The sequence below is a fragment of the Streptomyces sp. NPDC052023 genome, from assembly GCF_044548465.1.
Lineage (GTDB): Bacteria > Actinomycetota > Actinomycetes > Streptomycetales > Streptomycetaceae > Streptomyces.
The window spans coordinates 55,156-111,413 of sequence record NZ_JBIUBW010000020.1; the positions used below are offsets into that span (position 1 = coordinate 55,156).

Below are 56,258 nucleotides of genomic sequence, written 5' to 3' on the forward strand. Positions count from 1 at the left end.
GCCGGGCGGGCTACGCCGCACAGGGCCTCGACCCGGTTCGGCTGGCCGACGCCGTACGGGCCGCGCTGGAGCCGGTGTGGCGGGGCGCGCCCTGCGACGGAGGCTGGGCGGGCGTCGAGAAGCTGCTCGGTGAGAGCCTGGCCGCCGCCACGCGCGCGTGGCGCGACGACACGGCACGCAGCCTCCAGGAGACGGTGGTCGCGGCGGTCCGCGCCGCCGCGCCCGACGGCTTCCAGATCCTGCTGCACGCGGACCCCGTGTCGTACCACTGCGGTGCCAACGCGGGCGTGGACCCGGGCCACATCCTGTCCGTCGCGGACGGCGTGGTCGTGCCGTGCACGGGAGGGGCGGGCCTGCTGACGCCGTTCGCCGAGCGGGCCCCCGAGGGTGCCGTGCTCGCCGCCAACTTCACCGTGGTCTCCGGCATGGGCGGGCGCCCCGGCACCCTGGCCGAGGACGCCGCACGCGCGCGTACGCTCGGGGCCACGGAACTGCGTCTCTATCACGCCGGGTTGGCGTCCGACGGCGACCTGGCGGCAGTACGGGAGGCGCTCGACGACAGCTGAAGCGGAGTCAGGAGCAGCGCCAGCCCGAGCAGGACCAGCAGCGGCCGGTGGGGGAGCAGCTCCACCAGGACCGCCCCCGCCGCGAGCCCCAGCACGTTGGGGGCGAACAGCAGGGTGCTCGCCGAGGCCGCCGTACGGCCCAGCAACGCGTCCGGGGTCCGGTGCTGCACGGCGGTCAGAGCGGCGACCAGCACACAGGGCAGCCCGGCGCCGATCGCCACGCTGCCCGCCCAGGCCGCCGGCTCGTGCGGCACCGCCCGCAGCGCGACCGCGACGCCGGTGAGCGCGATCCCGGCCGCCGCGAACCGGTGCTCACCGATGCGGCGCAGGGCGGGGCCGTACGCAAGGCCGGTCGCGACCGACCCGAGCCCCTGGAGGGCGGCGAGGACACCGGCATACGCCGGGGGGCGCCCGAGCCGTTCCACGACGGCGTACAGCAGGGCGCCGTTGAGGCCGGCGAGGAGCATGGCCGTGCCGCCGGCGAGGACGAGCGGCCGCAGGCGCGGGTGCGCCCACAGCTGCCGGACACCCTCGGACATGGGCGCGCGCCGGCCCTTGGCGGGCTGGCTCTCCCGGACCCGCAGGGCCGCGTACAGGACCGTCGCCAGCGCGAACGTGGCGGCGTCCAGCAGAGCCACGGCCGCCCCGCCGTACGCGGCGTAGACGCCGGCCCCGGCCAGCGGGGCGATCAGCTTCATGCCCTCGTTGAGGGTCATCCGCAGGCCGTTGAAGCCGCCGAGCCGGGCCGGGTCGAGCGCGGACGCCACGAGTGCCGACTCGGCGGCGTCCTGCACCACGCCTGCCGCGCCGTGGACGAACAGGACCGCGAACAGCAGCCACACGTCGGCCGCGGAGTCCACCGCGAGCAGCGTGGGCAGGATCGCCGCCATCAGCAGGTTCGTGGCGATCAGCAGGGGCTTGCGGCGGACGCGGTCGGCCAGGGTCCCCAGGACGGGGCCGGCGAGGACGGGCGCCCACAGGGCGAGCAGGCTCAGCGCGGCGAGGCCGTCCGAGCCGGTGAGCTCCTTCACCCAGACACCGGAGGCCAGCCACAGGGCTGAGGTGCCCAGGCCGGAGACCACCACGCCGCCCAGACAGAGGGCGGCGTCGCGGTCGGCCGTCGGACGCCGGGTCACGCCGCCGGCGTCGTCGTTGTTGTCATACGTACCGGTCATGCCTGGTCATCGTGGGCCCAAGGACCGGCGGAGCGGATCGGGCAGATGCCGTAGAAATCCGGCCCGCGACCGATGACTTCCGGCGCCGCCCTCCGTCTACCTCCCAGGACACCATCTCCGAGGAGCACCGATGACCGACCTGACCACGCTCGACCTCGGCCCGCAGACCCGGATCGTCGCGCACCTCGCGGCCGGCGTCGCCGACGAGCAGCTCGCGGACCCGACGCCGTGCCCGAAGATGGCGGTGCGCAACCTCCTGGGGCATCTGCTGGGGCTCTCCGTCGCCTTCCGGGACGCCGGCCGCAAGGCTCTCGGCCCGACGACCGACACCAGCCCGGACACGACCGTGCCGGACATCGGCCCGGGCTGGCGTGCGGAGTTGCCCAAGGCCCTCGACGAACTCGCCGACGCCTGGCGCGACCCGGCCGCCTGGACCGGCATGACCCGCGCGGGCGGCGTGGACCTGCCCGGCGATCTCGCGGGTGTGATCGCGGCCGACGAGCTGCTGATCCACGCCTGGGACCTGGCCCGTGCCACCGGCCAGCCCTACGAACCCGACCCGGCGGCGCTGCGCGCGTCGTACGGCTTCCTGCTCGCGGCGGCGGAGGAAACGGTCCGCGACGGCAGCCTCTTCGGCCCCGTCGTCACCGTCCCGCAGGACGCGCCACTGCTGGACCGGGCGGTCGGCCTGAGCGGCCGGGACCCGGGGTGGCACCGGGGCGGGTGAGACCGGGCGCCACGACGCGGCAGGTTCGCGGGGTCGTCTTCGGACGACTCCCGGACTCGCCGCGGACCGATTGACGGCCTCTCCCTGAATGCGTCCGCTGCATCCACTACATGGTGCGAATCTCCGACACCCGGATGAGCGGCACCAGTTGCGCACCTGCGCGGCCACGGCGTCCTCTGCGGCGAACAGAGTCACCGAGGCGGGCACCGGCTGCGACTTCTCATTCCTCGCCCGGTCAGGCGAGGAGCGCGGGATTCGTACCCCGGCTGAACTGCCCCCGGAGCGCGGCGCCGTGCGGCATGGCCACCCCGATTCCGTAACACGGGGAAAACCTGAATCCGGTCGAACGCGGGAACAATCCAGCCAGCATTCGCACACGGATCGTTCAGGTAGCAGGGAGTCCAGCCATGTCCGAACTGAAGAAGCCGGCTGACCGGTCACGTCCTCCGTCGCCGGAGGTGAACGGCGTCGATCGGTTTTTCAGGGTCTCCGAGCGGGGCTCCAGCTTCGGACGGGAGATACGCGGCGGGTTCGCCACGTTCTTCACGATGGCCTACATCCTGGTGCTCAACCCCCTCATCCTGGGCAGTGCCGAGGACAAGTACGGCCGGCAGCTCGACCCCGTCCAACTCACCACCGCCACCGCCCTGGTCGCCGCGGTCATGACGGTCGTCATGGGCGTCGGCGGCAATCTGCCGCTCGCCCTCGCCGCGGGGCTCGGCCTCAACGCCGTCGTCGCCTTCCAGATCGCCCCGCTGATGAGCTGGGGCGACGCGATGGGCCTCATCGTCATCGAGGGCCTGCTGATCTGTGCCCTGGTGGTGACCGGCCTGCGCGAGGCCGTCATGCACGCCATCCCGCAGCCCCTGAAGCAGGCGATCAGCGTGGGCATCGGTCTGTTCATCGCGTTCATCGGCTTCGTCGACGCCGGATTCGTGACCCGGATCCCGGACGCCGCGAACACCACCGTGCCCGTTCAGCTGGGCGGCTCCGGCACGCTCACGGGCTGGCCCGTGCTCGTCTTCTGCCTCGGGGTGCTGCTGACCGTCGGGCTGCTCGCCCGCCGGGTCAAGGGCGCCATCCTGGTCAGCATCGTGACCATGACGGTCGTCGCAATGCTCGTCGACTCCCTCGCGGACGTGAGGACTTGGGGTCTGACGACACCTGCCTGGCCCGGCCAGGTGGTCGCCAGCCCCGACTTCGGCCTGATCGGGGAGTTCGACCTGTTCGGCGCGTTCGGCGAACCCGGCGTCGGCGTCGTCACCGTCGTGCTGCTGATCTTCACGCTGATCCTGTCCGACTTCTTCGACACCATGGGCACGGTCGTCGGCATCAGCACCGAGGCCGGGCTGCTCGACGAGGACGGCAAGGTCCCGAACCTCGGCCGCGTCCTGCTCATCGACGGCGCGGCGGCCGTCGCGGGCGGCGCCTCGTCCGCGTCGTCCGCCACGTCCTACATCGAGTCGGCGGCCGGCGTCGGCGAGGGCGCCCGCACCGGCTTCTCCAACCTCGTCACCGGTGGCCTGTTCGCCCTCGCCCTCTTCCTCACCCCGCTGCTCACCGTCGTCCCGCTCCAGGCGGCCGCCCCGGCGCTGGTCGCCGTCGGGTTCCTGATGATGACCCAGGTCAAGCAGATCGACTGGGACCGCTACGAGATCGCGGTCCCGGCGTTCCTCACCATCGCCGTGATGCCCTTCACGTACTCCATCACCAACGGCATCGGCGCGGGCTTCCTCGCCTACGTCGTCATCAAGACGGTGCTCGGCAAGGCCAAGGAGGTCCACTGGCTGCTGTGGGGGACCTCGGCGCTGTTCCTGGTGTACTTCGCGATCGACCCGATCGAGCAGGTCCTCGGCGTCAGGTGAGGTGTGGGGGCGACCCCGGTGGCCGCCCCCACCCCTACCGCAGCGCCGCCTCCATGACGGCCTTGGCCACCGGCGCCGCCAGCCCGTTGCCGCTGACCTCCGAGCGCGCCGCGTCGGACTGCTCGACCACCACCGCCACCGCGACCTCCTTGTCCGAGGAGTCGGACTTGGCGTACGAGGTGAACCAGGCGTACGGCGTCTTGCTGTTGTTCTCGCCGTGCTGGGCCGTGCCCGTCTTGCCGCCCACGGTGGCGCCGGAGATCTGCGCGTTCGACCCCGTGCCCTCCGCGACGACCGTCTGCATCGCCGACTGCAACTGCTCGGCGGTGCCGGAGCTCACGATCTCCTTGCTGGAGGCGTTGTCGTCGTAGTCCTCCAGCACATCGCCGCTGTGGTCGGTGATCTTCGAGACCATGTGCGGCTCCACCAGCTCCCCGCCGTTGGCGATGGCCGCGGACACCATCGCGATCTGGAGCGGCGTCGCGGTCACGTCGAACTGGCCGATGCCGGAGAGGGCGGTCTGCGCCTTGTCCATCTCCTTCGGGTACACACTCTCGTACGCGCGCACCGGAACGTCCTGCTCGCCGTCGTTGAACCCGAACCTCTCCGCCATCTCGCGGACCTTGTCCTGGCCCAGGTCGACGGCCATCTTGCCGAAGACGTTGTTGCAGGAGTACTGGAGCGCCACCCGGATCGAGGCGTTCTCGCAGGGCGCGTCCGGGTTCTCGTTGGTGAGGTTGCTGGAGGACTGCGGCAGCGGGTACGGGTCGGGGCTGTCCGTCCTGTCGTCCACCGACGCGTACAGCCCGTCCTCCAGCGCGGCCGCCGCGACGACCAGCTTGAAGGTGGAGCCGGGCGGCAGCGGCTGGCGCAGCGCCCGGTTGGTCATCGGCTTGTCCTCGTCGTCCTTGGTGAGCTGTGTCCAGACCTCCGGGTTGCCCGCGGTGATCTCCGAGGGGTCGTACGACGGGGTCGAGACGACGGCCAGGATCTTCCCGGTCTTCGGGTCGATCGCGACGGCGGCGCCCTTCTTGTCGCCCAGCGCCTCGTAGGCCGCCCGCTGGGCGGCCGGATCGATCGTCGTGATCACGTCACCCGGGTCGGCACGCTTGTCGGTGACCGTGTCCATCACGGTCTTCAGCCGGGTGTCGGTGCCGTCCAGCAGGTCCTGGTAGATCCCCTCCAGCTGGGTGGCGCCGTACACCTGCGAGCTGTAGCCCGTCACCGCCGCGTACAGCGCGCCGTCCTTGTACGTCCGCTTGTATCTGAGGTCGCCGCTCGTCGTCCGGGCCGAGCCGGTCACCGAGTCGCCGGCCACGACGATGTTGCCGAGCGGCGCGCTGTACAGCTCGATCGCGTTCCGCCGGTTGTCCTTGTCGTCCGCGAGCGCCTGGCCCTTGTAGAACTGCACCCAGGTGGCCCTGACCAGCAGGACCAGCACCAGGAGCAGCGCGAAGACCGACGCGCGCCTGATCGTCTTGTTCATCCCGCATGACAGACGAGCGGCACCGGCCGGAACGTTCCCTTCCGTCCCGTTTTCTCATCGGTTCCTCAGAAACCCGGCCTCGTACGCCGCGATCACCGCCTGGGAACGGTCCCGGGTGCCGGACCGGCGCGCAGCGCGTCGTAGACGCAGGAGCCGTTCTCGGCTCCCGCGCGCGGGAGAGCGGGCCGCCTCCCACGGTCCACGGCTACAGCCTCCGTGTGGCGAGCGTCAGCCGGTCGCGGGCGTCGAACAGGGCGTCCTTGACCATCTGTTCGTGCGCGGGGGTGAGCCGGGCCACCGGGATCGAGCAGCTGATGGCGTCGCGGGCGGGGGTGCGGTACGGGATCGCCACGCCGAAGCAGCGCAGGCCGAGGGTGTTCTCCTCGCGGTCGACGGCGTACCCCTGCTCCCGAACCAGGTGCAGCTCCTCGATGAGCTTCTCCCGGTCGGTGATGGTGTTCTCGGTCAGCGCCGGGAGGGTCTCGGGCAGCATCTTGCGCACCTGCTCGTCGGAGAAGGTGCTGAGCAGCGCCTTGCCCAGCGAGGTGGAGTGCGCCGGCAGCCGGCGGCCGACGCGGGTGAACGGGCGCAGGTAGTGCTGCGACTGGCGGGTGGCGAGATAGACGACGTTGGTGCCGTCCAGGCGGGCCAGGTGGATGGTCTCCGTGGTGTCGTCCGAGAGCCGGTCCAGCGTCGGCCGGGCCACCGCGACCACCTCGTCGCCGTCGATGTACGACGTGCCGACGAGCAGCGCCCGCACGCCGATGCCGTACCGCGTGCCGGTCGCGTCCGTCTCCACCCAGCCGAGTTCGACGAGCGTGCGCAGCAGCATGTAGAGGCTCGACTTGGGATAGCCCACCGCCTCCTGCACGGCGGCCAGCGAGTGCATGCCGGGACTTCCCGCGAAGTACTCGAGCAGTTCCACGGTCCGCACCGCGGACTTGACCTGTGCCCCGCCGCCTGTCTCGGCTGCCGACATCGCCCTTGACCCCTTCGTTCGACGGGAAACCAGAGATATAGTCTCCATCATATTCACGAACAGAGACGGCGTTCAGTATATCGAACAACGCTGGTCGGTGACGTCGTGAGTGACGCACGTACTGCGGCAAGACATCTGGAGGGACCCGCGGTGGCAGCAGCACCAGTCTGGAGTGTCGACCCCCGTACCGGGAAGCAGCGTGAACAGGTTGCGGTGGAGGCCACAGCCCAGGAGGTGGACACCACCGTCCGTGCCGCGCACGACGCCCGGGGTGCCCTCGCCGACCGCACCGTCCGCGCCGCTTTCCTCCGCTCCGCCGCCGATCAACTGGAAGCGGCCCGGGACGGCCTCGTGGAGACCGCCGACGCCGAGACCGCGCTCGGCCCCGTCCGGCTGACCGGCGAACTCGCGCGTACCTGTTACCAGTTGCGGGCCTTCGCCGGGATCGTCGAGGAGGGCGCCTTCCTCGACGTCGTCGTCGACCACCCCGACGACACCGCCACCCCGCCCATTCCTGACCTGCGCCGCTACAAGATCCCGCTGGGCGTCGTCGCCGTCTACTCCGCCTCCAACTTCCCCTTCGCCTTCTCCGTCGCCGGCGGCGACACCGCCAGCGCCCTGGCCGCCGGGTGCCCCGTCGTCGTCAAGGCCCACCCCGACCACCCGGCCCTGTCCGAGCTGGTCGCCAAGGTGCTGCGCCGGGCCGCCCGGGAACACGGGGTCCCCGACGGGGTGGTGGGCCTCGTCCACGGCTTCGAGGCGGGAGTGGAGCTGATCGGGCACCCACTGGTCGCGGCGGCCGGATTCACCGGCTCGGTGCGCGGCGGGCGTGCCCTCTTCGACGCGGCGGCCGCGCGTCCCGTCCCGATCCCCTTCCACGGCGAGCTGGGCTCCCTGAACCCGGTGCTGGTCACCGAGGCGGCGGCCGCGGAACGCGCCGAGCAGATCGGCGCCGGGCTGGCGGGCTCGATGACGCTGGGCGTCGGGCAGTTCTGCGTGAAGCCCGGGCTGGTGCTGGCGCCGTCCGGCGCGGCGGGCGACCAGCTGGTGAAGTCGCTGACGGACGCGGTCAGCAACACCGAGGCGGGCGTGCTGCTGGACCACCGGATGCGGGACAACTTCGTCGCCGGGGTCGCCGAGCGGGCCGCGCTCGACGGCGTCGAGTCGCCCGTGACACCCGGCGCGGGCGGTGAGCACACGGTCGGCGCGGGCTTCCTGACGGTGCCGGCGCAGAAGCTGGCGCACGAGGGCGCGCACGACCTGCTGCTGGAGGAGTGCTTCGGACCGGTCACGGTCGTGGTCCGCTACGAGGACGAGGACGAGGCGACGGCCGTGCTCTCCCGGCTGCCGGGGAACCTGACGGCGACGGTGCACCTGTCGGCGGAGGAGGCCGCGGGGGAGGGGCGCGGGCGTCAGCTGCTGGCGCAGCTGACGCCGCTCGCGGGGCGCGTGCTGGTGAACGGGTGGCCGACCGGGGTAGCCGTGGCGCCGGCCCAGCACCACGGCGGCCCCTACCCGGCCACGACCTCGACGTCCACCTCCGTGGGCGGAACGGCGATCGAGCGGTGGCTGCGCCCGGTGGTGTACCAGGGGGCGCCCCAGGCCCTGTTGCCGCCGGAGCTCCGGGACGACAATCCGCTGGGGCTGCCCCGGCGGTTCAACGGGCGTCTGGAGCGGTGAAGCCGTAGCGGGCGCGGTCGTCCGCGGGCGGCGGGCCGTGGGTGGCCTGCCGCCCCACGTCGACGGCGCCGCGCCTGCCTGCAGTCCCGCGCCCCCGAGTCGCGTCCCCCGAGCCTGGAATGATGGGGCGATGGACATCGAGCTTCCCGAACTGCCCTTCCCCCTCCGCAGCTATGGGCCCGAAGGCAGCTGGTCCTACGAGGACGGGGTGCTCACCGGATGGGCCGGGGCGCGGCAGGACCGGTTCGTGCCACCCACCGGGGAGGCGCTGGAGCCCGCATCCGACGCGCCCCGGCTGCTGGGGGCGCCCGAGGGGGACTTCCAGCTGATCGCCCGGGTGACGGTCGGCTTCGCCGCGGCCTTCGACGCCGGGGTGCTCTACGTCCATGTGGGCGAGCGGGCCTGGGCCAAGCTGTGCCTGGAGTACTCCCCGGACGTGCCGACCGTCTGCACAGTGGTCACCCGGGGGCACTCCGACGACGCCAACTCCTTCACCGTCGACGGGAGTTCAGTGTGGCTGCGGGTCAGCCGCACCGGCCGCGCCTTCGCCTTCCACGCCTCCCGGGACGGCGAGCGGTGGACCTTCGTCCGGCTGTTCACGCTGGCCGGGGAGAAGGAGACGGGCGCGGCGCTGGCCGGCTTCATGACGCAGTCGCCGATGGGGGCGGGGTGCGTGGTGACGTACGACCACATCGAGTTCCGGCCCAGCTGGCCGCAGGACCTGCGCGACGGAAGCTGAGGGCTCAGTCGCCGGCCAGATGGTGGCGGTAGGCGTACCCCACGGCCTGTGCGCGGTCGCCGGCGCCGATCTTCGCGAAGATGCGGGCCCTCGCTGCGGCGCCGGCCATCAGGGGCGGGAGCGCGTTGCGCCGACGTGGGAATCAACGCCACCCCTTGAACGTTCACACATCTCGCGGGGGGACACCTCCGTGCCCCTACGAGCCGGAGAGAGCCGAGACATATGCGCGTCGAGATCTGGAGCGACATCGCCTGCCCCTGGTGCTACGTGGGCAAGGCCCGCTTCGAGAAGGCGCTCGCGGCCTTCCCGCACCGCGACGAGGTCGAGGTGGTGCACCGCTCCTTCGAACTGGACCCCGGCCGGGCCAAGGACGACGTGCAGCCCGTGCTGACGATGCTCGCGAAGAAGTACGGCATGAGCGAGGCGCAGGCGCGGGCCGGCGAGGACAACCTGGCCGCGCAGGCCGCCGCCGAGGGGCTGGAGTACCGGACGCGCGACCGTGACCACGGCAACACCTTCGACATGCACCGGCTGCTCCACCTCGCCAGGGAGCAGGGCCGCCAGGACGAGCTGATCCAGCGGCTGTACCGGGCGAACTTCGCCGAGGAGCAGTCCGTCTTCAACGACGACGAGCGGCTGGTGGGGATCGCCGTCGGCGCCGGGCTCGACGAGGCCGAGGTGCGCAAGGTGCTCGCCGACCCGGGGGCCTACGCCGACGAGGTGCGCGCCGACGAGCGGGAGGCCGCACAGCTCGGCGCCAACGGGGTGCCGTTCTTCGTGCTCGACCGGAAGTACGGGGTCTCCGGCGCCCAGCCCGCCGAGGTGTTCGAGCGGGCGCTGACCCAGGCCTGGGGCGAGCGCTCGCCGCTGACGCTGATCGAGGACGGCGGGGCGGACGCGTGCGGCCCTGACGGGTGCGCGGTGCCGCCCCGCGGATGAAGGCGCAGGTCAGGACGGGTCCATAAGAGACCCTTAGGGAATCCACGTAGAAATACGCGATGGACGGGGAGATCCTCGGGCCGCACAGTGGATCCATGGAGACCTTCGAGAGCCTGGTCCGTTCCGAGTTCGCCCCGCAGAACACCTATCTGAACACCGCGAGCAACGGGCTGCTGCCGGCCCGCACCGTGACCGCTCTGCACGAGGCCGCGCGGCTGCGGGTCGAGGGCCGGTCCCTGGACCCGCTGTTCGACGACGTGGAGGCCGCTCGCGCCGCCTTCGCCCGGCTGGCCGGAGTCCCGGCAGGCCGGGTGGCGGCGGGTGCCTCGGTCGCCGCGCACACCGGCGTGATCGCCGCCTCGCTCCCCGCGGGCGCCGAAGTCCTCACCGCCGAGGACGACTTCACCTCCGTCCTCAACCCGTTCCATGTGCGCGGCGACCTCAAGGTGCGGGCCGTGCCGCTGGAGCGGATCGCCGAGTCCGTCCGCCCGGGCACCGCGCTGGTCGCGGTCAGCGCCGCGCAGTCGGCCGACGGGCGCGTCGCCGACCTGCCCGCGCTGCGCGAGGCGGCCCGCGAGCACGGCGCCCGGACGTACATCGACTTCTCCCAGGCCGCCGGCTGGCTGCCCATGGACGCGAGTGCCTACGACTTCACCGCCGTGACCTGCTACAAGTGGCTGCTCGGCCCGCACGGGGCGGCCTTCCTCGTCGTCCCGGAGGACTTCGCCGGGCTGACGCCGGTGCTGGCCGGGTGGGTCGCCGGAGAGGTCCCCATGGACAGCTGCTACGGCCCGGTCACCGAACTCGCCCACTCCGCACGGCGCTTCGACCTCACCCCGGCACTGTTCACGTACGCCGGGCTGCGCCGCTCCCTCGAACTGATCGAGGAACTCGGCGTGGACGCCGTGCACGCCCATGACGTCGCCCTGGCCGACCGCTTCCGCACGGGACTGGGAGCCCTCGGCCACGAGGCCGTCCCCGCTCCCGGCTCCGCGATCGTCTCCGTGCCGGGGCTCGCGCACCGCGCGGAGGAACTGGCGCGCGCGGATGTCCAGGTCTCCGGCCGGGCGGGCAATCTGCGGGCCTCGTTCCACCTGTACAACACGGCCGCCGACGTGGACCGGATCCTTGACGTGCTGTCCGGCTGACCCGCCGTACGACCGGAGCCCGGACCCCCTCGTGACGGGGGTCCGGGCTCCGGTCGTACGGCTCAGGCGTGGTGGGTCACTTCACCGGGGTGAAGTCCGTCGCCCCGATGAACGACGGGCGGCGCACCGGCGCGGCGAACGGCTCCACGGCCGTGTTCTCCACGCTGTTGAACACGATGAACACGTTGCTGCGCGGGAACGGCGTGATGTTGTCACCCGACCCGTGCATGCAGTTGCAGTCGAACCAGGTCGCCGAACCGGCCTTGCCGGTGAACAGCTTGATGCCGTACTCCGAGGCCATCGAGGTCAGCGCCTCGTCCGAGGGCGTGCCCGCGTCCTGCATCTGCAGCGACTTCTTGTAGTTGTCCTTCGGCGTGGCCCCCGCGCACCCGAGGAACGTCTTGTGCGACCCCGGCATGATCATGAGCCCGCCGTTGGTGTCGTAGTTCTCGGTCAGCGCGATCGAGACCGACACCGTGCGCATGTTCGGCAGGCCGTCCTCGGCGTGCCAGGTCTCGAAGTCCGAGTGCCAGTAGAAGCCGCTCGCCCCGAAACCGGGCTTGACGTTGATCCGCGACTGGTGGACGTACACGTCCGAGCCGAGGATCTGCCGGGCCCGCCCGACGACCCGCTCGTCGCGGACCAGGGAGGCGAACACCTCGCTGATCCGGTGCACTTCGAAGACCGAGCGGATCTCCTTGGACTGCGGCTCGACGATCGAGCGCTCGTCGGCGCGGATCGCCGGGTCGTTCACCAGGCGGTCGAGTTCCTGCCGGTAGACGGCGACCTCGTCGTCGGTGATGAGCTGCTCGACGGCGAGGAAGCCGTCACGCTCGTACGCCTGGAGATCGGCGGCGTCGATCGGGCCCGGCGTGCCGGGCGCGCCCCAGACGACGGGGTCCTTGCGGGGCGTGGACACCTCGGTGATGCCGCGGCTGGGGTACAGATCGGTGACGGTGGTGGTCGTCATCTCGGTCACACCTCCTCGGGTTCGGTGAGCAGCGGGTAGACGCCGTTCTCGTCGTGGTCCTCCCGCCCGGTCACGGGCGGGTTGAACACGCAGATGCAGCGGAAGTCCTCTTTGACGCGCAGCGTGTGCCGCTCGTGGCCGTCGAGGAGGTACATGGTCCCGGGCGTGATGGTGTACGTCCGGGAGGTCTCGTGGTCGGTCAGCTCGGCCTCGCCCGCGACGCACACCACGGCCTCGACGTGGTTGGCGTACCACATCGACGTCTCGGTGCCGGCGTACAGGACCGTCTCGTGCAGGGAGAAGCCGACCTTCTCCTTGGCGAGGACGATGCGCTTGCTCTCCCAGGTGCCGGACGCCGATTTCACGTGCCGGTCGGTGCCTTCGAGTTCCTTGAACGAACGGACGATCACGGTGGTGCGATGCCTCCTAGATAACGGCGGGTGGTGCTTCAGGCGGTGACGACCGGGGAGGTCTCCCGGACCGCGCGGGCGAGGACACGCAGGCCCTCGTCGAGCTCCTCGGGCGTGATGGTCAGCGCGGGCAGCAGCTTGACGACCTCGCTCTCGGGGCCGGACGTCTCGATGAGCAGCCCCAGTTCGAAGGCGCGCTTGGCGATCCGCCCGGCGCGCTCCTTGTCGTGGAACTCCATGCCCCAGACCAGGCCGCGGCCCCGGTACTCCTTGACGTCGGCGAGGTTCTCCTCGGTGATGGCGATCATGGCCTGCTCGACCTGCTCGCCCCGCGCACGGGTCTGCTTCTCCATCGCCGAGCCGTCGGTCCAGTACGTCTCCAGCGCGGCGGTCGCGGTGACGAACGCCGGGTTGTTGCCGCGGAAGGTGCCGTTGTGCTCGCCCGGCTCCCAGACGTCCAGCTCGGGCTTGAACAGGCACAGCGACATGGGGAGCCCGTACCCGCTGATGGACTTCGAAACCGTCACGATGTCGGGGACGACCCCGGCCTCCTCGAAGGAGAAGAAGGCGCCGGTACGGCCGCAGCCCATCTGGATGTCGTCGACGATGAGCAGCATGTCCTGGCGTTCGCACAGGTCGGCGAGGGCGCGCAGCCACTCCGGGCGGGCCACGTTGATGCCGCCCTCGCCCTGCACGGTCTCGACGATCACGGCGGCGGGCTTGTTGAGGCCGGAGCCCTGGTCCTCCAGGAGGCGCTCGAACCACAGGAAGTCCGGGACCTGGCCGTCGAAGTAGTTGTCGAACGGCATCGGCGTGCCGTGCACCAGCGGGATGCCGGCACCGGCCCGCTTGAAGGCGTTGCCGGTCACGGCGAGGGAGCCGAGGGACATGCCGTGGAAGGCGTTGGTGAACGACACGATCGCCTCGCGTCCCTTCACCTTCCGCGCGAGCTTCAGCGCGGACTCCACGGCGTTGGTGCCCGTCGGGCCCGGGAACATGACCTTGTAGGGCAGGTCACGCGGGCGCAGCACCAGGTCCTGGAAGGTCTGCAGGAAGGCGCGCTTGGCGGTGGTCGACATGTCGAGACCGTGGGTGACGCCGTCCCGCTCCAGGTAGTCGAGCAGGGCCCGTTTCAGCACGGGGTTGTTGTGCCCGTAGTTGAGCGAGCCGGCGCCGGCGAAGAAGTCGAGGTACTCGTGGCCGTCCTCGTCGTACATCCGGCTGCCGCGCGCACGGTCGAAGACGGTGGGCCAGCCGCGGCAGTAGCTGCGCACCTCGGACTCCAGGGTTTCGAAGACGCTGAGGTCGGGCTGGGTGATGGTCACGGTAATTCGCTCCTCTGTGCGACAGGTCAGTGGGGGTCGTGGCGAGAGCAAGGTGGGGGGCATGGGGGGCGCCCACGGGTCCATCGAGGCTCGTGTGTGCCGTGCGTGCCTTGCGTGACTGCGTGCGCGCGTCAGTCCGACGTGCGCGGCAGGTGGGTCAGCGGGCCGATGCGGTACAGGACCTCGGGGTCGTGCGGGCCGTCCGGGAACTGGTCAGTACCGAAGAGCACCTCGCGCTCGACGCCCGCGTCGTGGCGCGCGGCGTACGAGGTGAACAGTCGCTCGGAGGCGGTGTTGCCCGGCGTGATCGTGGTCTCGACGGAGGTCAGCCCGTGCTCGGCGGCGACCCGGGCGGTCAGGGCGTCGAGCATGCGTGCGGCGAGCCCCCGGCCGCGCTGGGCGGGGTCGACGGCCACCTGCCAGACGAGCAGGGTCCCCGGGCTGTCCGGCCGCAGGAAGCCGGTGACGAACCCGACGGCCTCGCCGTCGGCCGTCCGCGCCACGGCCGAGGTGCCGGCGAAGTCGCGGCACCACAGCAGGTAGCTGTACGCGGAGTTCAGGTCAAGCGTTCCGGATTCCTTGGCGAGCCGCCAGAAAGCGGCGCCGTCGGCCACCGCCGGGCGGTCTATGTGCAGGTCTGCTTGTGCGGCAGTCATGCAAATTCAATTTACCCATCGCGAATTGAAAATGCATGGCCGGATGGGGTTACGTAAGCCCGCGTCCTGTGTTATCGCGCGGGCGCGGACGGTTGGTGCAAGGGGGGCAATATGTCCGTGTTTGCCCATGTCATACGGTACAAAACGGGCGTGATGTGTAACGCGTCACAGCCGTGTAACCCTCACGGGATCTCCCCGGACCAGACCGCTCGACGTTCGCCAAATCTTTGCGTTTAAGGTCGGAAGGAGCGGGCAGAAGGATACGGGAAGCTGCGCCGGATTAAAATGCGGAATGATGGCCGGAGAATGCTCGCTAATTGCCGTGAATTCAGGTTCCGGTCACACCGTCGATACGCTCGCGGAGGATGTCGGCGTGACCGTTGTGCCGGGCGTACTCCTCGATCAGATGGATGAGCACCCAGCGCAGGGACACGTCCATGCCGGCCACCGGGCCGTCCACGAGCCGCCCGGTGTCGTCCAGCGGTCGGCCGGCGGAGATCTCCCGGCCGCGCGCGACCTCGCGGTGCCAGATGGTGAGCGTCTCGTCGAGGCCGCGCTCCGGGTGCAGGGCGTACCCCGTCTCCTCCTCGTACACAGGCGGTACGTCGAGACCGGCGAGCACCCGCTGGAACCAGTTCCGCTCGACCTCCGCGAGGTGCTGCACGAGCCCGAGCAGCGTGAGCGACGAGGGCGGGGCCGAGGCGAGCCGCAACTGGGCGTCGTCCAGCCCACGGCACTTCAGCTCCAGAGTGGTCCGGTGGAAGTCGAGCCAGCCCTCCAGCATGGCCCGCTCGTCACCGGTCATGCTCGGCACCGGCCGGCCGTCGGGGAGGGTCAGGGGGGTGGTGGGGGTGTCAGACGTCATGCGCCGAGCATGCCAGCAACCTCCGGCACCGGCCCGGCCCACGCAAACCCCCGGCCACCGCCTCCCCGCACCGGCCGCCCGGACTGCCCGCCGACCGGTTCCCGCGGCTCCGTGCCGGCCGGGCCCGCGCGCAGTTCCGGGCGGCGAGCGGTACGTCCGCACACCACGCGCCCGGTGGCGGCCCACCCGCACACCCCCACCCCGCGGCAACGCACCCACACACCCACGCCCGGCGTTCCCGCCCCCGCGCACCGTGTGCCTTGCGCCTCCGCCTCCGCGCGCCGCCTGCCTGGCGTCCCCGGCGCACCCTCCCCTGCCCACAGCGTGCCCGGCGCCCCCGCGTACCGCCTGTCTGGCACCCCCGCCCCCGCGCGCCGCGTGCCCGGCATCCCCGTGCGCCGCGTGCCCGGCACCTCCGCCTCAGCGCACGGCCTGCCCGGCGCCCCCGCCCCCACGCCCCGCGTGCCCGGCATCCCCGCGCCCCGCGTGCCCGGCGCCCCCGCCCCCGCGCCCCGCGTCCCCGCGCCCCGCGTGCCCGGCGCCCCGCTGCCCGCGCCCCCGGCTCCTACCCCCAGGCGTCCTCCGTCGCTCGGCGGCATGCTTCCGGGTTTGTGGGGTGGCCCTGGGTCGTGAGGGCTGCTCCCAGGGCTGCCAGGGTTGCCTGGACCGTGTGGGGGGTGGCGTCCGGGCCGTAGTGGTTGACGCGGATCATCTCCTTGGCCAGGGCGCCCCCGCCCGCCGCCAGCGGGAGGGCCGGGTCCGAGGCGAGGGCGCGCGCGACCAGCTCCGAGGCCACGACGCCCGGCGCAGTGCGCAGGGTCGTCGCCACCGGGGCCGCCTCCGAGGCCTTGTGGACGTACGGCTCCAGGCCGCCGCCCAGGGCCGAGGCCCCCGCCCGCGTCGCCGCCGCGGCGGAGGCGTGGCGGGCCATCACGGTCTCCAGGCCCTCCGTCTCGATGCGTTCGACGCACGCCTCCAGCGCCAGCATCTCCAGCTGGGCCGGCGCGTGCAGCAGGACCTTGCGGCCGGCGTCGACCCAGCGCTCCTTCCAGTCCAGCAGCGACAGGTAGGAGCGGCGCGGGGCCCGCGGGTTCGCCGCCATCCGGGCCCAGGCCCGCTCGCTCACCGACACCGCCGACACCCCGGCGGGCCCGCCCATCGCCTTCTGCGCGCCGATCACGCACAGGTCCACACCCCAGGCGTCCGGCAGCACGGGCTCGGCGCCCACGGAGGCCACGGCGTCGAGGTAGAACAGGGCGCCCTGCTCACGTACCACCGCACCGATCTCCGCCACCGGGTTGGTGTTCCCGGTCGCCGCCTCCGCGTGCACCAGCGACACGAAGTCGATCTCCGGGTGCTCCGCGAAGGCCTCCCGGATCCGCTCCGCGGTGACCGCCGTGTGGAAGGGCACCGCCAGGTCGTGGACGGTCGCCCCGCAGTCCCGCAGCCAGTCGCCGAACGTCTGCCCGTAAGGACCGGTGATCACGTTCAGTGCGACCGTCCCCGGCCCGGCGGTCGCCCGGATCGCGCCCTCCAGCGGCAGCAGTGCCTCGCCCTGCATGATCACGACGTCCTGCCGGGTGCCCAGCAGCCGGGCCACCCGGTCCTCGATGGAGGCGAAGTGCGCGGCGCTCAGCGGGGCGAGGTCGAGGAGGGGATGGGTCACGGCGGTGCTCTCTTCGGTCATGGGATCGACGCCGTCGAGCGTAACCGCCCGGCCCTCGCCATCCCGGTCACCGGTGGTTTCGCAGGTCCCCCCGTCCCGGAGCCATCGGTTTGTTTTGGGCATCCCAAAGCTCTCCTTATAATCGGAACATTCAGTTCCCTCACAGGAGGTACCCCGTGAACACGGTCCTCGGGCGCCGCGCCCGCATGCTGGCCGCCATCACCGCGACGGCCGGGCTGGCGCTGGTCGCAGGCTGCTCGTCGGACGGCGACGGCGGCAGCGGTACGAAGACCGCCGCCGGCGGGGTGGAGGTCGTCAAGGCCGGCCAGCTCACCACCTGCACCCACCTGCCGTACCCGCCCTTCCAGTCGGAGATCGACGGCAAGGTGCAGGGCTTCGACGTCTCCCTCGTCGACCTGGTCGCCAAGGACCTCGGCGTGCAGCAGCAGATCGTCGACCAGCCCTTCGAGAACTTCAAGACCGGTGGGTCCCTCAACGCCGGCCAGTGCGACCTGGCCGCCGCCGGCATGACCATCACCGAGGAGCGCAAGAAGAACGTCGACTTCTCCGACCCGTACTTCGAGGCCACCCAGGCCGTGCTGGTCGACAAGAAGAGCGGCATCAAGTCCTTCGCCGAGCTCAAGGGCAAGAAGGTCGGCGCGCAGGCGCAGACCACCGGCGAGGACTACGCCAAGAGCCAGGGCCTCGACCCGGTCTCCTTCGAGTCCTCCGACGCCGTCCTCAACGGCCTGCGCACCGGCCAGGTCGAGGCCGTCGTCATCGACTACCCGGTCGTCCAGGGCTGGCTCAAGGACAAGGCCAACGCGGCCGCCTTCCAGGTCGCCGAGCAGGTCAACACCGGTGAGCAGTACGGCTTCACGGTGAAGAAGGGCAACACCGAGCTGCTCGCCGCCATCAACAAGGCGCTCGCCGACGCCAAGGCCGACGGCACGTACAAGAAGCTGTACGAGCAGTGGATCGGCCCCTACGAGGAGTCCGCCGCCTCCCCCTCGCCCGCCGCCTCATGACCGACGCCACCAAGGCCGAGGTGCAGCCGGCCCGGAAGGGGCTGACGCGGCGACAGAAGCGCAGTCTGTCCCGGGGCGCGCAGTACGTCGTGTTCGTCGGCGCCCTGACCGCCCTCGCGGTCGGCGCCGACTGGGGCCGGCTGGCCAACCAGTTCGCCCAGGGTGACATCGCCCGGCAGATGTTCCCGGACGTCATCACCCTGGCGCTGAAGAACACCGTGCTCTACACCGTCTCCGGCTTCGCCGTCGGCCTGGTGCTGGGCATGGTGCTGGCGCTGATGCGGCTGTCGTCCGTCGGCCCCTACCGCTGGGTCGCCGGCGTCTACATCGAGATCTTCCGCGGCCTGCCCGCCCTGCTGATCTTCATCTTCATCGGTGTGGCCGTCCCGCTCGCCTTCCCCGGCACCGAGATCCCCGGCGGCACCTACGGCAAGGTCGCCCTCGCACTCGGCCTGGTGGCGGCGGCGTACATGGCGGAGACCTTCCGCGCGGGCATCCAGGCGGTGCCCAAGGGGCAGATGGAAGCGGCCCGTTCGCTGGGCTTCTCCCCGGCCCGCGCGATGGTCTCGATCATCCTCCCGCAGGCCTTCCGGATCATCCTGCCGCCGCTCACCAACGAACTCGTGCTCCTCTTCAAGGACTCCTCGCTGGTGCTGTTCCTCGGGGTCACGCTGGAGGAACGGGAGCTGTCCAAGTTCGGCCGTGACCTGGCCAGCCAGACCGCCAACTCCACGCCGATCCTGGTCGCCGGCCTGTGCTACCTGCTGGTCACCATCCCGCTCGGCTTCGTCGTACGCCGCATGGAGGCGAAGGCCCAGGAGGCCGTGAAATGAGCCGACCCGAGATCGAGATCCGCGAGCTGCACAAGTCCTTCGGCGACAACCACGTCCTGCGCGGCATCGACCTGGAGATCGGCCGGGGTGAGGTCGTGTGCGTCATCGGCCCCTCCGGCTCCGGCAAGTCGACGCTGCTGCGCTGCGTGAACCTGCTGGAGGAGCCGACCAAGGGCCAGGTCCTCGTCGGGGGCACCGAGCTCACCGACCCGGACGTCGACATCGACGCCGTACGCCGCCGGATCGGCATGGTCTTCCAGCAGTTCAACCTCTTCCCGCACCTCACGGTGACCGAGAACCTCACCCTGCCGCAGCGCCGGGTGCTGCGCCGGGACAAGGCCGCGGCCGCGAAGGTGGCCGCCGAGAACCTGGAGCGGGTGGGCCTCGCCGAGAAGGCGAACGCCTACCCGTCCTCCCTCTCCGGCGGCCAGCAGCAGCGCGTGGCCATCGCCCGTGCCCTGGCGATGGGCCCGCAGGTCATGCTCTTCGACGAGCCGACGTCGGCCCTCGACCCGGAGCTGGTCGGTGACGTGCTCGCCGTCATGCGCATGCTCGCCCAGGACGGCATGACGATGATGGTCGTCACCCACGAGATGACCTTCGCCCGTGAGGTGGCGGACCGGGTGGTCTTCATGGACGGCGGGGTGATCGTCGAGGACGGCAGCCCCGAGCAGGTCATCGCCCGCCCCCAGCACGAGCGCACCCGTCACTTCCTGTCCAGGCTCCTCGACCCCGCCATGGCAGACGTGGAGGAGGACAACGCCAGGTGAGGGGCGCGGGGACTGCGCGACCAGCCCCCACGACCCGCACCCGAGAACCGGCCGAACAGCGGAGCGTTAGGGTGCGGTACATGAGCGAAGTGCTGCACGTGAGGGGCCGCGTCCTCGTAGGTCCCGACGACGTCCGCGACGAGCTGTGGGTGATCGGCGGACGGATCTCCTACGACCGCCCCACCGGCGTCCGTGACGTGCACACGGTGCAGGGCTGGGCCCTCCCCGGCCTGGTCGACGCCCACTGCCACGTCGGCCTCGACCAGCACGGCGCGGTGCCCCAGGACGTCGCCGAGAAGCAGGCGCTCACCGACCGCGACGCCGGCACCCTTCTGATCCGCGACGCGGGCTCGCCCTCGGACACCCGCTGGATCGACGACCGCGAAGACCTGCCGAAGATCATCCGTGCCGGCCGCCACATCGCCCGCACCCGCCGCTACATCCGTGACTACGCCCATGAGATCGAGCCGGAGGACCTTGTCGCCTACGTCGCCCAGGAGGCCCGCCGCGGCGACGGCTGGGTGAAGCTCGTCGGTGACTGGATCGACCGCGACCTCGGCGATCTGTCGGCCTGCTGGCCGAGGGACGCGACCGAGGCCGCCATCGCCGAGGCCCACCGGCTGGGCGCGCGCGTGACCGCCCACTGCTTCGCCGAGGACTCCCTGCGGGACCTGGTCGAGGCGGGCATCGACTGCATCGAGCACGCCACCGGCCTCACCGACGACCTGATCCCGCTCTTCGCCGAGCGCGGTGTCGCGATCGTCCCGACCCTCGTCAACATCGCCACCTTCCCCACGCTGGCCGACGCCGGCGACTCCCGGTTCCCCGTCTGGGCGGCCCATATGCGCAGGCTCCACGAACGCCGCTACGACACCGTCCGCAACGCCTACGACGCCGGCATCCCGGTCTACGTCGGCACCGACGCGGGCGGCTCGCTGGCGCACGGCCTGGCGGCCGCCGAGGTGGAGGAGCTGGTCACCGCCGGGATCCCGCCGCTCCAGGCCCTGTCGGCGACGACCTGGTCGGCCCGGCGGTGGCTCGGCCGCCCCGGCCTCGACGAGGGGGCGCCGGCCGACCTGGTGGTGTACGGGACGGACCCCCGTGCGGACGTACGGGCGCTGGCGGCCCCGCGGAGGGTGGTGCTCGACGGCCGGATCGTCGGCTAGCCGGCTGGACCGGCCCGGCACCCGGAGCCGCGGTCGCGCGCCCGGCGGATTCAGCGGCCCGTCGGCTGGGCGGGCAGGTTGAAGACGTGCTGGGGGCTGACGATCTTCGTGATGGCGTCGCCGAAGAGCGTGCTGGGCTCCGTGCCGCCCTCGCCGATGTCCGTGTTCAGCACCACGACGAGGGTGGCCTCGGCCTGCGGCAGGTAGATGGTCAGCGACTCGTAGCCCGGCAGCGAGCCGTTGTGCCCGATCCATCCCTGGACGTCGAAGATGCCGAGCCCGTAGCCGGCGCCCGGGATGCCGGTGGGCGGTGTTTCGAGCCGCTGCTTCTGGGTGGCGGGGCTGACCAGGGTGCGGCCGTCGGGCAGGACACCGGTGGCGACGGTGGGCGCCCACACGCGCAGATCCTCCAACGTGGAGATCATCGCGCCGGCCGCCCAGCCCCAGGAGGGGTTCCAGTCGGTGCTGTCGGCGACCTTCCCGTCCGCGGTCTGGTTCGTGTACCCCTGGGCGTGCGGCTCCGGGAAGGCGGCGTTCGTCGCCAGCAGCGTGCGGTCCATGCCGGCGGGCCCCGTGACGCTCTCCCGGATGTAGTCCTGGAGCGGCAGGCCGCTGATCTTCTCGACGACCAGCCCGAGCAGGATCAGATTCGTGTTGCTGTAGAAGAACTTCTCGCCCGGCTGGAACAGCACCGGGTGCCGGAAGGAGTAGTCGAGCAGTTCCTGCGGGGTGAAGGGCCGCTGAGGATCGGACGTCAGCGCCTTGAAGAAGTCCTGGTCCTCGGAGTAGTTGTAGAGGCCGCTGCGCATCCCGGCCAGCTGGCGCAGGGTGATGCGGTCCCCGTTGGGCACGCCCTCGACGTACTGGCCGATGACGTCGTCGAGGCCGATCCTGCCCTCGTCGACCAGCCGCAGCAGCGCCGTCACCGTGAAGGTCTTGGTCTCGCTGCCGATCCGCGTGTACAGATCCGGCGTCATCCGCCGGCCGGTCTCCTTGTCGGCGACGCCGAACGAGCGCACATGACTGCCCTTGCCGGGCGTCCACAGGCCCACGGTCACACCAGGCACGCCCGCGTCCCGCATGACTTTCTCGACGGCCGCGTCGACCTGCTGTTTCACCTCGGGCGTGAGGGTGCGGAAACCGTCCGAGGGCGACGGGGAAGGTGAGGGCTGCCCGGCTGCGGCCGTGGCGGACCCGGGTGCTCCCAGGGCGGTCTGGCCCGTGGCCGGGGCCAGGAGCGCCCCCACAGCCGCCGCGATCACCGCCCCCCTGCGCCATCTTCGACAGGAACGCGTCATGGGCTGTCTCCCCGCCGTACGAGCAGAGGCCCGCGACCTCACGCCGCAAGGCTCTTTGCCTCAGCATAGGAGCGCTCCCCCCGCGCCGCCTGTCGGAGTGCCTGGCGTGCGCACAGGCGTACCGGGAAATCGAACTCGTTCGCAGAAACCCCACGATGGAGTGAAGTGACGCAGGATTGCCGCCCGTTCACTCTCGGTGCGTAATTCTTGCGGAGTCCCACGCATCACTCTTCTGGGGGGTCCTACCACCTTGAACAGCAACAACTTCCGTATGCCCGCCCGCCGTCCGGTCGCGCTCGCGGCCGCCGCCGTCCTCGCCGCCGGTCCCGCGGTGCTGGCCGGCGCGGGTCCCGCGCACGCGACAGGGGACCAGGGCCGCGCGAGCGCGCTGGTCCTGCGCACCGGACTGGACGTCTCCCTGCTCAACAAGACCGTCAACGTCCCGCTCGCGGTCACCCTGAACGAGGTGCAGGCCCCGCAGAGCGCCGAGAAGACCGCCCTCACCGCCCAGTTGGACGGCGTCGACGGCGGAAAGCCGTTCAGTGTGCTGCGCGCGGACGTGGCGCAGGCCAAGGCCACCGTGGCCGACGGGAAGGCGGAGGGCAGCACCCGGCTGGCCAACGCCCGGCTGAACGTGCCCGGTCTGCCGCTGCTGTCGGTCATCGAGGTCGAGACCGTCACGTCGACCGCGACCTGCGCCGCGGGGGAGGCGCCGGTCGCCGAGTCCGACGTCGCCGGTGTCACCGTGCTGGGCAAGAAGGTGACGCTCACCGCCGGAGGGACGACGAACGTGTCGGTACCGCACGTGGGCGAGGTGCGTCTGGACCTGTCCCGGCGCGAGACGACCTCCCGTACGGCGGCTGCCACGGCTCTCGAACTGAACGTGTCCGTCAACCCGCTGAAGCTCAACGTGGCCGATGTGCAGGGCACCGTGACCCTGGCCAAGGCGACCTGCGAGACGCCTCCCGCGCCCGACGAGCCGGAGGAGGAGGCCCCCGCGCCGAGCGCCGGGACGGGCACCGACCCGGTCACCGAGATCGAGCCCCAGGGCGGCGCCGCGGAGGCAGGCCTCGCGGAGACCGGCGGCAACTCGATGACCCCGTACATCGCGGGCGGCGCCCTCGCCCTGCTCATGGCGGGCGGCGGAGCGGTCGCCCTGGCCCGCCGCAACCGGGGCTGATACCTGGTCGCCACGGGCGACCGCACGCTGCCCTACGCCGCCGCACCTCAGCGGTGCCGGGTCCGCTTCCCGCAGGCACCGCCATGGCCTGGGATCAGCGGCCCTCCGCCGTCAACGCCCGCTCCAGCGCCCGCAGGAACGAGCCGGCCGTCGCCCGGTCCCGTACCGCCAGCCGCAGCCAGTCCTCGTCCAGCCCCGGGAAGGTGTCCCCGCGCCGGACCGCGAAGCCCAGGTCGCGCAGCCGCCGGCGTACGGCGGCGGCCCGGGGCAGCCGGACGAGGAGGAAGGGGCCCTCGGCCGGTGTCACGATCCGGAGCCCGGGGATCCGCGACAGCCCCGCCACCAGGTGGGCCCGGTCGGTGGCGACGCGGTGGGCGGCATGGCCCGCCTCCGCCAGGGCCCGTGGCGCCACGCACGCCTCGGCGGCGGCCAGCGCCGGTGTCGAGACGGGCCACAGCGGCTGGGCGCGTTCGAGGTCCGCGACGGTCTCCGAGGAGGCGAGGACGTACCCGACGCGCAGCCCGGCCAGGCCCCACGTCTTCGTCAGGCTGCGCAGCACGACCAGCCCGGGGACGTCCGTCCGCCCGGCCAGCGTCTCCCGCTCGCCGGGCACGGCGTCCATGAACGCCTCGTCCACGACCAGCGTCCGCCCGGGACGTGCCAGCCGGGCCACGGCGGACGCCGGGTGCAGCACCGACGTCGGGTTGGTGGGGTTGCCGATCACCACCAGGTCGGCGTCCTCCGGTACCGCCGCGGGGTCCAGGCGGAAGCCGTCCGTCTCGCGCAGCAGCACCCGGCCGACGGTGTGCCCGGCGTCCCGCAGCGCGGCCTCCGGCTCGGTGAACTGGGGGTGCACGACGACCGGGTGCCGTACTTTCAGCGCTCGCGCCAGCAGCACGAAGGCCTCGGCGGCGCCCGCCGTCAGCAGCACCCGCTCCACGCCGACCCCGTGCCGCGCCGCCACCGCGGCCCGCGCGCGGCGCCCGTCCGGATAGGCGGCCAGCCCGGCCAGCGAGCCGGCGATCACCTCCCGCAGCCAGGCCGGGGGTGTTTCCGCGCGGACGTTGACGGCGAGGTCGACGAGCGCCGCGCCGTCGTCGCGGACCTCGGCGTCGCCGTGATGGCGCAGATCGTGCCCGTCAGTGGGCATGGGAGTGCGCGCCGTGAGGATGCCCGTGCCCATGGCCGTGCCCGTGGTGGCCGTCGTCGTCGGGGTGGAAGTGCGGCTGCTGCGGCAGGCCCACCTTGTCCTCGAAGCCGGGCAGCGCTATGCGGTAGACGCAGCTGTCGCAGTTCATCCGCAGATCGCCCCGCACGGCCTCCTCGTACCGCTCCATCACCAGGTCGAGCAGTTCCGGCTCCGGGCCGATCACGTCCGCCGAGCGCACCTCGACCTCGGGGTGCGCGGCCGCCCAGCCCTCCGTCTGCGCTCGCACCCGTTCGGGGAGGATGCCGGTGAACAGGAAGTAGGGCAGCACGACGATCCGCCGCGCCCCCAGCCGCACGCACCGGTCCAGCCCGCTCGGCACGTCCGGCGCCGCCAGTGACACGAACGCCGTCTCCACCCCGGCGTACCCGCGCCCCTCCCACAGCAGCCGGGCCGCCTTGTGCACCTCGGCGTTGGCGTCCGGGTCGGTGGACCCGCGCCCCACGAGCAGCACCGTGACGTCGGCACGGTCCCCGGGCGTACGCCCCCCGGTCCCCAGCGCCTCGTCGAGCCGCCGCTCCAGCACCGACAGCAGCCCCGGATGCGGGCCCAGCGGGCGCCCGTAGGTGTAGGAGATCCCGGGGTGCCGCTCCTTCTCGCGGGCCAGCGCGGCGGGGATGTCGCCCTTGGCGTGCCCGGCGGACACCAGCATCAGCGGCACGGCGGCGAAGCGGCGCACGCCCCGCTCCACCAGCTCGGTGACGGCCTCGCCCAGCGGCGGCGGTGACAGCTCGATGAACCCGCCCGCGACGGGCAGTTCCGGGTTACGGCGCCCCAGCTCCCGGACGAAGTCGCGGAACGCCTCGGCTCCGGCTTCGTCCCGGGTGCCGTGGCCGGCGATGAGCAGGGCGGGCGGCGGGGTGGTCACGGTTTCTCCTCGTGCGAAGTGGGGTGGTACAGCAGGGCGTTGAGCGCGGCCGCGGCGACCGCCGAACCGCCCTTCTCGGACACGTTGCTCACGGCGGGCAGTCCGCTCTCCCGCAGCGCCGCCTTGGACTCGGCGGCGCCGACGAAACCGACGGGCAGCCCGATCACCAGCGCGGGCCGCGCCTCCAGCGTCAGCAGCTCCTCCAGCGCGGTCGGGGCGCAGCCGACCACCCAGATGGCGCCGGGCCCGACGTCGTCGTACGCCAGCCGCACGGCGTGCGCCGAACGCGTCAGCCCCGGCCCGGACCGGGCGTCCCTGAGCCGGCAGACGGTGTCGCGCCGGGTGATACCGGCGGCGACCATCTCGACGTCCACGACGACGGGGGCGCCGGAGTGCAGCGCCGCGTGGGCGGACACCAGATCCCCCTCGTCCATGACGAGGTCGTCCGCGTAGTCGAGGTCGGCGGCGGAGTGGATCACCCGCTCCACCACCGTCCGCGTGAGCGGCGGGAAGTGGGAGGTGTCCAGCCGGGCGCGCAGCCGCCGGAACGACTCCTGCTCGATGGGGTGGACCACACGGTTCACCGGGCCTCCTCCTGCTGCCAGCGGTAGCCGCGCGGCGTCACCATGCGCCCCGCGATCTCCCGGGTGGCCGTGTTGCCCACGGTCACGACCGTCATCATGTCGACCTTCGCCGGATCGAGTGCGGCGAGGGTGGTCAGCCGGCTGGACTCGTCCGGCCGGGAGGCGTTGCGTACGACACCGACGGGCGTCGTGGGCGCGCGGTGCTCCGCGAGGATCGCCAGCGCCTTGGGCAACTGCCAGTCGCGGCCCCGGCTGCGCGGGTTGTAGAACGTCACGACGATGTCCGCCTCGGCGGCCGCCCGGACCCGCCGCTCGATGACCTCCCACGGCGTGTGCAGGTCGGACAGGCTGATCGACACGTGGTCGTGCCCGAGCGGGGCCCCGAGGATCGCGCCGGCGGCGAGCGCGGCGGTCACTCCGGGGACGCCGACCACGTCGATGTCGTCGGAGGCCTCGGCCAGCGCCGGCGACGCCATCGCGTAGACGCCCGCGTCCCCGCTGCCGATCAGCGCGACCGCGTGCCCCTTGCGTGCCTCCTCGACCGCCGTGCGCGCACGTTCCTCCTCGGCGCCCAGCCCGGACTCCAGGATCCGGGTGCCGGGGCGCAGCAGATCGCGGATCTGGCCGACGTACTGGTCGAGCCCGACGAGGACGGAGGCGCGGCGCAACTCCGCCTCGGCACGCGGGGTGAGCAGGTCGCGGGCCCCGGGCCCGAGCCCGACCACCGCGAGCCTGCCGCGGGCGGGCCGCCGTACGACCGCGCACGTCGCCATCGCCGACTTCCGCTTGGGGACGAGGAGTTCGCCGCCGCCGAGGAGCGCCGCGGCCTCCGCGACGGACGGGGTGCCGACGGCGGCGAGGGGGGCGGCGGAGGGGTTGGGGACCTCGACGGCCGCCAGCCGCTCGGCGGAGTACGTCACCAGGGGCACGCCCAGCCGCTCGGCGGCGGCGACGATGCCGGCCTCCTCGGCCTTGGCGTCGACGGTGGCGAGTCCGGCGACACTGCGAGGGGACAGACCGGCCTCCCGCAGGGCGCCCTCCACCAGCGTGAGCACCTCGTCGACGGGGGCTCCCTTCGAGGCGCCGACACCGACGACAAGGGACGGCGGGCGCAGGACGACCTCGCCCTCCACCGGTTCCACGGCACGGTCGCTGACCCGGATGACGTAGGCGCCCTCCGCGGCGACCGGCAGCGCGGGCAGCGGCCACGCCGACTCGGCGCGCAGGGCGACCGGTTCGCCGTCGAGCAGCGCCCGGGACACGGCGGCCACATCACCCTCCACGGGCAGGCCCAGCGTGTCCAGACCGGCCAGCCCGACGGAGTCGGTCGCCGTGGTGACGACCGGCTCCGCGCCCAGCAACGCCCCCACCTCACGGGCGAGTTCGTTGGCGCCGCCGCCGTGCCCGCCCACCAGGGAGACCGCGAACCGGCCGGCCTCGTCGACGCACACCACCCCGGCGTCGGACGCCTTGTCGCCCAGCAGCGGGGCGACCAGCCGTACCACGGCGCCCGTGGCCAGGAAGCACACCAGCTGCTCGCACTCCACGAAGGCGGCCCGCACGGCGTCCCCCACGGGACCCTCGTACACGCGCGTCCGGTCGGGCCAGGCCGCGGCCAGCCGGTCCCGCGCCGCCGCTCCCGCCGCCGTGGCGCAGATGAGGCCGATCACTGAGGAACTCCTTCGGTACACGCCGGGGGCCGGACGCCCCACAGCAGGAAGACGGGGTTGGCGGCCGCGAGCCGGCTCACCTCACCCGGCAGCGGCGCGAGCCGCGACGACTGCAACAGCACCCCGTCACAGGTGAATCCGGCCCCGGTGAGCGCCTCGCGCACCCCCGGCACCCGGTCCAGCGCGGCCAGGGCGACGACGACCGTCCGCCGCGCCCGCCGCGCGCACTGCGCGACGAGGGCGGGCAGTTCACGCCCCCCGCCCCCGACGAACACCGCGTCGGGGGCGTCGAGTCCGGTCAGCGCCCCGGGCGCCTGCCCGTGCACCACCCGGACGTCGACGCCGTGCGCCGCCGCGTTGGCCCGGATCCGCTCCACACCGTCCGCCGCCTTCTCCACGGCGACGACCGCGGCTCCGAGCCGCGCGCACTCGACGGCCACCGATCCGGACCCCGCCCCGACGTCCCAGACCAGATCACCGAGGCGCGGCCCGAGCCGGGCCAGGGCCAGTGCCCGCACCTCGAACTTGGTGATCATCGAGTCCCGGTGCGTGAACTCGCCCTCGTCCAGAGCCCATCCGGCGGGTCCCCCGGCAGGGCCCGCGACGGTACGCACCGCGCCGAGCGTCCGACGCTCGTCCAGGCACAGCACGACGCTCACCGCCGCACCCCAGTCGCGGGCCGCGGCCCCGGCGGGCGTCACCCGCTCCACCCGTTCCCGCGCGGGGTCACCCAGCGAGGAGGCGACGACGAGCACACGGTCGGCGTCCCGCAACGCCGCGCCCAGCTCGGCCGGACCGGAGCCCGGCCCGGTCAGCACGGCCACCTTCGGCCGTGCCCGGCACACGTTCACCGCCGTCCGCAGCTCCCGCCCGTGCGCGGAGACGACCACCGCGTCGTCCCAGGGCAGCCCGGCCCGCGCGAACGCGGTGGCCACGGACGAGACACCCGCCCGGACCTCGAGCCGCTCCGTCCCGAACCGTTCGGCGAGCGCCCGTACGATCCCGAAGAACCCCGGGTCCCCCGACGCCAGCACCACGACCTGCCGGTCCTTCGCCACGTACTCCTCGATGGCGTCGAGGGCGGGCGCCAGCGGGCCGAGCACGATGCGCTCGGCCGCCTCGGGCAGGCGCACGGCCTGAAGATGGCGCCGCGCGCCGACGACCAGTCCGGCGCCGTCGGCCACGTCGTCCGGCAGCGATGTGCCGGTGCCCGTCCCGACCACCCTGATCACGTGCTCGCCCCCCGTTCGCGCAGGGCCCTGCGAGCCTCCGGGTCGGCCTTGCGGAAGCCGTGGAAGTGGCCCGGGTGGTAGAGGTGCGAGCGGGTGCCGTGCGCGTCGAGGGCCGGGCCCACCAGGAAGAGGGTGTGCTTCCAGAGCTTGTGCTCCTTCACCGTCTCCTCCAGCGTCCCGACCGTGCACCTGACGACCAGTTCCTCGGGCCAGGTCGCCTGGTACGCGACGACGACCGGGGTGGTCGTCGGGTACCCGCCCTCCAGCAGCTCCCGGACCAACTGCCCGCTGCGGGCGGCGGACAGGAAGACCGCCATGGTGGTGCCGTGCCGGGCGAATTCCCGCACCTCCTCACCGGGCGGCATCGGCGTCTTGCCGCCGCCGAGCCGGGTGAGCACCACGGACTGCGCCACCTCCGGGATCGTCAGCTCCCGCCCGGCGATCGCGGCGACGGCGGAGAAGGAGGAGACGCCCGGCACGATCTCGGTCGCGATGCCCAGCGCGGCACACCGGTCGGCCTGCTCCTGCGTACCGCCCCACAGGGCCGGGTCGCCGGAGTGGATGCGGGCCACCTTCAGCCCCTCGGCGCGCGCCCGCTCGTACACGGCCACGACGTCCTCCAGCGACATCGTCGCCGAGTCGAGGATCTCGGCGCCCGCACGGGCGTGTTCGAGTACCTCCGCCTGGACCAGGCTCGCGGCCCAGATCACGACGTCGGCCTCGGCGATGGCCCGCGCGGCACGGAACGTCAGCAGATCGGCGGCGCCGGGGCCGGCACCGACGAAGGTCACCTTGCCGGTGGGGGCTTCGGCCATGGGTTCGAGTCCTCTCGTACGGAAGTCAACGCGCGTGCGGCCGGATGTGCGCGACCGCGGGCTGATCGGATAGCAAGGGCACATGGCGGTCTTCGTCGCGCTGGGCGCGTTCCTGATGACGCTGGCGGGTGGCTGGACGGCGCAGCGCGTGACGGACCGCCGTCACCTCGTGCTGGGCCTGGCCGGCGGCCTGATGCTGGGCGTCGTCGGCATGGACCTGCTGCCGGAGGCACTCGCGGCGGCCGGCACCGAGGTGCACGGCGTGCCCGCCGCCCTGCTCCTGTTCGTGGCCGGCTTCCTGCTGGCCCACGGCGTGGAACGCCTGCTGGCGGCCCGTCGCGCGGCGCACGGCGCCGACGAGCACGAGCGCACGCCCGAGGTGGGCCTGACGGCAGCCGCCGCGATGGTCGCGCACAGCGCCATGGACGGCGTGGCGATCGGCGCCGCCTTCCAGATCGGGGAGGGCATGGGCGTGGCGGTCGCGCTCGCGGTGATCGCCCACGACTTCGCTGACGGCTTCAACACCTTCACCCTCACGACCGTGTACGGCAACGCCCGCCGCCGGGCGCTCGCGATGCTGTTCGCGGACGCCGCGGCCCCCGTGGTGGGCGCGGCGAGCACTCTCCTGGTGACCATCCCGCAGCCCGTACTGGGCGGCTACCTCGGTCTGTTCGGCGGGGCGCTGCTCTATCTGGCCGCCGCCGAGATCCTCCCCGAGGCCCACCACAAGCACACCGCCGGGCCGACCCTGCTGTGCACGATCGGGGGAGCGGCGTTCATCTGGCTGGTGGTGGGCATCGCCGAATGACCGGGAGAGCGTCACAGCTTGCCGCCCCGCCCACCCTCGCGCCGCGCGGGCGCGATGAGCGTGGAGAGATACGGCAGGGGCGCCCCGTCGAGCTCGGCGGCGGGCCGGACGGACTCCTCCGGCAGCCCCAGCGCGGACCCCCACACGGCACCTTCCAGCCGGCCGCTCTCGCGGAGTGCCTCGGCGACCTCGGCCGCCTGCCGCCCGAACTTGTAGGCGACGACCGTCCCGGGCCCGTTCAGCGCCTCCTTCAGCACCCCGGCACCGGCGGTCACCGGCACCAGCGTGAGCGGCTCGGTCCCCTCCGTCAGCACCGCACCCGACCGCGCGGCGAGGTCCTGCATGGCGGTGATGCCGGGGACGGTCTCGATGACGGTGCCCGGCACCGCCTCGGCGACGGTCTGCGCGAGATAGGTGAACGTGGAGTACACGTTCGGGTCGCCGATGGTGGCGAACGCGACGTGGGCGTGCAGCCGCAGCAGCCCGGCGACCCGCTCACCGGCCGCGTCCCACGCCGCCTCTCGCCGGGCCCGGTCGGTCCGCTCGTTCAGCGCGAACACGACCCGGACGACCTTCTCCTCGGGCACGTAGTGCAGCACGGTCGCCTCGGCCCGCCCCCGCTCCCCGGTGTCCATCACGGGGACGACGACGACCTCGGCGGCCCGCAGGGCGCCCACGCCCTTCACGGTCACCAGCTCCGGGTCGCCCGGCCCGACCCCCACTCCCACCAGCCTGCTGCTCATGACGTCCGGCACCTCTCGACGAACCGACGGGCGACACCGGGCGCGGACGCCCAGTGCGTGTGCAGATAGCTCGCGTGCACACCGCGCTCCACAAAACCCTCCACGCGCGGCCGGGGGGCACGCACCCCCCAGGCGGGCGCCGGCCCGGCCGCCGGTTCGACGACCGTGCGATGAAACTCGTGGCCCCGCATCCGCGTTCCCGCCGCCGCGAGCACACTGTCGCTCACGGCGACGGCGTCGCGGTACCCGAGGGTCAGCCGCTGCGACATCCGGGCGTCCACGCCCAGCACCCCGCACATCGGCTGCCCGTCCAGCTCGCGGCACAGGTACAGCAGCCCGGCACACTCGGCGGCGACGGGCGCGCCCCGCTCCGCGAGCGCGGCGACGGCCCCGCGCAGCGGCCCGTTGGCCGACAGCTCGGCGGCGTACATCTCGGGGAACCCGCCCCCGACGACCAGACCGCGCGTGCCGTCGGGCAACCGCTCGTCGCGCAACGGATCGAACACGACGACCTCGGCCCCGGCAGCGGTGAGCAACTCGGCGTGCTCCGCGTAGGAGAAGGTGAACGCAGCTCCGCCGGCGACGGCGACCCGTACCGGTGGGCCGGGGCTGTCGACAGGTGCACGGGGGTGCTCCGGGGCCGCAGCCCCCAGGGCCTCGGCCGGATCCCACGCCGCCCCCGGCAACGCGCCCGCACTCCGCGCGAGCCCCAGCAACGCATCCAGGTCGCACCCGGCCTCCACCTGCGCGGCCATGGCGGCCACCGCCTCGACCGCCGAGGCCCGCCGCTCGGCGACCGGCACCAGCCCCAGATGCCTGGAGGGGGTGTCCACCCGTGCCGCCCGCCGCAGCACCCCGAGCACCGGCACGCCCGCCGAATCCAGTGCCTCCCGCAGCAACTCCTCGTGCCGGTCCGACGCGACCTTGTTCAGGATCACGCCCCCGACCCGTACGTGCGGATCCCACGACGCGAACCCGTGCACCAGCGCCGCCACCGACCGCGACTGCGACGACGCGTCGACCACGAGCACGACCGGCGCCCGCAGCAGCTTGGCGACATGGGCGGTGGACGCCAGTTCACCCTCCCCGGCGGCACCGTCGTACAGCCCCATCACCCCCTCGACCACGGCGATGCCGCAGCCGCGCGCCCCGTGCAGGAACAGCGGGGCCACCAGCTCCGCCCCGCACAGATACGCGTCGAGGTTGCGCCCCACGCGCCCGGTCGCGAGCGCGTGGTAGCCGGGGTCGATGTAGTCCGGCCCGACCTTGTGCGGGGACACGGCGAGCCCCCGCGCGGCGAACGCGGCCATCAACCCCGTGGCGACGGTGGTCTTGCCGCTCCCCGAGGAGGGCGCGGCGACGACCAGCCGGGGCACGGACGTCACCACTCGATGCCTCTCTGCCCCTTCTGCCCGGCGTCCATCGGGTGCTTCACCTTGGACATGTCGGTGACGAGATCGGCGAAGTCGACGAGCGCCTCCGGCGCGTTCCGCCCGGTGATCACCACATGCTGGGTCCCCGGCCGGTCCCGCAGCACGGACACGACTTCCGCGACGTCCACCCACCCCCAGTGCATCGGATAGGCGAACTCGTCCAGCACGTACAGCTTGTACGTCTCGGCGGCGAGGTCGCGCTTGACCTGCTCCCAGCCTTCGCGGGCCTTCTCCTCGTTGGTCGAGTTGTCCCCCTGGATGTCCCGCTGGACCCAGGACCACCCCTCGCCCATCTTGTGCCAGTCGACGGTGCCGCCCTCACCGCTGGCGCCCAGCACCCGCAGCGCGTTCTCCTCGCCGACCTTCCACTTCGCCGACTTGACGAACTGGAACACCCCGATCGGCCACCCCTGGTTCCAGGCCCGCAGCGCCAGCCCGAAGGCGGCGGTGGACTTGCCCTTGCCCACGCCGGTGTGCACGACGACCAGTGGCCGGTTGCGGCGCTGACGCGTGGTCAGCCCGTCGTCCGGTACGACACTCGGCTGTCCCTGCGGCATTACGCGGCCCTCCTGCGCACGTCCTTCACCAGCCCGGCGATCGCGTCGGCCCGCAACTCGTCCAGCGTCACCGCCGTACCGCCCAGCTCGGCCGCGAGCTGCCCCGCGAGCCCCAGCCGCACCGGCCCCGACTCGCAGTCCACGACCACCGAGGCGACCCCGTCGGCGCCGAACAGCCGGGCCGCCCGCCCCGCGTTCGCCACGGGCTCCGGCCCACCGGTGGCCCGCCCGTCGGTCACCACCAGGAGCAGCGGCCGCCGCCCCGGATCCCGCAACCGCTCCACGCGCAGCACGTCGTGCGCCTTGAGCAGACCGGCCGCGAGCGGCGTACGCCCGCCGGTCGGCAGCGACTCCAGCCGCACCGCAGCCGCGTCCACGGACGAGGTGGGCGGCAGCGCGACGTCGGCTCCGGCACCCCGGAAGGTCACCAGCCCCACCTTGTCCCGCCGCTGATACGCGTCCAGCAGCAGCGACAGCACGGCCCCCTTCACGGCACCCATCCGCTGCCGGGCCGCCATGGACCCGGAGGCGTCGACCACGAACAGCACGAGATTGCCCTCGCGCCCCTCCCGCGTCGCCTGCCGCAGATCGTCCCTGCGCACGACCAGACCCCGCCCGGACCGTCCTCGCGCCCGCTGATGCGGCGCCGCCGCCCGCACGGTCGCCGCCAGATGCAGCTTGGTGAGCGCCCCCTGGGGCCGCCGCGCCCCGGTGGTCCGCCCGTGCTCCGTGCGCGCCCGCGAACGCCGCCCGGCTGCCCCCTCGCCGATCCCCGGAACGCTCAGCGCCTTCGTACGGAACGGCTCGCCGGCCCGTACGGCCGACTGCTCGCCGGGCCCGGCAGGCGCGGGCTCACCCTCACCCGGCTCCTCGGGCCGCGCGCGCTCGCCACCCTGCGGCCCCGCCTCGGGCTGCCCGCCGCCCCCGCCGGGACCGCCGCCGGGCCCGTCCGGGTCGGGATCGTCGTCCTCGTCGCTCCCGGGCGGATCCGCGAACTCCTGCAACGTATCGTCCAGTTTGTCCTCGTCCAGGCCCGGCGCGTCGAACGGGTTGCGCCGGCGCCGGTGCGGCAGGGCGAGCAGGGCGGCCTGCCGCACGTCCTCCGCCAGCACCTCCGTACGCCCCGCCCAGGCGGCCAGCGCGGTGGCGGTGCGCGCCATCACGATGTCGGCCCGCATGCCGTCCACCTCGAAGGCGGCACAGGTCGCCGCGATCTGCCGCAGCGCCCCGTCGCCCAGCAGCACGGACGGCAGCAGCTCCCGCGCCGCCGCGATCCGGGCCCGTACGGCGCTCTCCTCGGCCGCCCACCGGCCCGCGAAGGCAGCGGGATCGGCGTCGTGGGCGAGGCGCCGCTTGACGACCTCCACGCGCAGGTCGGGCTCGCGCGAGGCGGCGACCTCGACGGTCAGCCCGAACCGGTCGAGCAGCTGCGGCCGCAGCTCGCCCTCCTCCGGGTTCATGGTGCCGACGAGCAGGAAGCGCGCGGCATGCCGTACGGAGACACCCTCGCGCTCGACGTACGAGGCGCCCATCGCGGCGGCGTCCAGCAGCAGGTCGACCAGGTGGTCGTGGAGGAGGTTGACCTCGTCGACGTAGAGGATCCCGCGGTGCGCGTCGGCGAGCAGTCCGGGCTCGAAGGCCTTCACGCCCTCGGCGAGCGCCCGCTCGATGTCGAGCGCCCCGACCAGCCGGTCCTCGGAGGCCCCGACCGGCAGCTCGACCATGCGGGCCGGCCGGTGGATGCCCGCGCCGGGCTCGTGCGGTCCGTCCGGGCAGGCCGGGTCCGGTGCGGCGGGATCGCAGGAGAAGCGGCAGCCGGGCACCACGGCGACCTCCGGAAGCAGCGCCGAAAGCGCCCGTACGGCGGTCGACTTGGCCGTGCCCTTCTCACCACGGACAAGCACGCCGCCGACCGCCGGCGACACGGCGTTCAGCAGCAGCGCGAGACGCAGGTCGTCCTGGCCGACCACGGCTGTGAACGGAAAGGGGGTGCTCACTGGTCGTCGCCCTCCAGGTCGCCTTCGAGTTCGAGGTAGGTGGCGCGCAGCCGTTCCAGTGTCTGCGCGTCCGGCTCCGCCCACAGCCCCCGGTCGGCGGCCTCGAGCAGCCGCTCGGTGATGCCGCGCAGCGCCCACGGGTTGGACTGCTTCATGAAGTCCCGGTTCTCCGGGTCGAAGACGTACTCCGCGCTGAGTTTCTCGTACATCCAGTCGTCGACGACCCCGGCGGTGGCGTCGTAGCCGAAGAGGTAGTCGACGGTCGCCGCCATCTCGAAGGCTCCCTTGTAGCCGTGCCGGCGCATCGCCGCCATCCAGCGCGGGTTGACCACGCGGGCCCGGAAGACGCGGTGCGTCTCCTCGCCCAGGGTGCGGGTCTTCACCTGGTCGGGGGTGGCCGAGTCACCGACGTACGCCTCGGGGGAGGTGCCCGTGAGGTGCCGGACCATGGCGACCATGCCGCCGTGGTACTGGAAGTAGTCGTCGGCGTCGACCAGGTCGTGCTCGCGGGTGTCGACGTTCTTCGCGGCGACCGCGATCCGCCGGAACGCCGTCTCCATGTCCCCGCGCGCCGCCCGTCCGTCGAGCCCGCGCCCGTAGGCGTAGCCGCCCCACACGGCGTACACCTCGGCGAGGTCGGCGTCGGAGCGCCAGTTCCGGGCGTCGATCAGCGGCAGCAGCCCGGCACCGTAGGCTCCCGGCTTCGACCCGAAGATGCGGGCCGTCGCCCGCCGCCGGTCACCGTGCCCGGCGGTGTCCTGCTCGACGTGCGCCCGCACGTAGTTGGACTCGCCCGGCTCGTCCAGCTCGGCCACCGTCCGCACCGCGTCGTCGATCAGCCCGACGACGTGCGGGAACGCGTCCCGGAAGAAGCCCGAGATGCGCACGGTGACGTCGATGCGCGGCCGGCCCAGTTCGGCCGGCGGGATCACCTCGAAGCCGTTCACGCGGCGCGAGGCGTCGTCCCACACCGGCCGGCAGCCCAGCAGCGCGAGGATCTCGGCGATGTCGTCGCCCTGGGTGCGCATGGCCGACGTGCCCCAGACCGTCAGGCCCACCGACTTCGGGTACTCGCCGTTGTCGGCGAGGTAGCGCTGCACCAGCGAGTCCGCCAGCGACTGCCCCACCTCCCAACTGAGCCTCGACGGGATGGCCTTGGGGTCGACGGAGTAGAAGTTCCGGCCGGTCGGCAGGACGTTGACCAGGCCCCGGGTCGGCGAGCCCGACGGGCCCGCCGGGACGTAACCGCCGTCCAGGGCCCGGAGGATGTGACCGATCTCGTCGGTGGTGCGGGCGAGGCGCGGCACCACCTCGGTGCAGGCGAAGGTGAGCACGGCGACCGCGTCGGGCAGCTCGGTGCCGAGCACCTCCCGCACGAGAGCGGTGCTCTCGGACGCCGTCCAGCCGCGCGACTCCATGCCCTCGGCGATCCGCCGGCACAGCTGCTCCAGCAGGTCGATCGCGTCGGCGGCCGTACGGGACGGGCCCGTCACGAGGTCCGTCAGTTCCACCGGCACCTTCACCGGCGCCCCCGGCTCCGCCAGCAGCTCCTTCTCGACCAGCCCGAAGTGCTCGGCCAGGCAGGCCCGCAGCCCCGGCAGCGCGTTCGCCTGCCCGCCCCACACCTGCGAGGCCCGCAGCACGGCGAGGACGAGGTTCACCCGCGGCTCATCCTCCGGGCCGCCACCCAGGATGTGCAGACCGTCCCGGATCTGCACGTCCTTGATCTCGCACAGATAGCCGTCGATGTGCATCACGAACTCGTCGAACGAGTCGTCGTCCGGCTGCTCGTCGACATGCAGGTCGTGGTGCAGCTCGGCCGCCTTCACCAGCGTCCAGATCTGCGCGCGCACCGCCGGCGCCTTGGCCGGGTCCAGGTCGGAGACGAGCGCGTACTCGTCGAGCAGCTGCTCCAGCTTGGCCAGGTCGCCGTAGGTGTCCGCGCGCGCCATCGGCGGCACGAGGTGGTCGACGACGGTGGCGTGCCCGCGCCGCTTGGCCTGGGTGCCCTCGCCGGGGTCGTTGACGATGAACGGGTAGATCAGGGGCAGGTCGCCGAGGACCGCGTCGGGCGCACAGCCCCCGCTGAGCCCCAGTCCCTTGCCCGGCAGCCACTCCATCGTGCCGTGCTTGCCCATGTGCACGATCGCGTCGGCGCCGAAGCTGTTCTCCAGCCAGCGGTAGGCCGCCATGTAGTGGTGCGACGGGGGCATGTCCGGGTCGTGGTAGATCGCGATCGGGTTCTCGCCGAAGCCACGCGGCGGCTGGATCATCACGACGACGTTCCCGAACCGGAGGGAGGCCAGCACGATGTCGTCCCCGTCGACGTACAGCGAACCCGGCGGCTCGCCCCACGCCTCGACCATGGCGTCCCTCAGCTCGGGATCGAGCCCCCCGAACCACGCCCGGTAGTCGTTGAGCGGCACGCGCGCGGGCGCGGCGGCCAACTGCTCCTCCGTGAGCCATTCGACGTCGTGCCCACCCGCCTCGATGAGCCGGTGGATCAGCTCGTCGCCGCCGGAGGGGTACTCGGTGAGGCCGTACCCGGCCTCCCTGAGCGCGTCCAGCACCCGCACCGCCGAGGCGGGCGTGTCCAGTCCCACCGCGTTGCCGACGCGCGAGTGCTTGGTCGGGTACGCCGTGAAGACCAGCGCGATCCGCTTGTCCTCGTTCGGCTTGTGCCGCAGCCGCGCGTGCCGCACGGCGATCCCGGCCACCCGCGCCGCCCGTCCGGGGTCGGCGACGTACACCGGGACGTCGTCCGGCCCCTGCTCCTTGAAGGAGAACGGCACGGTGATCAGCCGCCCGTCGAACTCCGGGATCGCCACCTGCATCGCCGCGTCCATGGGGGTCAGGGCGGCGTCCGACCCGTCCCAGGCGCTCTTCGACGACGTCAGGCACAGCCCCTGCAGCACGGGGATGTTCAGCTCGGCGAGCGCCCCGATGTCCCAGGCCTCGTCGTCGCCGCCCGCCGAGGCCTGCGAGGCGTGGGTGCCGCCGGCGGCCAGGACGGTGGCGACGAGCGCGTCGGCCCGCCCGAGGATCTCGTACAGCCCGGCGTCGGCGCCGCGCAGCGAACCGCAGTACACCGGAAGGGCGTTGGCGCCCCGCGCCTCGATCGCCTCGCACAGGGTGTCGACGAAGGCGGTGTTGCCGCTGAGCTCGTGGGCCCGGTAGAAGAGCACCCCGACGGTGGGACGGCCCTCCTCGAACGCACGGGCGCCGCGGACGCCGTACTGGGGCATCTTCTGCGGCTCGTCGAAGCCCTCACCCGTCAGCAGGACGGTGTCCGACAGGAACCGCGCCAGCTCGGTGAGGTTGGCGGGCCCGCCCTCGACGAGATAGCGCAGCGCCTCCGCCACGACACCGGCGGGCACGGACGACTCGGCCATCAGCTCGGCGTCCGGCACGGCCTCCCCGCCGAGCAGCACGGTCGGAATCCCCGACGCCCTGAGCGCGGCCAGCCCGTCCTCCCAGGCCCGCTTGCCGCCCAGCAGCCGTACGACGGCGATGTCGGCGCCCTCGATCAGCGCGGGCAGCTCGCCGGCGGCGTCGACGCGGGTCGGGTTGCCGATCCGGTAGGAGGCGCCGGAGGCACGGGCCGCCAGCAGATCGGTGTCGGCGGTGGACAACAACAACACAGTGCTCATGCGGGCGCTCCCGGTGGAATGAAAGGCAGTCCTTGCGGCGCGCCCGACTCGATGAGCCGCCACAGCGCGTCCGTGTCCGCGTGCTGTTCGATCAGGTCGCCGAGCCGGTCGAGTTGCTCCTCGCGCAGCGCGGCGAAGGAGGTGCCGGGCGCCGGCACGAACCGGCGGCCCGCGGCGGCGGCCACCTCCCGCAGGAACGCCCGCCGGAAACCGTCCGACTCCAGCGAGCCGTGCCAGTGAGTACCCCAGGTCTGCCCGGCCCGGCACCCGTCCAGGAAGGGATCGCCGCCGGTGACCTCGGCGACGCCGTGATGGATCTCGTACCCCTCGACGGGCTCGCCGAGAGCCTCGCCGGCCGGCCGGGCGAGGGTCTTCTCCCGGGCGAACCGCACCCGCAGGGGCAGGATGCCCAGCCCGTCGACCCGGCCGCGGCGGCTTTCCACGTCGTCCTCGATGTGCTCGCCGAGGATCTGGAAGCCACCGCAGATGCCCAGAACGGGCCGCTGCTCGGCGGCCCTTCGGGCGAGGGCAGCCGCCAGCCCCCGCTCCCGCAGCCACTCCAGCGCCCGTACGGTCCCGCGGGTCCCGGGTATCACCACGAGGTCCGCGTCCGCGAGTTCCTCCGGCCGGTCCACGAACCGCACCACGACGCCGGGTTCGGCGGCGAGGGCGTCCACGTCCGTGAAGTTGGACATCAGCGGCAGGGCGCACACGGCGACGCGCAGCACGTCCTCGCCGACGGGCGGCGCGACGACGGACTCGCGTACCGTCCCTCGCATCGAGACCCGCAGCCCGTCCTCCTCGTCGATGCCGAGCCCGTGCCGGTAGGGCAGCACGCCGTACGTCCGCCGCCCGGTGAGCGACCTGAGCATGTCCAGCCCCGGCTCCAGCAGCGAGACGTCGCCGCGGAACTTGTTGACGAGGAACCCGGCGACGCACCTCTGGTCCTCGGGTGACAACAGGGCCACGGTCCCGAAGAACGAGGCGAAGACACCGCCGCGGTCGATGTCGCCGACCACGAGCACGGGAAGCCGGGCGTTGCGGGCGATCCCCATGTTCACGATGTCGGTCCGCCGCAGATTGATCTCGGCCGGGCTCCCGGCCCCCTCACAGATCACCGCGTCATACGTGCCCCGCAACTCGGCGAGACAGTCGAGCACGGTGCCCAGCAACGCCTGCTGCCGCCCGCCGTGGTAGCCCCGCGCGCTCATCTCCCCGACCGGCCTGCCCAGCAGCACCACCTGGCTGCTGCGCTCCCCGCCCGGCTTGAGCAGCACGGGATTCATCAGCGCGGTCGGCTCCACCCGGCACGCCTGCGCCTGCATGGCCTGCGCCCGCCCGATCTCGGCGCCCTCGCGGGTGACGAACGAATTCAGCGACATGTTCTGCGCCTTGAAGGGCGCGACCTTGACGCCCTGCCGCACCAGCCAGCGGCAGATCCCGGCGGTGACGACGCTCTTGCCGGCGTCGGAGGTGGTCCCGGCGACCAGCAGCCCGCGGCCGGTCATACGCCCCTCCCCGGCAGCCGCCCCCGCAGCCACGCGCCGGCAGCGCCGGCTCCCAGCGCCAGCCAGCTCACCCGCCGGGACAACCGGACGGCCCGCTCGATGTCGCCCACTTCCACCCCACGCCCCCCACCGTTCAGCACCGGCCGGTGCTCGACCCGTCCCGCATACGACGACGTCCCCCCGAGCCGCACCCCCAACGCCCCCGCGAACGACGCCTCCGCGGGCCCGGCATTGGGGCTCGGGTGCTTCGCGGCGTCAGCCCGCCAGGCCCGCACGGCCCCGCGCGGATCGCCGCCCGCCAGCACGGCGAGCGAGGCGGTCAGCCGCGCACCCGGCCACCCCGCGAGATCGTCGAGCCGGGCGGAAGCCCACCCGTACCTGCGGTAGCGCGGCGACTTGTGCCCCACCATCGCGTCCAGCGTGTTCACCGCCCGGAACCCGAGCAGCCCCGGCACCCCGCCGACGGCGCCCCACACCAGCGCCCCGACCACGGCATCGGACGTGTTCTCCGCGACGGACTCCACCACCGCCCGCGCGATCTCCTGCGCGTCGAGGCTCTGCGGGTCCCGGCCGCACAGATGCGGCAGCCGCGCCCGCGCCGCCTCGACGTCCCCCGCCTGAAGGGCCCGCCCGACGGCGCGGGCCTCCCGCCCGAGCGAGGTCCCGCCGACGACGGCCCAGGTGGCGACGCCGGTCAGCGCGACGGAAGCGGCGGGGGAGGACCGTACGGCCCGGCGGGCGGCGGCGCCCAGCGCCACGGCGCCACCGGCACACACGGCGGCGTGCAGCGCGCCCCACCCGCGGTGGTCGCGCCACAGCAGCCGTTCCACGGCCCCGGCGGCCCGGCCGAACGCGGCGACCGGATGCCCCCGGCGGGGGTCGCCGAGGAGAAGGTCGCCGAGGAGTCCGGCGGCGGCGCCGTACGCGTACACGCGATCGGCACGCACGGGGGGCTCAGCCGGCTGCGTCGAAGGGCACAGATCCGGTACGGGACTTCAGTGCACTGCCTGGCATCGCGATATGTCCTCACTCAGGGTGTCCACGCCCTGGTTCGACGAGACCGGAGGCGAGAGTTCCTGGCTCCCGGGGAGGTACCTCCCCGGTCACAGTGGCGGGACCGCGCCGGATTCGCACCGGACTTCCTCTTCTGCCGCCGTACATGGCCCCGGAAGTCCACCACGGGGCGAGAACAGCCGTCAACTTGCCGTTGACCTGCGGCGGGACGATTGTGCTGCGGCCCACACGGCACGGGCGACACCGGTCTCACCCACGCCGCGCCCGCCCTCGCCGCACACGGCGAAGCGCCCCGCCCGGGGCCCTCGTGGAGGGCGCCGCGCGGGGCGCGAGAACGTGGCCGGACGAGTGCGCAGCGCCGTCAGGCGACGATCAGATAGATCCCGTAGCCCACGGCCACCGCGCACGCGGCGAACGCGGCGTACGCGCCGGTGACCGCGAGCGCCGCCGACTCCCCCTGCTCCGCCGCCCGTTCGCGTCGCGACAGACCGGCCACGCCGAGGGTGAACAGGCCCACCAAGGCCACGGTGACCACGAGGCTGACGCCGAAGACGGAGCCGAGAGCCGCCCAGTCGATCTTCATGTTGCTGCTGCTTCCTTCAGTGACCTCAGGCTCAGACGGTGGCCTGAGAGGGCGTCGGCTCCGAGGCCGTCTTCTGTGCGGGGATCGTCGCCGTGAGGCCGTCCACGGGGGTGCCGGCCGGCGGCGGCGTCACCGCGGCCATCGCCGCCGTCACCACACCGGCGGGCTCCCCGGCCTCGTCGTTGACGTTCGTGTGGTCCACGACCTCGCGACGGGAGATCTTCCAGATCGCGGCGCTGGAGACGACCAGGAAGACCGCGACCACGGCGGTGCCCCAGGGACCGAAGCCCGTCACCCACTCGGCGATCGCGCCGACCAGCGCGGCGGCCGGGAGCGTCAGACCCCAGGCGACGAACATCCGGGTGGCGGTGGACCAGCGGACCACGCCGCCCTTGCGGCCCAGGCCCGCGCCCATCACCGCACCGGAGACCGAGTGCGTGGTGGAGAGCGAGAAGCCCAGGTGGGAGGAGGCCAGGATGACCGTCGCGGCACTGGTCTGCGCCGCGAAGCCCTGCTGCGGCTGAAGGTCCGTCAGGCCCTTGCCCATGGTCCGGATGATGCGCCAGCCGCCGAGGTAGGTGCCGAGCGCGATGGCGATGCCCGCGGAGAGGATGACCCACAGGGGCGGGTCGGAGTCGGGGGCGAGGGTGCCGCCCGCGACCAGGGCGAGGGTGATGATGCCCATCGTCTTCTGTGCGTCGTTGGTGCCGTGCGCCAGCGAGACCAGGCCCGCCGAGGCGATCTGCCCGGCGCGGTAACCCTTCGCGGAGGCCTTCCCGTCGGCCTTCCTGCCGAGCGTGTACGTCAGCCTGGTGGCGAGCATGGCCGCGATGCCCGCCACCAGCGGGGCGGCGATCGCCGGGATCAGCACCTTGGTGACCAGCACGTCGCCGTGCACGGCACCGACGCCGGCCGAGGCGACCGTGGCGCCGATCAGGCCGCCCATCAGCGCGTGCGAGGAGGAGGACGGCAGGCCGACCAGCCAGGTCAGCAGGTTCCACAGGATCGCGCCGACCAGTGCGGCGAAGATGACCTCGGGACGGATGCCGCTCTCGTCGACCAGGCCCTTGGAGATCGTGTTGGCGACCTCCACGGAGAGGAAGGCGCCGACCAGGTTGAGGACGGCGGACATGGCCACCGCGACCTTGGGTCTGAGGGCACCCGTCGAGATGGTGGTGGCCATCGCGTTCGCGGTGTCGTGGAAACCGTTCGTGAAGTCGAACGCGAGAGCGGTTACCACCACAATCGCGAGGATCAGCGAGATGCCTTCCATTTACCCAGGCAATCGTTCGAGGTCATTGGCTGGACGAACGTAGGTAACCTAAGTGAACGAAAGGTGAACTGAGAGGGGCTTGCTGGTGTCCGTGGGAGGGGGTCGTTGCACCCTCGGGGCTCACGGCACCCGGTCCCGTACCGCCGGCCCCGGATTCCGTAAGGCCGGAGGCCCTTCGCCGGCCGCTCGAGCCGGGTCATGGACGCGTGGAAAGAGAGAATGGTCACCCGGCAGGGCGCCGCCCGGTCGCCCGGCGGACAGTGGGGTTCCCCCCTGCCCTCGCGCCCGCACCGGGACAGGCCGAAGCCCGCCTGGCAGGATCGCGGCATGGCTGAACAGCGTGGAGAGCGGCGGAATGTCCGAAATGTCCGGGACGTCCACGGCTGCGCGCAGGGGGCGCCGGAATCGCGGGGGAGCGGTGTGCCGGACGAGGAGGCCCGGGCCTGGGAGGAACTCGTGGCCACCGCGCGCCGGACCGTGTCCGAGGGCCTGGTCGCCGGAACGTCCGGCAACGTCTCCGTACGTGTCGGCGACACGGTCCTCGTCACCCCGTCGGGTGTCCCCTACGACCGGCTAGGGCCGGACGACATCACCGGCGTGAGCCCCGACGGGCGGCAGGTGCGCGGCACGCTCGTACCGACGAGCGAACTGCCCATGCATCTCGCCGTCTACCGCACCACCGACGCCCGCGCCGTCGTCCACACCCACGCCGTGCACGCCACCGCCGTCTCCACGCTCGTCCCGGAACTCCCGCTGATCCACTACATGGCCGGCGCGCTCGGCGGCCCCGTCCGGGTCGCCCCCTACGCGACGTACGGCACCGAGGAGTTGGCCGAGAACATGCTCCGCGCCCTCGCAGGCCGCTCCGGCTGCCTCCTGCAGAACCACGGCACCGTCACCTACGGCACGACCCTGGCCCAGGCATACGACCGCACGGCCCAGCTGGAGTGGATGTGCCGCCTGTGGCTGGCGGCCTCCTCCGTGCCGGGCCTGACGCCGTCCCTGCTGTCGCAGGAGCAGCTGAAGGAGGCGGGTGAGCGGCTGCGGGGGTACGGGCAGCGAGGCTGAGCGCATGCGGGCGCCCCTCGCTACCACCCGGAGCGCCCCCCTTCCCTTTCCACGCGCCAGGTCGCATCCCCCAGCCCTGCGCCAGTCGCATCCCCCCGTCCGGCCGTTCCGCTGGCCGCCGGACGAGCCGGACAGGACACTGGAGCCGTGCGCACTGTCAAAGCGACGGCCGCTGCCGTCACCGCCATGACGGTGGTCGGCGCCGCAGCGGTGGCCGCCGGCCGGTTCGCCAGCGACGCCGCGCTGAAGGCGCCGCCCGGCCGGCCACTGCCCACCGAACCCCGGCTCACCGTGCACGGCACGGCCGCGGGCCGCGTCACCCTCACCCGCGCCCTCGCCTCCCTGCGCCCCGGCAACTACGGCCTCGCGGGCAACGGCTCCCACGCGGTCGTCGGCCCCGTCCTGGACTCCGCCCCGCATCCGCCCGACTCCGTCGTACGCCGCCTGGAACGCGTCACCCACGGCACCCTGGAGCCCGGCGACAAGGTCTGGCTCACCCCGGGGCTGCACATCGGAGACCCCGGCACGGCGCTCGGCCTGGACCACACCGACGTCGAGATCCCCGGCGAACTCGGGCCCCTGCCCGCCTGGTTCGTGCCCGGCGCCCGGGACACCTGGGTCGTCATGGCACACGGCCTGGGCACCGGCCGGGAACACCCCATGAATCTCATGACCTTCCTGCACGGCCTGCGCTTCCCCGTTCTCGACCTCGCCTACCGGGGCGACCCCGGCGCCCCCCGCTCCCCGAACGGCCTGAACCATCTCGGCGAGACCGAGTGGCGCGACCTGGACGCGGCGGTCCGCCACGCCACGGCCCAGGGTGCGGCACGTGTCGTCCTGTACGGCTGGTCCACCGGCGCCACCATGGCTCTGCGCACTGCCGCGCACTCCTCGGTACGGGACCGCATCAGCGGGCTCGTCCTCGACTCCCCGGTGCTCAACTGGGAAGCGACCCTGCGCGCGCTCGCCGCCGCCCGGCGCACCCCGGGCCCGCTGCTGCCGCTCGCCGTCCGCGCCGCCCAGGGCCGCACCGGTCTGTACGGCGACCGCATCGACGAAGCCGCGCACCCCGAGCGGCTGACGGTGCCGGCCCTGCTGGTGCACGGCCCCGACGACCTGGTGGCCCCCTGGGAATTCTCCCGGCGCCTCGCCGACCGCCGTCCCGACCTGGTCGCCCTCCACACCGTCCGGCAGGCACCGCACAACGCCATGTGGAACGCCGACCCGACCGGCTACGAGGAAGCCCTGCGCCGCTTCCTGACGCCTTTGATGTGAGTTCCGGGCCCGCTGACGGTCCCGCCGCGCACACCCCCGGCCGGCCCTGCCCCGCGGTTCCGTTTGACGCCGTACCACTGTCCGGATTTCGGCCGGCACCCCCTCGCACGGCCCGTGCCTTGGCCACTCCCGTCGCCCCACGTGACATTCCGTTTGGGTTTTCGGACCGTCAACCGGAAGACTGCACCCGTGACGTCCCGTATCCCGCGCGACTCCAGGCTCCGACTCGTCCGCCCGCGACCCCTGGCCGCCGCCCCCCGAGCGATGAACCAGCGGCGCTCGCGCCGCCCCGCCCCCCGCCCGCCGGAGGGCACACCGGCCCCCGCGGAGCTGGCCGGAATGGCGCGCTCCAGGCTGGCCGGCGCGGCCCGCCTGGCGCGCTGGGCCGACGCCGCCCTGCGCCCCGGCAGGGGCAACGCGACCTCCGACGGCAAGGCCACCCTCGCCGACGCGACCACCGAACGGGCGGCCGCCGACCTGGGCCTGACTCCGGCCCAGATCCGCGCCGACTGGGACACCGCCCGCCTCGCCGGACTCGTCGAGGTGCACGGCGACAGCGCCCGCCCCGGCTGGCGGCTGCGCGCCTGGGACCGCGACGACACCGCCGTCCTGCGCGGCTGGGTGGCCCTCTTCGACGCGTGGTCGCTCGCGCACCCGGAACCCGCCGGGCACGAGCCCGCCGCCGTCGCCGAGGTCGTCTCGGCGATGCCGCAGGTGCTCTCCTTCCTCCAGCTGTCGGCCGGGCCGGTCCCCGTCGAGCAGCTGCTCGACCTCCTCCAGCAGCGGGTCAGGGAACTGCGCACCGAGCGCTGCGAGGTCCCCTACGGCCCGCAGCGCGAACCCGCGAGCCCCCCGGCCCCCGGCACCGCGACCCCGGTCGACGCCGAGCCCGGGGAAGCCGAGCTCGCCCCTCTCCTCGACTGGGCCCTGCACGCCCTCGCCTCGGTCGGCGCCCTCACCTACGGCGCCGGACAGGCCACGCTCACCCCGCTGGGCAGCTGGGCGGTCTGGGTCAAGCTGGAGCAGATCTGCGTCGCCGCGCAGAGTCCCGCGGGCAACATCGAGGCCGTCGCCGAGGACATGCTGCGCGGCTGCGCCCAGCTGCGGCCCAACGCCGCCCGCGCCGAGTACCGCGCCTGGCTCGCGGCCCGGCCCGTGGGCAGCGCCGTCACCGAACTCCTCGACGCCGCCCGTGGCGAGGACGCCCTGCTGCGCGGCCTGGCCTTCGAGGCGCTGCGCGTCGTCGGCGCCCCCGCCGAGCACGACGTACGGGCCGTGCTCGCCGAGCCGACCCTGCGGCCGTACGCCCTGCTGTGGCTCGCGGAGCACGACGGCGCCGATCCCGAGGACGCCCACGAGGTGCTGACCCGGGAGGAGGCCACCTGGCTGTGGGTCGACACGGCCGCCGCCGTCGCCGACCACGGTGAGGCGCCGCTCCTGGTGCGGCATCTGGAGTCCGCCGTGCAGCCGACCGTGCCCGCCCTGCTCGACGAGGTGCGTGCCGTGGGCCATCCGCGCACCGTGCAGGTCCTGGTCGCCCTGGCCGCCGCGCACCCCGACCCCGCCCTGGCGAAGGCCGTCCGCCGCGCGGCCTTCCAGGTGCACACCGGAGGCAGCTGAAGGGCCCGGCAGGGCGAGGTCAGTCGCCGGTGCGGGGCGCGTACGCGCCGAAGCTCCAGACATTGCCCTCGGCGTCCCGGGCCATGTAGTCCCGCGATCCGTAGTCCTGGTCCGTCGGGGGCATCAGGATCTCCACGCCGTGGTCCGCGGCATGCTGGTGGTGTGCGTCGACGTCGTCCACCACGACGTACACCCCGGCCGGTCCCGCGTCCTTCATCACCGTGTCGAAGAGACCGCCGCGGCCCTTCGAGCCGATCATCACCCCACCGTTGCCCTGCACCAGCTCGGCGTGCGTCACCGTGCCGCCCTCGCCCTCGTACACCGCCAGCTCGGTGAAGCCGAGGGCCTCCGTGAGCTGTCTGATCGCCGCCTTCGCGTCGGCGTACAGCAGCGTCGGGTAGATGCTCGGACCGCCACCGCTCGTGCCTGCCATGCCGATCACTCCTTCGTGTGCCGGGGCTGTGCGCCGGGCCGCAGCGCCGTACGGGCGATCCGCCCGGTGAGATTCATCCTGACATCCGCCACCGGCAACGCCGCCCGATACGCCCGAAAGGCCCCGGCGGAAACGAGCCGTTCCCGACGCGGGCGGGCCTCAGGCGAAGGTGTTGCACCGGGCCATGTCCCCGGTCCGGTAACCCTGCTGGAACCACGCCTGCCGCTGCGCCGCGGACCCGTGCGTCCACGTCTCCGGCGTCACCCGCCCCTGGAACCGCTCCTGGATCCGGTCGTCGCCCACGGCCGCCGCCGCGTCCATGCCGTCGCGGATGTCGGCCTCGGTGAGATCGGTGATCAGCGGACGTCCGGTCGACTCGTCCGGCGTCGTCGTGGCGTGGTGCGCCCAGACCCCGGCGTAGCAGTCCGCCTGCAGCTCCACCCGTACCGCGTTGCTGTCCGCGCCGGAGCGTCCGTCCTGCGCCCGGTCGAGGGTGCCCATCAGGTCCTGTACGTGATGCCCGTACTCATGCGCCACCACGTACGCCTGCGCGAACGGCCCGCCGCTGGAGCCGAACTTCGTCCGCAGCTCGTCGAAGAACCCGAGGTCCAGATAGACCTTGCGGTCGCCGGGGCAGTAGAACGGCCCGACCGCCGAGGTCGCCGCGCCGCACGCGGTGCCGACCCGCTGGCTGAAGAAGACGGTGGGGGAGCGCGAGTAGGTGCCCCTGCGCCGTTCGAACTCCTCGTCCCAGAAGTCCTGCACGCTGTTGACCACCGCCACCATCCGGCAGTCGTCCCTGGTGTTCGCGTCCTGGCCGGTACGGCAGTCCTGCTGCACCTGCGCGAGCGAGGACGACGTCGGCACCGGCTGGGGGCTTGTGTCGGTCAGGCCGAGCTGGTCCGGCCCGACCCCGAAGAAGAGCCCCAGGAGCAGCGCCAGCAGACCGGCGAGACCGCCGCCGACGGTGGCCCTGCCGCCGGGAATCCGGCGGCCGCGAACGTCCTGCACCTCGGACGTGTCGAGCCTGGCGTCGTCGTCGAACTGCATGAAGGCACCACCCTCTGCCGGCCGGTCCCCCTGGCGCCATCCTCACGGTCGCCCGGCCTCCCGGCGCCGGGCGGGCGTCCGAACGGGCGACCTGCCCACCGCGGGCCCGCCACATCCCGGCGCCACCCCGCGCCCCTGGTTACGCTCTGCGCCTGTTCGCGAGCACGGCTGTGGAAGGAGTCCGGTGGTCGTTCTGCCGGCCGAGGCGAAGCCGACCGATCCCCTCGCGCCGGACACGGGCCCCGCCGCCCCCCGGGCACCTCGCCGCCTCCCGGCCGCCGTCACCGCCCTGCTGCTCACGGTCCCCCTCCTGGCCGCAGCCCACCACGCCCGGCCGGCCCCCTACGGAGACCGCCTCACCGTGCACACGCGCGTGCAGCACCCCGCCCCGGACCTGCGTATCCGCGGGGGGACCGTCGAGGCGTACGACCGGGCCACCGGCGCGGTCCGCTGGCACTACACCCGCGAAGGGCGCCACCCCCTCACCGTGCTCCCCGCGCGCGGGGAGGCGATCACGCTCTGGGACGACGGACTCGTCACCGACACCGACGGCACCACCGTGCGCTGGCACCGCGCGCTCCCGGCCGCCGCCGGCTGGCTCGCGGCACACGGTGGAACCGGCGTCCTGCGCCCCCTGGGCCGGGGCATCCTCGCCGTGGTCACCCCGGACCGCATCGCGGCGTACCGCACCTCCGACGGCGACCTGCGCTGGGTGCTGCCCGCCCGCAAGGGATGTACGTTCCGGCCCGAACGCGCGCTGCGCAGGAGCGGAGCCCTGCTCGTCGCCCAGCCCTGCGCGCGCGCCGCCTGGACCACCCAGCTCGCCGCCGTCGACGACCTGGGCCGGATCGCCCCGCAGCGCGCGCCACTCGGCAACGACGCCTCAGGGCGGCGGCAAAAACTGCTTGCACCTCCCCGTTAGACTGGCCTCATGGCCATTCTCCTCGCGCATTAGACGGCGGGAACGTCCTCAGCCGCCTGTCCCGCCACCAACCCGCCCTGGAGTCTGTCCGTGATCTCCGCCTCCGGTATCGAGCTGCGCGCCGGTGCCCGCGTCCTCATCGAGTCCGCCACCTTCCGTGTCGCCAAGGGCGACCGCATCGGTCTGGTCGGCCGCAACGGCGCCGGCAAGACCACCCTGACCAAGGTGCTGGCCGGCGAGGGCATCCCCGCCGCCGGCGCGGTCACGCGCTCCGGCGAGGTCGGCTACCTCCCGCAGGACCCCCGCACCGGCGACCTCGACATACTCGCCCGTGACCGCATCCTCTCCGCGCGCGGCCTGGACGTACTGATCCGCAAGATGCGCGACAACGAGCAGCGCATCGCCACCGGCAAGGGCGCCACCCGCGACAAGGCGATGAAGCAGTACGAGCGGCAGGAGACCGAGTTCCTGACCAAGGGCGGGTACGCCGCGGAGGCCGAGGCCGCCACCATCGCGGCCGCGCTGAACCTGCCCGACCGGGTGCTCGGCCAGCCCCTGCACACGCTCTCCGGCGGTCAGCGCCGCCGCATCGAGCTGGCCCGCATCCTGTTCTCCGACGCGGACACGCTGCTGCTGGACGAGCCGACGAACCACCTCGACGCCGACTCGATCGTCTGGCTGCGCGACTACCTGAAGACCTACCGCGGCGGCTTCATCGTGATCTCCCACGACGTCGACCTGGTCGAGACGGTCGTCAACAAGGTGTTCTACCTGGACGCCAACCGGGCCCAGATCGACGTCTACAACATGGGCTGGAAGCTCTACCAGCAGCAGCGCGAGGCCGACGAGAAGCGCCGCAAGCGCGAGCGCGCCAACGCCGAGAAGAAGGCCGCGGCGCTGCACTCGCAGGCCGACAAGATGCGCGCCAAGGCCACCAAGACGGTCGCCGCGCAGAACATGGCCCGGCGCGCGGACAAGCTGCTCAGCGGCCTGGAGGCGGTCCGGCAGTCGGACAAGGTCGCCAAGCTCCGCTTCCCCGAGCCCGCGCCCTGCGGCAAGACCCCGCTGACCGCCGAGGGACTGTCCAAGTCGTACGGCTCGCTGGAGATCTTCACCGACGTCGACCTGGCCATCGACAAGGGCTCCCGCGTGGTCATCCTCGGCCTCAACGGCGCGGGCAAGACCACCCTGCTGCGGCTGCTCGCCGGGGTGGAGAAGCCCGACACCGGCCAGGTCACCCCCGGTCACGGCATGAAGCTGGGCTACTACGCACAAGAGCACGAGACCCTCGACCCGGACCGCACGGTCCTGGAGAACATGCGTTCCGCCGCGCCCGACATGGACCTGGTCGAGGTCCGCAAGGTGCTCGGCTCGTTCCTGTTCTCCGGTGACGACGTCGACAAGCCGGCCGGTGTCCTCTCCGGCGGTGAGAAGACCAGGCTCGCCCTCGCCACCCTGGTGGTGTCCGCGGCGAACGTGCTGCTGCTCGACGAGCCGACCAACAACCTCGACCCGGCCAGCCGCGAGGAGATCCTCGGCGCGCTGCGCACCTACAAGGGCGCGGTCGTTCTGGTCACCCACGACGAGGGCGCCGTCGAGGCGCTCCAGCCGGAGCGGATCATCCTGCTGCCGGACGGCGTCGAGGACCTGTGGGGCTCGGACTACGCGGACCTGGTCGCCCTCGCCTGATCGCCCGCACGTGCTCGCCGGGACGTGACCACCCGCACCTGACCGCCCGTACCTGACCGTTCGTACGCGATCGTTCGCACGCCCGAGTGCCGGTCGATCGCATGATCAATCGGTCAGCTCCGCTTGATCGAATGGCTGATCCACTGCGTATGGATCATTCGGCCCAGTAGTGATCCATCATCTGTGTGAGATCTCCTCGTACCCGGGTGTGTCGTACACCCATTTCCCGCCGAATCCCTTTGTCGACAAGGCCTCGGCGGCGCCGTGGTCCTGACCTGGCACTTCAGGGAACAACCCGTTCGGCCGTATGCGCGCCACGCCCCGGAACGACTGATTCCCCTTGTGGGGATGTGCTCCTGTCGTCAAAACCCTCCTCCACGGACCTTGCCGAATGGGTGGCCATGAAGGCCCGGAGGGGTGATCATGAGGGGACCAGAGCGCACTTCCCATGAGGAGGCACGGGTGGCCGAGACTCTGAAGAAGGGCAGCCGGGTGACCGGCGCCGCGCGCGACAAGCTCGCGGCAGACCTGAAGAAGAAGTACGACGCCGGTGCGAGCATCCGGGCGTTGGCCGAGGAGACCGGCCGCTCGTATGGCTTTGTGCACCGCATGCTCAGCGAGTCGGGCGTCACGCTCCGTGGGCGTGGCGGGGCGACGCGGGGCAAGAAGGCCGCTTCGGCCTGACGCCCGGGGGTTCACCTCGACCTCGATGGTGACCACCCGGTCGGTCCGGTGATCGGCTGGGTGGTTACTGTGCAGTCACTTGAGTGCCTCGGTACGGCACTCACGATGACCGCACCCATCGGAGGCGCCCCATGGCTTCGCTCGACCCGGTACTCGACAAGGACGGCGTACGGCTCACCGTCGACGACGCGATCGCCACGGTGACGCTGACCAATCCGGCCAAGCGCAACGCGCAGAGCCCCGCTCTGTGGCGGGCGTTGGCCGAGGCCGGTCGGCAACTGCCGGGCACCGTCCGCGTGGTCGTGCTGCGCGCCGAGGGCCAGTCCTTCTCGGCGGGCCTCGACCGGCAGGCCTTCACTCCCGAGGGCTTCGACGGCGAGCCGTCCTTCATCGACCTCGCGCGCGGCAGCGACGCGGAGTTGGACGCGACCATCGCCGAGTACCAGGAGGCGTTCACCTGGTGGCGGCGCAGCGACATCGTCTCCGTCGCCGCCGTGCAGGGGCACGCCATCGGTGCGGGTTTCCAGCTCGCCCTCGCCTGTGACCTGCGCGTCGTCGCCGACGATGTGCAGTTCGCCATGCGCGAGACCAGCCTGGGCCTGGTCCCGGACCTGGCCGGCACGCATCCGCTGGTCGGGCTCGTCGGCTATGCCCGCGCGCTGGAGATCTGTGCCACGGGACGCTACGTGACGGCGGACGAGGCCGTGCAGACCGGACTGGCGAACGTCGCCGTGCCGCCGGCCGACCTCGACGGCGCCGTCCGCGATCTGGCGGCGGCGCTCCTTGCCGCGCCGCGCGACGCCGTGATCGAGACCAAGGCGCTGCTGCGCGGCGCGGGCGGGCGGACGTACGAGGACCAGCGTGTCGCCGAACGCGCGGCCCAGGCGCGGAGGTTGCGGGACCTCGCGGGCCTGGGCGAGTGACGCCGTCAGCCCACCGCCGTGATCAGTACGGCCACCGTCGGGTGATCCCGTAGCGCGATACCCACCCGCGTGCGGACCTTCCGGGCCACCTCGACGGCCCGGTGGTCCTCGTCGACGGCCAGTTCCACGCGGACATGCCTGCGCGGCAGCGTGGTGTCGCCCTCGCCGGCCTCGATGTGCACCGCCCTGCCCAGCACGCTGGTCAGGCACGACACACCCGGCACCCCCAGAGCCGCGGCGGCCACCGCGGCGGCCTCGCCGTCCGCGGGCTGCCGCGCCTGGGCCGGCCCGGACGGTCGTACGACGTCGGGTTCCGGCGCCTCGTCCAGCAGGGCCGTCACCCGCAGGTCGACCTCCGCCACGGTCAGCCCCAGCCGCTCCGCGGCTGCCGCCGACAGCGCCGCACGCAACCGGCCGGCCGTCGCCGGCACTGGCTCGGCCGCCGTGGCCGCGCATTCGGCCGTCACCCGGAGGGGGCCCGGAGGCAGGGCGCTCGGCGGCGGGGGCACGGCCGGGGGGCGAGCGGCGTCCGGGTCGGCCAAGGTGATCCGGAGCGCGTCAAGGCGCACCCCCGGCACCGCGTTCGCCGCGTGCCGCAGGACCGTCCCGGCCGCGTCCTCCGCGATCCACGCCCCGTCGCCCGGATCGCCGAGCGGGAGCAGCCTGCCGAGGTTGAGCTGCTGTCTTACTGCCTGCGTCCATCGGTCCGCCGTCATTGCTCCAGCCTGCCGTATTCGCGGCGCGGTGCCGTGCAACGTCACTTACCGTGGTCGCAGGACGACGGAAGGACGCACGGCGATGACCGAGATGGACCGGGAGCGGACGCAGACCTCCGAGGGAGGGGCAGAGCCGGCGGTGCCCACCCGCAAGCCCGTCAGGCGCGGCGGCGGGGACCCCGGATCCCGGGGCAGGACCACCATCGCCGACGGGGTGGTGGAGAAGATCGCCGGCCTTGCCGCCCGTGACGTCGTGGGCGTCCACGCGATGGGCAGCGGCCTGAGCCGCACCTTGGGGGCCGTGCGGGACCGGGTGCCCGGCGGGTCGAAGTCCGTGACACGCGGTGTGAAGGCCGAGGTCGGAGAGGTGCAGACCGCGCTCGACCTGGAGATCGTCGTCGAGTACGGCGTGTCGATCGCCGATGTCGCGAGGGCCGTCCGGGAGAACGTGATCGCGGCCGTGGAGCGGATGACGGGCCTGGAGGTCGTCGAGGTCAACCTCGCGGTGAGCGACGTCAAGCTCCCGGACGAGGAGGACGAGGAGCCGGAACACCGCCTCCAGTGACATACCGTCACTCGAAGGCTGTAATGCACCACAATGGCATGGAACGCATCCATACGGGCCCCAACGACCCGCACGGCTACGAGCTGAGGAGCGCACGATGAGCAGGGCCGTGGTCGGCATGATCGCCGGAATGGCGCTGGGCTTCGCCGGGTACTTCGGCGGGTTCGGCGCGTTCGTGCTGGTGGCGGCGCTGGGCGCCGTCGGGTTCGTCGTCGGCCGGTTCCTGGAAGGGGATCTCGAAGCCGGCGACTTCTTCCGCACCCGCGACCGGCGGCGGTGACGCCCGTGAGCAGCGGGCCGGACGAGTCCCGCAGGACGGGCGACGTCGTCGCGGCGGGCGAGCGCGGGCAGACCACCATCGCCGACCGCGTGGTCGCGAAGATCGCCGCGCAGGCCGCTCACGAGGCGCTCGGGCGGCTGTCCCCGGAAGCGGCCCGGCCGCGGGCCACGGTCGTCGTCCGTCCCCTGGCCCCCGACCGGGCCGGGCCTGCGGGGATGCCCGTCGACGCCGCCCGGGTCCGGGTCCATCTCGAACTCGACTACCCCAGCGACATCGGCTCCCGGTGCGCGCAGGTGCGTCGTCATGTCGTGGAGCGGGTAGGCGCGTTGGTGGGAATGGAGGTTCCGGAAGTCGCGGTCCAGGTGGAGCGGCTGCACCTGGCGGCGGCGCACGCGGCGCAGGGGAGGACCCGATGAGCGAGCCCCAGGGCTCCGAGGGCACCACACAGAGACTGCCGGTGATCGAGAAGGCCCGACCGGAGCTGGGCCAGTCCGCGTCGGCGGCCGCCTACGAGCCGCGGCCCGGCCTGGAGGGGGAGGACGGCAGGACGCGCCGCTTCTGGTCGGCCCGCCGCGTCCCCGCGGCGGTGGTCGCCACGCTGCTGCTGGTCGCGGCGGGCGTCCTCCTCTACGACATCGCGGCCGTACGCGCCGGCCGGCCCGCCATGTACTGGCGCCGGGAGCTGGCCCGCCAACTCGCCGAACGCCCCCTCGACGACCTCTGGGTCCTGCTCGGCGCGGGCGTCGCCGCCGCCCTCGGCCTGTGGCTGGTCGTGCTCGCCGCCACGCCCGGCCTGCGGGCCGTCCTGCCCATGCGGCGCACGCACCCCGAGGTCCGCGCCGGACTCGACCGGAGCGCCGCCGCGGCCTATCTGCGCGACCGGGCCATGGAGGTCTCCGGGGTGCAGTCCGCACGGGTACGGATGCGCCGCCGGCGCGCCGACGTACGGGCGGTGTCGCACTTCCGTGAACTCGACGACGTACGCGCCGACCTGGACGACGTGCTCGCCGACGCGATCAGGGCACTGGGCCTGTCCCGCGGCCCCGCGTTGTCGGTGCACGTCCGGCGGCCCGGCCGGAAGGGGTGATTGCGGTGCTCAGGAGCGTCAACCGGGTACTGCTGGGTGTCGCGGGACTCGTGCTGCTCGTGCTGGGCGGCGCGGTGCTGGCCGTGGGGCTCGGGGTGGAGGCGCCGTCCTGGTGGATCCACGGCGGCCGCGACGACGTACTGCTCGCCGATCCGGAACGGACCCGGTGGCGGGACGCCGGCTGGTGGTGGCCGGCCGTCCTCGCGGCCCTCGCGGTGCTGTTCCTGCTCGCCCTGTGGTGGCTGGTCGCGGTGGTGCGCCGGCGCCGGCTCGCCGAGGTGCTGGTCGACACCGGTGACGGGGAGGGCGCGCTGCTGCGGGGCCGGGCCCTGGAGGACGTGCTCTCCTCCGAGGCGAGCGCCCTGGACGGCGTGGCCCGCGCGCACGTCCGCCTCAGGGGCCGTCGCACCGCCCCCGAGGCCCGCGCCAGGCTCCTGCTGGAACCCGACGTCGACCCCGGGGAGGCGCTGGACCACCTGACGACCCGGGCGCTCGCCCACGCCCGCAACTCGGCGGGCCTGGCGTCGCTGCCG

Annotated in this window: 53 protein-coding genes and 1 riboswitch (2 of these 54 only partly in view); of the genes, 25 read left to right on the top strand and 28 right to left on the bottom strand. The window is 73.0% G+C overall.

What is annotated here, in order from left to right:
* Positions 1-566, top strand: partial view of a hypothetical protein gene (locus ACIHCM_RS30220; RefSeq protein ID WP_399902663.1) — the 3' portion only. It extends 601 nt beyond the left edge of the window; only the last 566 of its 1,167 coding nucleotides appear in the window; its start codon lies beyond the left edge, outside the window; its stop codon occupies positions 564-566.
* Here ACIHCM_RS30220 and ACIHCM_RS30225 read toward each other — a convergent pair.
* On the bottom strand, positions 503-1,741 hold the full coding sequence (locus ACIHCM_RS30225; protein WP_399902666.1) for an MFS transporter: 1,239 nt from the start codon (positions 1,739-1,741) through the stop codon (positions 503-505). The genes ACIHCM_RS30220 and ACIHCM_RS30225 overlap by 64 nt on opposite strands.
* A gap of 130 nt (positions 1,742-1,871) precedes the next feature.
* On the opposite strand from ACIHCM_RS30225, the gene ACIHCM_RS30230 reads away from it, so the two are divergent.
* Entirely contained in the window at positions 1,872-2,468 is a 597-nt protein-coding gene (locus ACIHCM_RS30230; protein WP_399902669.1) for a TIGR03086 family metal-binding protein, read from the top strand.
* A 407-nt stretch (positions 2,469-2,875) separates the two neighbouring features.
* Positions 2,876-4,333: an NCS2 family permease gene (locus tag ACIHCM_RS30235; RefSeq protein WP_399902672.1), complete on the top strand. Its 1,458-nt coding sequence runs from the start codon at positions 2,876-2,878 to the stop codon at positions 4,331-4,333.
* Between the two features lie 34 nt (positions 4,334-4,367).
* On the opposite strand, the gene ACIHCM_RS30240 is transcribed toward ACIHCM_RS30235, so the two are convergent.
* Positions 4,368-5,819 (bottom strand): peptidoglycan D,D-transpeptidase FtsI family protein, encoded by a 1,452-nt coding sequence (locus ACIHCM_RS30240; RefSeq protein WP_399902675.1) that lies wholly within the window; start codon positions 5,817-5,819, stop codon positions 4,368-4,370.
* A 205-nt stretch (positions 5,820-6,024) separates the two neighbouring features.
* On the bottom strand, positions 6,025-6,798 hold the full coding sequence (locus ACIHCM_RS30245) for an IclR family transcriptional regulator (protein WP_393111464.1): 774 nt from the start codon (positions 6,796-6,798) through the stop codon (positions 6,025-6,027).
* Between the two features lie 150 nt (positions 6,799-6,948).
* On the opposite strand from ACIHCM_RS30245, the gene ACIHCM_RS30250 reads away from it, so the two are divergent.
* The 4 genes from ACIHCM_RS30250 (at position 6,949) to ACIHCM_RS30265 (ending at position 11,304) form a co-directional block, all read left to right on the top strand.
* On the top strand, positions 6,949-8,478 hold the full coding sequence (locus ACIHCM_RS30250) for an aldehyde dehydrogenase (NADP(+)) (protein WP_399902679.1): 1,530 nt from the start codon (positions 6,949-6,951) through the stop codon (positions 8,476-8,478).
* Between the two features lie 130 nt (positions 8,479-8,608).
* Positions 8,609-9,217 (top strand): DUF1349 domain-containing protein, encoded by a 609-nt coding sequence (locus ACIHCM_RS30255; protein ID WP_399902682.1) that lies wholly within the window; start codon positions 8,609-8,611, stop codon positions 9,215-9,217.
* 222 nt (positions 9,218-9,439) lie between these two features.
* The gene (locus tag ACIHCM_RS30260) at positions 9,440-10,156 is read left to right on the top strand and encodes a DsbA family oxidoreductase (protein ID WP_399902685.1); all 717 of its coding nucleotides are present in this window, start codon (positions 9,440-9,442) and stop codon (positions 10,154-10,156) included.
* A gap of 95 nt (positions 10,157-10,251) precedes the next feature.
* Positions 10,252-11,304, top strand: coding sequence for an aminotransferase class V-fold PLP-dependent enzyme (locus ACIHCM_RS30265; protein ID WP_399902688.1), 1,053 nt, complete (start codon positions 10,252-10,254; stop codon positions 11,302-11,304).
* Between the two features lie 76 nt (positions 11,305-11,380).
* Here the strand turns inward: ACIHCM_RS30265 and thpD are convergent, their stop codons facing one another.
* From thpD to ACIHCM_RS30295, 6 genes are all read right to left on the bottom strand, one after another.
* The gene (gene thpD / locus ACIHCM_RS30270; protein ID WP_399902691.1) at positions 11,381-12,274 is read right to left on the bottom strand and encodes an ectoine hydroxylase; all 894 of its coding nucleotides are present in this window, start codon (positions 12,272-12,274) and stop codon (positions 11,381-11,383) included.
* Between the two features lie 5 nt (positions 12,275-12,279).
* A complete protein-coding gene (locus ACIHCM_RS30275) occupies positions 12,280-12,684 on the bottom strand; it encodes an ectoine synthase (protein ID WP_365451587.1) in 405 nt (134 codons plus the stop codon).
* 38 nt (positions 12,685-12,722) lie between these two features.
* A complete protein-coding gene (ectB, locus tag ACIHCM_RS30280; protein WP_399902694.1) occupies positions 12,723-14,009 on the bottom strand; it encodes a diaminobutyrate--2-oxoglutarate transaminase in 1,287 nt (428 codons plus the stop codon).
* A gap of 131 nt (positions 14,010-14,140) precedes the next feature.
* Positions 14,141-14,665 carry a diaminobutyrate acetyltransferase gene (gene ectA / locus ACIHCM_RS30285; RefSeq protein WP_399902697.1) on the bottom strand — a complete coding sequence of 175 codons (525 nt, stop codon included), beginning with the start codon at positions 14,663-14,665 and terminating at the stop codon, positions 14,141-14,143.
* A gap of 328 nt (positions 14,666-14,993) precedes the next feature.
* The gene (locus tag ACIHCM_RS30290; protein ID WP_399902700.1) at positions 14,994-15,530 is read right to left on the bottom strand and encodes a DinB family protein; all 537 of its coding nucleotides are present in this window, start codon (positions 15,528-15,530) and stop codon (positions 14,994-14,996) included.
* A gap of 565 nt (positions 15,531-16,095) precedes the next feature.
* The gene (locus tag ACIHCM_RS30295) at positions 16,096-17,196 is read right to left on the bottom strand and encodes a pyridoxal-phosphate-dependent aminotransferase family protein (protein WP_399902918.1); all 1,101 of its coding nucleotides are present in this window, start codon (positions 17,194-17,196) and stop codon (positions 16,096-16,098) included.
* A gap of 176 nt (positions 17,197-17,372) precedes the next feature.
* Between ACIHCM_RS30295 and ACIHCM_RS30300 the strand changes: the two genes are divergently transcribed.
* The 4 genes from ACIHCM_RS30300 to ACIHCM_RS30315 all read left to right on the top strand — a co-directional run bounded on the left by ACIHCM_RS30300 (position 17,373) and on the right by ACIHCM_RS30315 (position 20,993).
* The gene (locus ACIHCM_RS30300) at positions 17,373-18,224 is read left to right on the top strand and encodes a basic amino acid ABC transporter substrate-binding protein (protein ID WP_399902703.1); all 852 of its coding nucleotides are present in this window, start codon (positions 17,373-17,375) and stop codon (positions 18,222-18,224) included.
* The gene (locus ACIHCM_RS30305; protein WP_399902706.1) at positions 18,221-19,057 is read left to right on the top strand and encodes an amino acid ABC transporter permease; all 837 of its coding nucleotides are present in this window, start codon (positions 18,221-18,223) and stop codon (positions 19,055-19,057) included. Before ACIHCM_RS30300 ends, ACIHCM_RS30305 begins: the two co-directional genes overlap by 4 nt.
* Positions 19,054-19,827 (top strand): amino acid ABC transporter ATP-binding protein, encoded by a 774-nt coding sequence (locus ACIHCM_RS30310; protein ID WP_399902708.1) that lies wholly within the window; start codon positions 19,054-19,056, stop codon positions 19,825-19,827. Before ACIHCM_RS30305 ends, ACIHCM_RS30310 begins: the two co-directional genes overlap by 4 nt.
* 80 nt (positions 19,828-19,907) lie before the next feature.
* The gene (locus ACIHCM_RS30315; RefSeq protein WP_399902711.1) at positions 19,908-20,993 is read left to right on the top strand and encodes an amidohydrolase family protein; all 1,086 of its coding nucleotides are present in this window, start codon (positions 19,908-19,910) and stop codon (positions 20,991-20,993) included.
* Between the two features lie 50 nt (positions 20,994-21,043).
* Here the strand turns inward: ACIHCM_RS30315 and ACIHCM_RS30320 are convergent, their stop codons facing one another.
* Entirely contained in the window at positions 21,044-22,291 is a 1,248-nt protein-coding gene (locus ACIHCM_RS30320) for a serine hydrolase domain-containing protein (RefSeq protein WP_399902714.1), read from the bottom strand.
* A gap of 250 nt (positions 22,292-22,541) precedes the next feature.
* On the opposite strand from ACIHCM_RS30320, the gene ACIHCM_RS30325 reads away from it, so the two are divergent.
* On the top strand, positions 22,542-23,471 hold the full coding sequence (locus tag ACIHCM_RS30325; protein WP_399902717.1) for an SCO1860 family LAETG-anchored protein: 930 nt from the start codon (positions 22,542-22,544) through the stop codon (positions 23,469-23,471).
* Between the two features lie 94 nt (positions 23,472-23,565).
* On the opposite strand, the gene cobC is transcribed toward ACIHCM_RS30325, so the two are convergent.
* Genes cobC through cobM form a run of 6 tightly spaced genes read right to left on the bottom strand, consistent with a single transcriptional unit; the run spans position 23,566 to position 29,847 of the window.
* The gene (gene cobC, locus ACIHCM_RS30330) at positions 23,566-24,621 is read right to left on the bottom strand and encodes an Rv2231c family pyridoxal phosphate-dependent protein CobC (RefSeq protein WP_399902720.1); all 1,056 of its coding nucleotides are present in this window, start codon (positions 24,619-24,621) and stop codon (positions 23,566-23,568) included.
* Positions 24,611-25,546 (bottom strand): sirohydrochlorin chelatase, encoded by a 936-nt coding sequence (locus ACIHCM_RS30335; RefSeq protein WP_399902723.1) that lies wholly within the window; start codon positions 25,544-25,546, stop codon positions 24,611-24,613. Before ACIHCM_RS30335 ends, cobC begins: the two co-directional genes overlap by 11 nt.
* The gene (locus ACIHCM_RS30340) at positions 25,543-26,130 is read right to left on the bottom strand and encodes a precorrin-8X methylmutase (protein ID WP_399902726.1); all 588 of its coding nucleotides are present in this window, start codon (positions 26,128-26,130) and stop codon (positions 25,543-25,545) included. Before ACIHCM_RS30340 ends, ACIHCM_RS30335 begins: the two co-directional genes overlap by 4 nt.
* The gene (gene cobJ, locus ACIHCM_RS30345; protein WP_399902728.1) at positions 26,127-27,800 is read right to left on the bottom strand and encodes a precorrin-3B C(17)-methyltransferase; all 1,674 of its coding nucleotides are present in this window, start codon (positions 27,798-27,800) and stop codon (positions 26,127-26,129) included. The genes ACIHCM_RS30340 and cobJ overlap by 4 nt, the downstream gene beginning before the upstream one ends.
* Positions 27,797-29,032, bottom strand: a complete 1,236-nt coding sequence (gene cbiE, locus ACIHCM_RS30350; protein ID WP_399902731.1) for a precorrin-6y C5,15-methyltransferase (decarboxylating) subunit CbiE — start codon at positions 29,030-29,032, stop codon at positions 27,797-27,799. The genes cobJ and cbiE overlap by 4 nt, the downstream gene beginning before the upstream one ends.
* Positions 29,029-29,847: a precorrin-4 C(11)-methyltransferase gene (gene cobM / locus ACIHCM_RS30355; RefSeq protein ID WP_399902734.1), complete on the bottom strand. Its 819-nt coding sequence runs from the start codon at positions 29,845-29,847 to the stop codon at positions 29,029-29,031. The genes cbiE and cobM overlap by 4 nt, the downstream gene beginning before the upstream one ends.
* A gap of 82 nt (positions 29,848-29,929) precedes the next feature.
* On the opposite strand from cobM, the gene ACIHCM_RS30360 reads away from it, so the two are divergent.
* On the top strand, positions 29,930-30,655 hold the full coding sequence (locus tag ACIHCM_RS30360; RefSeq protein WP_399902737.1) for a ZIP family metal transporter: 726 nt from the start codon (positions 29,930-29,932) through the stop codon (positions 30,653-30,655).
* A gap of 11 nt (positions 30,656-30,666) precedes the next feature.
* Here the strand turns inward: ACIHCM_RS30360 and cobI are convergent, their stop codons facing one another.
* The 9 genes from cobI to ACIHCM_RS30405 all read right to left on the bottom strand — a co-directional run bounded on the left by cobI (position 30,667) and on the right by ACIHCM_RS30405 (position 43,413).
* A complete protein-coding gene (gene cobI, locus ACIHCM_RS30365; RefSeq protein ID WP_399902740.1) occupies positions 30,667-31,398 on the bottom strand; it encodes a precorrin-2 C(20)-methyltransferase in 732 nt (243 codons plus the stop codon).
* Positions 31,395-32,786, bottom strand: a complete 1,392-nt coding sequence (locus ACIHCM_RS30370) for a cobyrinate a,c-diamide synthase (protein WP_399902742.1) — start codon at positions 32,784-32,786, stop codon at positions 31,395-31,397. The genes cobI and ACIHCM_RS30370 overlap by 4 nt, the downstream gene beginning before the upstream one ends.
* Entirely contained in the window at positions 32,780-33,388 is a 609-nt protein-coding gene (gene cobO / locus ACIHCM_RS30375) for a cob(I)yrinic acid a,c-diamide adenosyltransferase (RefSeq protein ID WP_399902746.1), read from the bottom strand. The genes ACIHCM_RS30370 and cobO overlap by 7 nt, the downstream gene beginning before the upstream one ends.
* Complete coding sequence (locus ACIHCM_RS30380) at positions 33,388-35,385, bottom strand: putative cobaltochelatase (RefSeq protein ID WP_399902749.1); 1,998 nt, start codon at positions 35,383-35,385, stop codon at positions 33,388-33,390. Before ACIHCM_RS30380 ends, cobO begins: the two co-directional genes overlap by 1 nt.
* A complete protein-coding gene (gene cobN, locus ACIHCM_RS30385) occupies positions 35,382-39,035 on the bottom strand; it encodes a cobaltochelatase subunit CobN (protein ID WP_399902752.1) in 3,654 nt (1,217 codons plus the stop codon). The genes ACIHCM_RS30380 and cobN overlap by 4 nt, the downstream gene beginning before the upstream one ends.
* Positions 39,032-40,543, bottom strand: coding sequence for a cobyric acid synthase (locus ACIHCM_RS30390; RefSeq protein WP_399902755.1), 1,512 nt, complete (start codon positions 40,541-40,543; stop codon positions 39,032-39,034). Before ACIHCM_RS30390 ends, cobN begins: the two co-directional genes overlap by 4 nt.
* Positions 40,540-41,490, bottom strand: a complete 951-nt coding sequence (locus tag ACIHCM_RS30395) for a cobalamin biosynthesis protein (RefSeq protein WP_399902758.1) — start codon at positions 41,488-41,490, stop codon at positions 40,540-40,542. The genes ACIHCM_RS30390 and ACIHCM_RS30395 overlap by 4 nt, the downstream gene beginning before the upstream one ends.
* 100 nt (positions 41,491-41,590) lie before the next feature.
* Positions 41,591-41,736, bottom strand: a riboswitch (cobalamin riboswitch).
* 182 nt (positions 41,737-41,918) lie between these two features.
* Complete coding sequence (locus tag ACIHCM_RS30400) at positions 41,919-42,140, bottom strand: hypothetical protein (protein WP_393111403.1); 222 nt, start codon at positions 42,138-42,140, stop codon at positions 41,919-41,921.
* Between the two features lie 31 nt (positions 42,141-42,171).
* A complete protein-coding gene (locus tag ACIHCM_RS30405) occupies positions 42,172-43,413 on the bottom strand; it encodes an anion permease (protein WP_399902761.1) in 1,242 nt (413 codons plus the stop codon).
* A gap of 327 nt (positions 43,414-43,740) precedes the next feature.
* Between ACIHCM_RS30405 and ACIHCM_RS30410 the strand changes: the two genes are divergently transcribed.
* The 3 genes from ACIHCM_RS30410 (at position 43,741) to ACIHCM_RS30420 (ending at position 47,376) form a co-directional block, all read left to right on the top strand.
* Complete coding sequence (locus ACIHCM_RS30410; protein ID WP_399902764.1) at positions 43,741-44,481, top strand: class II aldolase/adducin family protein; 741 nt, start codon at positions 43,741-43,743, stop codon at positions 44,479-44,481.
* Between the two features lie 147 nt (positions 44,482-44,628).
* Positions 44,629-45,756: an alpha/beta hydrolase gene (locus ACIHCM_RS30415; RefSeq protein WP_399902766.1), complete on the top strand. Its 1,128-nt coding sequence runs from the start codon at positions 44,629-44,631 to the stop codon at positions 45,754-45,756.
* Positions 45,757-45,945: 189 nt separating this feature from the next.
* On the top strand, positions 45,946-47,376 hold the full coding sequence (locus ACIHCM_RS30420; RefSeq protein WP_399902769.1) for a hypothetical protein: 1,431 nt from the start codon (positions 45,946-45,948) through the stop codon (positions 47,374-47,376).
* Between the two features lie 19 nt (positions 47,377-47,395).
* Here the strand turns inward: ACIHCM_RS30420 and ACIHCM_RS30425 are convergent, their stop codons facing one another.
* Together ACIHCM_RS30425 and ACIHCM_RS30430 are read right to left on the bottom strand one after the other, a co-directional pair.
* A complete protein-coding gene (locus ACIHCM_RS30425; RefSeq protein ID WP_399902772.1) occupies positions 47,396-47,809 on the bottom strand; it encodes a VOC family protein in 414 nt (137 codons plus the stop codon).
* Positions 47,810-47,968: 159 nt separating this feature from the next.
* A complete protein-coding gene (locus ACIHCM_RS30430) occupies positions 47,969-48,859 on the bottom strand; it encodes a neutral zinc metallopeptidase (RefSeq protein WP_399902775.1) in 891 nt (296 codons plus the stop codon).
* Positions 48,860-49,043: 184 nt separating this feature from the next.
* Here ACIHCM_RS30430 and ACIHCM_RS30435 point away from each other — a divergent pair, with 184 nt between their 5' ends.
* The 4 genes from ACIHCM_RS30435 (at position 49,044) to ACIHCM_RS30450 (ending at position 53,077) form a co-directional block, all read left to right on the top strand.
* A complete protein-coding gene (locus tag ACIHCM_RS30435; protein ID WP_399902778.1) occupies positions 49,044-49,781 on the top strand; it encodes a hypothetical protein in 738 nt (245 codons plus the stop codon).
* A 90-nt stretch (positions 49,782-49,871) separates the two neighbouring features.
* Positions 49,872-51,470: an ABC-F family ATP-binding cassette domain-containing protein gene (locus tag ACIHCM_RS30440; protein WP_399902781.1), complete on the top strand. Its 1,599-nt coding sequence runs from the start codon at positions 49,872-49,874 to the stop codon at positions 51,468-51,470.
* Between the two features lie 462 nt (positions 51,471-51,932).
* On the top strand, positions 51,933-52,154 hold the full coding sequence (locus tag ACIHCM_RS30445) for a helix-turn-helix domain-containing protein (protein ID WP_018567695.1): 222 nt from the start codon (positions 51,933-51,935) through the stop codon (positions 52,152-52,154).
* Positions 52,155-52,285: 131 nt separating this feature from the next.
* On the top strand, positions 52,286-53,077 hold the full coding sequence (locus ACIHCM_RS30450) for an enoyl-CoA hydratase/isomerase family protein (RefSeq protein WP_399902783.1): 792 nt from the start codon (positions 52,286-52,288) through the stop codon (positions 53,075-53,077).
* Positions 53,078-53,082: 5 nt separating this feature from the next.
* Here the strand turns inward: ACIHCM_RS30450 and ACIHCM_RS30455 are convergent, their stop codons facing one another.
* The gene (locus ACIHCM_RS30455) at positions 53,083-53,793 is read right to left on the bottom strand and encodes a nucleopolyhedrovirus P10 family protein (protein WP_399902785.1); all 711 of its coding nucleotides are present in this window, start codon (positions 53,791-53,793) and stop codon (positions 53,083-53,085) included.
* Positions 53,794-53,875: 82 nt separating this feature from the next.
* Here ACIHCM_RS30455 and ACIHCM_RS30460 point away from each other — a divergent pair, with 82 nt between their 5' ends.
* The 5 genes from ACIHCM_RS30460 to amaP form a co-directional block, all read left to right on the top strand.
* On the top strand, positions 53,876-54,358 hold the full coding sequence (locus ACIHCM_RS30460; protein ID WP_399902788.1) for an Asp23/Gls24 family envelope stress response protein: 483 nt from the start codon (positions 53,876-53,878) through the stop codon (positions 54,356-54,358).
* A 97-nt stretch (positions 54,359-54,455) separates the two neighbouring features.
* Positions 54,456-54,638 (top strand): hypothetical protein, encoded by a 183-nt coding sequence (locus tag ACIHCM_RS30465; protein WP_393111381.1) that lies wholly within the window; start codon positions 54,456-54,458, stop codon positions 54,636-54,638.
* Positions 54,635-55,054 carry an Asp23/Gls24 family envelope stress response protein gene (locus ACIHCM_RS30470; RefSeq protein WP_399902791.1) on the top strand — a complete coding sequence of 140 codons (420 nt, stop codon included), beginning with the start codon at positions 54,635-54,637 and terminating at the stop codon, positions 55,052-55,054. The genes ACIHCM_RS30465 and ACIHCM_RS30470 overlap by 4 nt, the downstream gene beginning before the upstream one ends.
* Entirely contained in the window at positions 55,051-55,725 is a 675-nt protein-coding gene (locus ACIHCM_RS30475) for a DUF6286 domain-containing protein (protein ID WP_399902794.1), read from the top strand. The genes ACIHCM_RS30470 and ACIHCM_RS30475 overlap by 4 nt, the downstream gene beginning before the upstream one ends.
* A protein-coding gene (gene amaP / locus ACIHCM_RS30480) for an alkaline shock response membrane anchor protein AmaP (RefSeq protein ID WP_399902796.1) crosses the window boundary here: on the top strand, positions 55,722-56,258 show its 5' portion. It continues 51 nt past the right edge of the window; only the first 537 of its 588 coding nucleotides appear in the window; the start codon lies at positions 55,722-55,724; its stop codon lies off the right edge, out of view. The genes ACIHCM_RS30475 and amaP overlap by 4 nt, the downstream gene beginning before the upstream one ends.

Coding starts and splice junctions, on each gene's coding strand:
- cobN (WP_399902752.1), bottom strand. CDS start 39,035: ATGAGCACTGTGTTGTTGTTGTCCACCGCCGACACCGATCTGCTGGCG.
- ACIHCM_RS30235 (WP_399902672.1), top strand. CDS start 2,876: ATGTCCGAACTGAAGAAGCCGGCTGACCGGTCACGTCCTCCGTCGCCG.
- ACIHCM_RS30400 (WP_393111403.1), bottom strand. CDS start 42,140: ATGAAGATCGACTGGGCGGCTCTCGGCTCCGTCTTCGGCGTCAGCCTC.
- ACIHCM_RS30465 (WP_393111381.1), top strand. CDS start 54,456: ATGAGCAGGGCCGTGGTCGGCATGATCGCCGGAATGGCGCTGGGCTTC.
- ACIHCM_RS30430 (WP_399902775.1), bottom strand. CDS start 48,859: ATGCAGTTCGACGACGACGCCAGGCTCGACACGTCCGAGGTGCAGGAC.
- ACIHCM_RS30475 (WP_399902794.1), top strand. CDS start 55,051: ATGAGCGAGCCCCAGGGCTCCGAGGGCACCACACAGAGACTGCCGGTG.
- ACIHCM_RS30255 (WP_399902682.1), top strand. CDS start 8,609: ATGGACATCGAGCTTCCCGAACTGCCCTTCCCCCTCCGCAGCTATGGG.
- ACIHCM_RS30290 (WP_399902700.1), bottom strand. CDS start 15,530: ATGACGTCTGACACCCCCACCACCCCCCTGACCCTCCCCGACGGCCGG.
- ACIHCM_RS30260 (WP_399902685.1), top strand. CDS start 9,440: ATGCGCGTCGAGATCTGGAGCGACATCGCCTGCCCCTGGTGCTACGTG.
- cobC (WP_399902720.1), bottom strand. CDS start 24,621: ATGCCCACTGACGGGCACGATCTGCGCCATCACGGCGACGCCGAGGTC.
- thpD (WP_399902691.1), bottom strand. CDS start 12,274: ATGACGACCACCACCGTCACCGATCTGTACCCCAGCCGCGGCATCACC.
- cobO (WP_399902746.1), bottom strand. CDS start 33,388: ATGCCGCAGGGACAGCCGAGTGTCGTACCGGACGACGGGCTGACCACG.
- ACIHCM_RS30315 (WP_399902711.1), top strand. CDS start 19,908: ATGAGCGAAGTGCTGCACGTGAGGGGCCGCGTCCTCGTAGGTCCCGAC.
- ACIHCM_RS30230 (WP_399902669.1), top strand. CDS start 1,872: ATGACCGACCTGACCACGCTCGACCTCGGCCCGCAGACCCGGATCGTC.
- ACIHCM_RS30425 (WP_399902772.1), bottom strand. CDS start 47,809: ATGGCAGGCACGAGCGGTGGCGGTCCGAGCATCTACCCGACGCTGCTG.
- ACIHCM_RS30320 (WP_399902714.1), bottom strand. CDS start 22,291: ATGACGCGTTCCTGTCGAAGATGGCGCAGGGGGGCGGTGATCGCGGCG.
- cobM (WP_399902734.1), bottom strand. CDS start 29,847: ATGGCCGAAGCCCCCACCGGCAAGGTGACCTTCGTCGGTGCCGGCCCC.
- ACIHCM_RS30225 (WP_399902666.1), bottom strand. CDS start 1,741: ATGACCGGTACGTATGACAACAACGACGACGCCGGCGGCGTGACCCGG.
- ACIHCM_RS30245 (WP_393111464.1), bottom strand. CDS start 6,798: ATGTCGGCAGCCGAGACAGGCGGCGGGGCACAGGTCAAGTCCGCGGTG.
- ACIHCM_RS30410 (WP_399902764.1), top strand. CDS start 43,741: ATGGCTGAACAGCGTGGAGAGCGGCGGAATGTCCGAAATGTCCGGGAC.
- ACIHCM_RS30450 (WP_399902783.1), top strand. CDS start 52,286: ATGGCTTCGCTCGACCCGGTACTCGACAAGGACGGCGTACGGCTCACC.
- ACIHCM_RS30305 (WP_399902706.1), top strand. CDS start 18,221: ATGACCGACGCCACCAAGGCCGAGGTGCAGCCGGCCCGGAAGGGGCTG.
- ACIHCM_RS30240 (WP_399902675.1), bottom strand. CDS start 5,819: ATGAACAAGACGATCAGGCGCGCGTCGGTCTTCGCGCTGCTCCTGGTG.
- ACIHCM_RS30390 (WP_399902755.1), bottom strand. CDS start 40,543: ATGACCGGCCGCGGGCTGCTGGTCGCCGGGACCACCTCCGACGCCGGC.
- cobI (WP_399902740.1), bottom strand. CDS start 31,398: ATGAGCAGCAGGCTGGTGGGAGTGGGGGTCGGGCCGGGCGACCCGGAG.
- ectA (WP_399902697.1), bottom strand. CDS start 14,665: ATGACTGCCGCACAAGCAGACCTGCACATAGACCGCCCGGCGGTGGCC.
- ACIHCM_RS30310 (WP_399902708.1), top strand. CDS start 19,054: ATGAGCCGACCCGAGATCGAGATCCGCGAGCTGCACAAGTCCTTCGGC.
- ACIHCM_RS30265 (WP_399902688.1), top strand. CDS start 10,252: ATGGAGACCTTCGAGAGCCTGGTCCGTTCCGAGTTCGCCCCGCAGAAC.
- ACIHCM_RS30360 (WP_399902737.1), top strand. CDS start 29,930: ATGGCGGTCTTCGTCGCGCTGGGCGCGTTCCTGATGACGCTGGCGGGT.
- ACIHCM_RS30455 (WP_399902785.1), bottom strand. CDS start 53,793: ATGACGGCGGACCGATGGACGCAGGCAGTAAGACAGCAGCTCAACCTC.
- ACIHCM_RS30460 (WP_399902788.1), top strand. CDS start 53,876: ATGACCGAGATGGACCGGGAGCGGACGCAGACCTCCGAGGGAGGGGCA.
- ACIHCM_RS30405 (WP_399902761.1), bottom strand. CDS start 43,413: ATGGAAGGCATCTCGCTGATCCTCGCGATTGTGGTGGTAACCGCTCTC.